The following is a 57,671-nucleotide window of genomic DNA, read 5'->3' as shown; positions in this document are numbered from 1 at the left end:
ATGAACGATTACCTGACGATGTTCAATGCGCTGCCAGAAGCCAATCGCGCGGCAGTGCTGGAGCGCTGGGGTTCGCCGCAAAACGATCCGATGTGCCGGGACGGGCGGATGATGATCGCTGGCTTGCGTTTCGGCCTGACTTTCGTCGGCATTCAACCGGCGCGGGGTTATCAGGTCGATCCGAGCGCGGTGTATCACGACCCGGATCTGGTGCCGCCGCACGCATACCTCGCGTTCTATTTCTGGCTGCGCCAGACCTACGGGGCTCACGGCGTGATCCACGTCGGCAAGCACGGCAACCTCGAATGGCTGCCCGGCAAAGGCGTGGGTCTGTCGGAGAACTGCTGGCCGGACGCGCTGCTCGGGCCGCTGCCGAACATCTATCCGTTTATCGTCAACGATCCGGGCGAGGGCGCCCAGGCCAAACGTCGCACTCAGGCGGTGATCATCGACCACCTGATGCCGCCGCTGACTCGCGCCGAAACCTATGGTCCGCTGCGTAATCTGGAGCTGTTGGCAGACGAGTATTACGAAGCTCAGTTGCTCGATCCGCGCCGCGCCCGGGAATTGCAGCGCGATATTCTGCAACTGGTGCGTGACACGCAGATCGACCGCGAGCTGCAACTCGACGAAGCCCTCGACAGCGATGCCGATGCGGCGATCTGGCTGCCGCGTCTGGATACTTATCTGTGTGATTTGAAGGAGTCGCAGATCCGCGATGGTCTGCACATCTTTGGAGAGTCGCCGAGTGGTCGGCTGCGCATCGACACGTTGCTGGCGTTGCTGCGGATTCCGCGTGGCGATGGCAAAGGCGCGCAATCGAGTTTGTTGCGGGCGTTGGCGAAAGCGTTTCAGTTGGGGTTCGATCCGCTGGATTGTGCACTGGCTGATTCCTGGACCGGCCCGCGCCCAATGGAATTGCAATCGCTGAGCGATGAAGTCTGGCGTACGGCGGGGGATACTCGCGAACGTCTGGAGCTGTTCGCCACCCAACTGATCTCCCAGTCACTGCCATCCCCCTGTGGGAGCGAGCCGCGCTGGGTTGAAGTCGGTGCAATCCTCGACAACCTCCGCGAAGTGATCGCCCCACGCCTCGACGCCTGCGGCCCGGCCGAAATGCGTGGCCTGCTTGATGCCCTGAGCGGCCGCTTCGTCCCGGCCGGCCCGAGCGGCGCGCCAAGTCGCGGTCGCCTCGATGTGCTGCCCACCGGTCGCAATTTTTACTCCGTGGACGTGCGCAACCTGCCGACTACCACGGCGTGGCGAATCGGCTTCCAGTCCGCGACCCTGATTCTCGAGCGACACCTGCAGGATCACGGCGATCACCTGCGCCAGCTCGGCCTGTCGGTGTGGGGCACCGCGACCATGCGTACCGGCGGTGACGACATCGCCCAGGCCATGGCGCTGATGGGCGTGCGCCCGGTATGGGCCACCGGCAGTCAGCGCGTCGATGATTTCGAGATTCTGCCGCTGAGCCTGCTCGACCGGCCTCGGGTCGATGTCACGCTGCGGGTCTCCGGATTTTTCCGCGATGCGTTCGCCAACCTGATCCGCCTGTTCGACGCCGCCGTGCAAGCCGTGGCCGAACTGGACGAGCCGGACGACCTCAACCCGTTGGCCGCCAAGGTGCGTGCCGAACGTGAGGCGTTGCGTCAGTCCGGGCTGGACGAAGAGGCTGCCCGACGTCAGGCCGGCTGGCGGATCTTCGGTGCCAAGCCCGGTGCCTATGGCGCGGGCGTGCAGGGCGCCATCGATGGTCGCCTGTGGCAAACCCGCGAAGATCTGGCCGAGGTCTACCTGAACTGGGGCGCCTATGCTTACGGTGGTTCCGACGAAGGCACTGCCGCCCGCGAGCAATTCGTCCAGCGCCTGAGCCAGGTGCAGGCCGTGCTGCAAAACCAGGACAACCGCGAGCATGACCTGCTCGATTCCAACGACTATTACCAGTTCCAGGGCGGCATGCTCGCCGCCGTGGAAAGCCTGCGCGGCGAAGCGGCGGCCAGTTATCACGGCGATCACAGTCAGCCGGACCTGCCGAAGATCCGCACCTTGAAGGAAGAACTGAACCGAGTTATCCGCTCGAGGGCGGCGAATCCGAAATGGATCGACGGGGTCAAGCGCCACGGCTATAAAGGCGCGTTCGAACTGGCGGCGACGGTCGACAACCTGTTCGCCTTCGACGCCACCACGCAACTGATCGACGACCATCAGTACGCCTTGCTGGCCGATGCGTATCTGCTGGACCCGGCGACCCGCGAGTTCGTGCGCGAGCATAATCCCCACGCACTGCGCGACATGACCGAACGCATGCTCGAAGCGCAGCAGCGCGGGATGTGGCAGGAACCGGGCGCCTACAAAGAAGCCCTGGAAAACCTGCTGCTGGACATAGAAGAAGAGAGCTGAGACTGAACATGACCGACACCCCGCATTTCCCGCTCTCCGCCGTGGTTGGCGCCGATGATCTGAAACTGGCGCTGTACCTGACGGCCATCGACCCGAAGATCGGCGGCGTGCTGATCGAAGGCCCGCGCGGCATGGCCAAGTCGACGCTCGCCCGGGGTCTGGCGGATCTGCTGGCCAGCGGTCAGTTCGTCACCTTGCCGTTGGGCGCCACCGAAGAGCGACTGGTCGGCACGCTGGATCTGGACGCGGCGTTGAACGACGGTCGCGCGCAGTTTTCTCCCGGCGTTCTGGCGAAGGCTGACGGCGGCGTGTTGTACGTCGATGAAGTGAATCTGCTGCCGGATCATCTGGTGGACTTGCTGCTCGATGTGGCTGCCAGCGGCACTAACCTGATCGAGCGCGATGGCATTTCCCATCGGCACTCGGCGAAGTTCGTATTGATCGGCACGATGAACCCGGAAGAGGGTGAATTGCGTCCGCAATTGCTGGATCGCTTTGGTTTGAACGTCGCCCTGAGCGGTCACACGGCGCCGGCCGAGCGTGGTCAGATCATTCGTCGTCGGCTGGATTTCGACAGCGATCCGCAGGCGTTCTGTGCGCAGTGGGAGGCTGAACAGCAAGCTCTGCGTCAGCGCTGCGAGAACGCCCGCAAGGTTTTACCGGGCATCCCGCTGGATGACGCGGCGCTGGCACAGATCACCGAGCGCTGCTTCGCGGCAGGCGTCGACGGTTTGCGCGCCGATCTGGTCTGGCTGCGTGCCGCGCGGGCGCATGCGGCGTGGCGCGGTGCGGACGCCATCGCCGAGCAGGATATCGATGCGGTGGCTGAGTTCGCATTGCGTCATCGTCGTCGCGAACAGTCTTCGACCAGCTCGCAGCCACCGGCGCAATCGCCGTCCGGCACTAACGCCGAGCCGAGCGAGGGGCAGGGCCAGTGGGGAGAAATGCCGGCGCCGGCACTGGCTACCGGCGCACGCCGCGAAGTCCCTACCTGGCCGCCACACCTACAAAAAAAGCGTTAGGCATTCGCCCCCGATCCGACGCGGGGGCGAATGCCAGACCCCGCGCCGGACGCCTCGATAACGGCCGCCAGGGCAAGCGTCATGCCGCTCGCAGTGGCTCGGTGAACTGGCCCGGAACCTTGCTCAATGGCCGCCCGAAAACCCGGGCGGATCTGCTGTTTCAACTGCGCACCCGCACGCCCCATGAACTGTGGCTGGTGATCGTCGATGCCTCGGCCTCGACCCGTCGTCATCAGGCGCTGAGCGATGCCAAGGGCGTGCTCGCACAACTGTTCGATGACGCTTACCGGCAGCGCGCGCGCCTTGCGTTGCTGACCGCAAGCGGCGCCGCGCCGAAATGGCAGGTGCAAGGGCTGAAGGCCTCCAGCGGCTTGCGCGCGTGGCTCGATGGATTGGGTGCGGGAGGCGGCACGCCATTGTTGGCGGCGTTGACGGAAGCCGGGCATTGGCTGACGGTGCGGCGCAAGCGTTTCCCCGCTGAACAGCAACGGTTGCTGGTGATCACCGATGGCCGTTTGAAAGACTGGCCGCAACTGCCGGCGCTCGCATGTCCGGGCCTGTTGATCGATATCGAGCGCGGGCCGATCCGCCTGAAGCGCGCAAGGCAATTGGCGACCGCACTGGACGCGGATTACCGGCATATCGACGAGTTATTGTCGGTCTGAGGGCTATGCTGCATTCAGGCCAATTCACAAGGTGTGAGTCATGCGCGTGCTGGTCGCCAATCCGCAGGACGATTTTCGCGTCAAGGCCTACGCCGGCACCAACGGCGTGCTGCTCGCCATGGACCTCGCCGAACCCCGGCGCAAAGGCTTGCTGGGGTTTGCCATCGAGAAGCAGCAGGGCGACAAACCGTGGCTGTTCCTGTTCAACAGCCTGACCTTTCCCGGCAAGGCCCATACCTTCGCGCAGTTTCACGCCACGCCGAGCGACAAGGCGCCGTTGCAGAAATTTCGCTGGGCCGATTACGCGGTCAATCCAGGCATGACGATCCACTATCGCGTGCACCTGGCGTATGGCACGCCGGATGCGCCGCAACTCGGCGAAGCGCTGGAGCTGACGATCCGTTCTGATGACGGTCATCCTGCCAGTCAGGGCGTGATCTTCAACCGTGCCGTGGCAGCGAGCCAGGCGTTTCAGCGCAAATTCCCCGATCTCGACGCACAGATCAGTGCCAACAAAAACCTGCCCATCGAAGCCTGGCCCGATGCGGCGCGTCAGTGGCTGGAGAACGGTCTGCTCGGGCGTCTGCAAGGCTTTATCGAACGAGCGGTGGACGCTCAGTGGGCGCTGGACATCGCGATCTACGAATACCAGTTGCAAGCCATCGTCGACACGGTAAACGCGGCGTTCGATCGAGGTGTTCAGGTGCGCGTGCTGTATCACGCCCGGCCCGACGACGAAGACACCACGATCAATGAAGCGAGCCTTGCGAAACTGCCGGCGAGCAGCAAGCGCGGGCGGGTCACTCACAACATTTTCCATAACAAGTTCATCGTCCTCAGCCGCCTCGACGGAGGCGGTGAGCGCCAGCCGCAAGCGGTGCTGTGCGGCAGCACCAACTTCACCGCCAACGGCGTGTACCGCCAGGCCAACGTGGTGCATGTGCTGGACGATTCGGCGGTCGGCACGAGTTACTTGAAAACCTTCGAGCAGATCTGGGCCGAGCCGGCAGACGTCGGCGCCACCCGCGACTGGATTACCCAACACAACCCGATGAACCCGGCGCAACCCCTGTTCGCCGGGTTCTCCCCGCGTACCGGCGGCGCGGATCTGCGGGAGTTCGTCGATATCATCGAGGGGGCGAAAAAAGACCTGCTGTTCGTCACCGCCTTCGCCTTGCCCGACGCGATTCTCAACGCGTTGCTCGGCCAGCCCCACGACGACATCCTGCGTTACGGCCTGCAAAACACGGTCAGCCGCATCACCGGGTTTCACGCCGACCGAACCGCCGAATTCGCCGCCACCGCGTTGCTTAATACCGGGCTGGAAGGCTGGTTACGGGAAAACATGAAAGGCCAGAAAGGCAACCTGCTGGTGCACACCAAAGCGGTGGTCACCGACTTCACCAGCGACAGCCCGACCCTCATCAGCGGCAGTCACAACCTCAGTACCTCGGCCAGCAACGGAAATGACGAGAACTATCTGATCATTCGCGGCGACACCGATCTGGCGGATCGCTATGGCCTGGAACTGCTGCGGTTCTACGAGCATTACCGTTTTCGCTACTTCGCGAAGAAACTGGCGTTGAAGCAGGTGCAGCCGTTGGCGGCGGATGACAGCTGGACCAACGACTACTACGTCGAGGACGACCTGCGTCAGTTGTCTCGCCTGCGGTTTTCCGGGCGTTAGCCCTTGCGCATCCGTTGGCTGCCGATGCTGACGAGAGCGGCGATAGGCAGGCGGCGTACAGATTTTGAAATGATTTCCAGCTGTAGGAAAAGTCATCTGAGCCTGTACGCTTCAAGGCCTTTTTTCATTCAGGATTTGCATGAACACCCTCTCGGAGCCTCCCAGTTCTATTCCAGGAACCCCGTTCCCCTCGCGCCATGGCGCGGTCTTGACACACTTCCAGCATCCAGTCTTCCGACTACCGACTATCGTTGATGGCGCAGCCTTCGAGCTTTCGCGCCGCACTTTGCCGTGTCCGGCAGCCTGAATTCACTGACGAGAGATAGAGACAGATTATGGAATGGTTAGCGGATCCCACGGCATGGCTGGGCTTGTTGACACTGATCGTGCTGGAACTGGTACTGGGTATCGACAACCTGGTGTTCATCGCGATCCTGGCGGACAAACTGCCGCCGCATCAGCGCGACCGCGCACGCATCATCGGTTTGAGCCTGGCGCTGATCATGCGTCTTGGCCTGCTGGCGAGTATTTCCTGGCTGGTCACCCTCACGGCACCGTTGTTCGAGGTGTTCGGCAAGAGCTTCTCCGGCCGTGACCTGATCATGCTGTTCGGTGGTGTGTTCCTGTTGTTCAAGGCGACCATGGAATTGCACGAACGGCTGGAAGGCCACATCGGCGAGCGCTCGACCAACACCGCTTATGCGCTGTTCTGGCCGATCGTGGCGCAGATCGTCGTGCTCGACGCGGTGTTCTCCCTGGACGCGGTGATTACTGCCGTGGGCATGGTCGATGAACTGGCGGTGATGATGATCGCGGTGGTCGTGTCCATCGGTGTGATGATCGTTGCCAGCAAGCCGCTGACCCGCTTCGTCAACGCCCACCCGACGGTGATCATGCTGTGTCTGGGCTTCCTGATGATGATCGGTTTTGCCCTGACCGCTGAAGGCCTGGGTTTCCACATACCGAAAGGTTATCTGTACGCGGCCATTGGTTTCTCGATCCTGATCGAGATCTTCAACCAGATCGCCCGCGCTCGTCGCAAGCGCTCGATGCAGGGCTTGCGCCCGATGCGTGAGCGCACGGCCCATGCGGTGATGCGTCTGTTGGGTGGTCGCAAACTGGCGGAGGAAGAGGTCGGCGAGGAGATTTCCGACTTGCTGGACAACGGTGAAGCGCCGAGCGCAGAGCTGTTCGACCGTCGCGAGCGGGTGATGATCAGTGGTGTGCTGCAACTGGCCGAACGACCGATTCGCGCCTTGATGACAGTGCGCGCCGATGTCGATCACATTGATCTGGCGGACGACGCCGAGGCTATTCGTACGCGGTTGATGCATTCGTCCTACTCGCGCTTGCCGCTGATTCGTAACGGCGCAGTGGATGAGCCGCTGGGCTTCGTGCACAAGAAGGAACTGCTCAAGGAGTATCTGGCCGGCAACGAGCCGAACCTTGAACACCTGGCGCGCAAGACCGTCAATCTGCTGGACAGTTATTCGATCCTCAACGCACTGGAACAAATGCGTGCGGCCTCGACCCACATTGCCTTTGTGGTGAACGAGTTCGGTGACTTTGTGGGGGTGTTGACCATGACCGACATTCTCGAATCGATTGCCGGTGAACTGCCGGATGCCAGTGAAATCGCCGGCCCCGACGTGGTCGAGGAGCAGGGCGGGTTTATCGTCAACGGTGCGCTGAACCTGACCCGCATCCGCGAGCACACCGGTTTTCGCGCTGAGCCGACCGAGGATTACCAGACCCTCGCCGGGCTGGTGATGAGCCTGCTGGATCGCCTGCCGATGAAGGGCGATCGACTGGAACATGAAGGCTGGGGCATGACCGTAATGGCGGTCGAAGAACGTCGCGTGACGCGAGTGTTGCTGGTGCGTGAGGCCTGATGGCCTCACTGATGAAAAGTGTAGCGGTCCTTGCCGGTATGCTTTGACTCGTACAACGCTTCGTCAGCCTTGATCAGGGCCTGGTTCAGGGTGTCGCCATCTTCGACCCGGGCCAGACCGATGCTGATGGTCACCGGATGCCGGGTCGGTTGCTCACGCACCACCCGGCACAACTCCCCGGCCAGCGCCTCGACATCCTCGCGGCGCACACCGGCCAGATAGATCGCAAACTCCTCGCCACCCAGTCGGGCATATTCGAAGCGTGACATCACGGTTTTGATGTCCGCCGCGATGCGCTTGAGCACTTCATCGCCGATGTCGTGGCCGTAGACGTCATTCACTTTCTTGAAGTTGTCGATGTCGATCATCGCCAGGTAATGGTCATGCTCACGCGGCACGGCTTGCAGGGTTTTTCCGGCGCGGGTCATGAACGAGCGACGGTTGGGAATTTCGGTGAGGGTGTCGTTGTAGGCCTGATCCAGCAACAGCTTGGACATGATGTAGTTGTAGAGCTTGGCCTCGCGCAGCTTCAGAAACGTATAGATCGTCAAAGCACAGAGAAAAACGCTGTAGGCGATGGTCATCACGCCTTTGAGTTCCAGCAGGTCGATGCCGGTGTTCATGAACGGATTGAGCACCAGCCAGGTGATGGCCTGGGCACCGAAGAACGACCAGCGGCTGAGCGGCAGTACCGAGGCGCTGTACAACGTAGTGGCTGCGGCGAGCACCAGCCAGATGCCATGAAAGGTCGGCGGCAGGCCGTCGATCACCATTCGGATGCCGAGTGTGATGATCACCACGAATGTCAGGTTCAGCCAGTCGAAGTGTCGAGCCTTGCGGGTGAACATCAACACCACAGCAAGAATCGCAAAGGCCGCGATGAACACCATCGAACGCCAGGTGAATCCCTGATTGCCGATGAAGCTGACGATCAGGTCGAAGGCCAGCCAGATGCCGATGCTCGCCAGGTAGATCAACAGGCAGAACGAATGCAGCCGCTCGAATTCATGCTGGATGAACTCGCTCCACAGTTCGGCGGGCGCGGTCTTCTTCAGGACTTCGTCTTCAATGGTTTTGTACATTGCTGCCCGGATGCTTGCGTTGGTTGTCGAGGATGACCGAGCCCCACGGTCGATAGCGCAGGGAAAACACCGCGTTCTGATGACAGCCGGTCGAGGTCGCATCCGGGCTGGCCGGTTCGGCACGGAAGGGCTCGCCCTCGCGGCTGACCTGCCGGAAGGCTTCGCGCACGATCCCCACGGAGCAGGGCAGTGCACTGGCATAACCATTGCGCACCATCGGTGGCAAACGACCGGTGCCCGCGCCGTCCTGCCACCAGACCAGCGCACCCGCCGCCGTCAATTCGCCCAGCCATTGGCCGTTGACCGCCGGAGCCAGCTTGCCGGCACTGAAGGCGCTGACATGCAGCGGCGCATCCAGCTTCGTGGCGAAGTCCTTCAGCTGACGCTGAAGCGTGGCCCGTCGATCTGCCGCCAGAAAGTGCAGGTCATCCAGTTCCAGCGGCAGATACCAGCCGCTGACCGGCAGCTTCCAGTCCTGGCGTAGTTTCTGCTGCTGGGCCAGCGATTTCCCCAGTTGCGCCTGCCAGTAGGCGCCGAGGCCGGCGCTGTCCAGTTCATCGATGCGCTTGTAGTAGGCCGGGTCCATTGCCAGGCCGAGCACCAGTTGCAGACCTTGTCGTTGAGCGAGTTTCAAGCTGTTGGCGAGCCAGCCATTGGCGCCGCCGAAGTCCGAGTCGCCATAGGCTGTCCACTGCACGATCACGGTTCGCGTGCCTTGTTTCTCGGTGTCTTGCCAGACCTTCTGCCACTGCGCCTGCGTCAGGCCGGCATCGACATTCAGCGGCTGATAGAACAGCCGCTCATCGGCCTTCGCGACGGTGGCGCTCATCAGCAAACACAAACACAGCATCCATCGAGCCATCAGAAATTCCACTCCACGCCCAGCAGCACACCGTTGCCGCCTTCATACAGATTGCCGCCCAGCGACTGTTGATATTCGGTGCGAATCGTCAGTTTCGAACGGTAGGCGTTGTAGCGATCCTCGTCGTACCACCATTGCCAGCGCAGACCGACACCGGTGCGCAGGTCCTGGCGCCAGTCGTTGCTCGGGTCCTGGCTGGCAAATTCGAGGAAGCCGTAAGGCATGATCGTCTGGGCTCCGCTGAACGGCAGTTTCCATGCATGACCTTGCTGGAACCGCGACAGCCACTGGTGATCGCCGGCCTTGGTCCACCACGCGGCGTCGAGGTACAGGAAACGCTCGTCCCAGTCGTTTTCGTCGACACGCCAGTCGTTGCGGTACTGGCCCTGATCGAGGAATGAGGCGGTGGCGCGCAGCAGGTAATCAGTGGTGGTGTGGCCGTCCTTGCGGTGATCGTTGACCTGATCGAACAGCTTTTCCGGCACCAGCATCTGGCCGAGGCTCAGGCTGTGACTGTCGTCATCGTCGAACTGGCTCTGCTTGTAGATCTCGCCGTAGAAGTTGATGTTCTGTGTGCCCCACGGTTTGTAGCGCAGGCCGACACCGGCGGCGAGGGACTCGGCGTAACTGGAGCGACCTTGTCCGCCCAGCAAGACACGTCCGTACACCGACAGCGTGCTGCCGGCGCGGCTTGGTTCTTCGCCCAGGGCGTGGTCCCATATTGCCAGTTGCACATTCTGCGAATCCGAGCGACGGCGTGAACCTTTGCTGTCGTCCGGTCGCACGAAGTCGTTGGTGGAGATCCCGGCCGGCGACCAGGTGCTGGCAATCGTCCGGCTGTCACGCCGGGACAAGGTTTCATGGGCGCGGCGCTGGCGATAACGGCGGGCCTCCATGCTGCCGTCTTCGTCATCCGCCGCCACCGGGTTCTGCTCCAGATCGATCACCCGGCGCAGTTCCTTGCGTGCGGAGGCGCTGTCTTCCACTTCGTCGTAGCGCCAGGCCAGGGTTTCGCCGAGGCGGTAATCCTCGGGGAAATCCCGGGTCGCCTGTTGCAGATACGGAATCGCCGTGGCGCGCTCTTCGCGGGTTTCGGCACCGGCCAGACGCATGCCGTAGTCGGCGCGATAACGCGGGTTGTTCGGCTCGTGGCGTACCGCTTCGGCCAGCCATGCAGTGCTTTGCGGCAAGTCCCCGGCCTTTTGCGCTGTGACCGATGCGGCGTAGAAGTGGCCGGCATCCGGAGCCTGTTGCAGGGCCTGCCGCTGACGTTGCAGTGCCTGGGCGTGATCACCCCGTGCGTCGGCGATGGCTGCGCCGAGGGCCCACTCATTGGCGCCGCGAGTGGTGCTTTGTTGCCAGTAGGTTTCTGCGGTCTGGCTGTCGCCGACATTCAGTGCGCTGCGACTGGCTGTCAGACGCGCGTTGTCGCTGAGTTCGGCGGTCGGGAAGCTGCGCCAGATGGCCAGCGCACCGGCAGAATCACCGGCCGCTTCCAGGGCATAGGCCAGCGGCAGACGACTGCCGCGATCACCGAGTTTTTCAGCCTGCTGGTAATAGACGACGGCCTCACCCGGGCGATCAGGCATGGCGCAGCGACCGAGCGCGCGGTAATCGCCAGCCGCTTGCGGGTGGCTGCCGATGGCATGCTGCACGGCGTCGCACTGGCCGGTCTCCGCGAGTTGCGCGAGCAGTTGGCCGCGCGTGGCACCGTCCACCCGGTTGAGCAGGAGCGCCATGCGTCGCTGTTGCTCCGGAGTCGTGGAGGGCGCTGCGGCATACAAACCGGCCAGACGCTGCAACGCCGTCGCCGGCAAACGCCCGCCATGACGATCGAACGCGGATTCCAGCAACTGTTGGGCATGCGCGCGATCACCCGCATTCACTGCCAGATAGGTGGCCTGATTCAGCGAGGACAGATTGTCGGTTTGCCGGTAATGCAGTTCCCACAGGGTTTGCGCTTCGATCATTCGCCCCATGCGCTGTGTCAGTTCGGCTCGGCGCTTGACGATATCGGGCGTCTGTTGCTGACCGGCCAGCCACGCGTTGACCTCGGCGCTGCGACCTTGCTCCTGCCAGATGTCGAGCACCTGCGTTTGCCGACGGCTGTCCCAAGGCTCCGGCAGACGGGTGCTTTGCAACAGATCCGTGGCTTGCAGGCGCTGGGCGAGTACCAGCCAGGTTTGTGGGTCGTCCGTTGGCGTGCAATTGCGCAGTTGCTTGAGCGCCGCTTCCGGATCCTGCCGCGACAGCCATTCGGCGGTTTCCAGGCAAGGACGTTGCAGATCGTTGCTCAGACGCTGCACGGTGGGCACGTCTTCGGTCTTGCGTGCCAGTTCCCACAGACGCTGTCGTTGCGCCGGATCGGCGAGGTCGCTGGCCGGCAGCGACTGCATCCAGCGCTGGGCCTGTTGCTCGTGACCCATGGCGATGGCGCGATCGACCATCGCCAGGCGAATGTTGCGCGCGGCTTCGGGACTCGGCGCCTGTTGCAGCAGTTGCTGCAGCGGCTTTTCATCGAGGCGTTGCACGTAGGCATTGGCCAGACGTTGCCAGCCTTCGGCGTCCAGTTGTTTGCGTGCGGCCAGCGGTGCCAGTTGGTCGATGGTGCCGCTCCAGTCGCGCAGTTGCTCCGACCAGTTGGCGCGGGCCAGACGCAGGATATTGTCATCGCCCTTGGGCGCCAGTTGCGCCAGCCAGTCGTGGGCCTTGGCCGCGCCGCCGAACTTGGCCAGGCTCAGGCTGTAGGCCTGCCAAAGGCGCACGCGGTCATTCAGGTTGCTGGTGGCCATCCAGCTTTCCACTTGCGTGCTGGTCGGAGGATCCTGTTCGATCCAGGTCAGGCGCAGGTCGAGCAGCGCTTCGCTGTTGTCCGGCAAGGCTTGCAGCGCTTCCTTGTAACGACGCTGCTTGGCCAGGGACTCCACCAGCAGTGCCCGGGCCTCGTCATTTTTCGGGACCTTTTCCAGCAAGTGGCGCATCAGGCGTTCGACTTCTTTCCAGTTACCCTTTTTCGCCTCGCGATAGCTGCGGTCCATGTAGGGATAGCTGCGGAACTGTTCAAAGTCGCTCAGCGGTGCCGCTTGCAGCGGATACGTGGTGCTCAGGCCCAGCAGCAGGCTGCCCATCAGCAAGGTTTGACGATGCACAGGCTTCATGCGACCTCCCGGACAATGCGGTAGGCAGCTTGCTGTTCGCTGGTCTGATCAGCCAGCGCCTGTTCCAGTACTTCCTGGGTAATCATGCCCCGAGAAATCAGGTGTTCACCGAGTGACATCTTCTCGGCATCGAAGTCGATCAGCGCCTGATTGAACAGGGTGGGCGGCACCATGCCGCGCACCTGCAACAGATTGCCGAGCAGCACTTGATGGCGACTGACCCGTTCCAGCAGGGCCTCATCGTCCTGATGGCGCTCAAGCACTTCGAGCATATGACGCACTTCCTCATTCTGGCGGGGGCTGGCGTACCAGTAGCGAATCCCCAATGTGACGCGGCCCTGTGGTGCGAGACGGCTGCGCACCGGGCGTTTCAATTGACGGCTGATGGCGCCCAGCGAGACCTGGCTGACCGGGCCTTCGGAGGCCAGAATCAGGGTGTCGCCTTCTTCGGCCACCGGCAAAATGCCGTAGTGGGAAGCGACCCGGCGCGGTACGGCATCGATCAGGCGTTTGTCGAGCTTGAACGGATTGAGTGGCGCCCATTCCAGATCAAGCTGTTCGGCCAGGGTTTGCACAAGTTGGGTGCTGTTGATGTATTCACGCAAAAGCAGTTCGCGCCCGAGGCGCCGGCGTACCGGGCTGGTGATCGCCGCTTCCAGTTGCTCTTCGGTAAGCAGGCCTTTTTCCACCAGCCGATGGCCAAGTGGAGTGCGCTGGGCCTTGGTCAGCGCCGGGAATTCGTGAGTGGTTTTGTCCCAGGCCACGCGTCGAGAATCGCCCATTTCCATCACCTGACGCAGGGCGCGCAGGTTGGCGAAGAAATTGACGAAGTTGCTCCACATCATGCGCGGCGCTGACAGCAGACCTTCAACCAATCCGTAGTAACGAGTGACAAACCAGCCGCGCTGGAACAGGCGGTTGAGCAGCATCAGGCCGTTGAGCCACAGCAGCACCGAGAGCAGCGAACTGTCGGCGAGAATCGATGGATAACGCCACGAGTCCGGGGAAATGATCGTGACCGCCCACATCGCCAGCAGTACCAGGAACAGCAGGTTCACCAAAAAGCTCAGCAGGTAGGCGATCAGCCCGCGACGGTCGCGCCACAGGAAATAATTGAGCAGACCCTTGCGGCTCCAGCCGAGGTTCTTGGTGCCCTGGAAAACGATGCCGACAATCCACCGCGATTTCTGCCGGATCGCATGTTGAAGGTCGCGGGGAAAGTGCTCGCGCACGCAGATCACCTGAGAGAACTCGCGGTTCATCCCGAACACCCAGGGTTGCTCCAGCGCCAGTTTCGGATCGCTGACCGAATAACGGGCGAAGATGCATTTCATGCCTTTCTGCTTGAGGCGGAAACCGATGTCGTAGTCTTCGGTGAGACTTTGCACATCGAAGGCAATGCCATCGCCGTCTTCCAGCAGGGCGCTGATGGCCTTGCGGCTGAAGCAGGTGCCGACGCCGGCGCTGGGCACTTGACCGGTGAGGGCTTCGCGAACAATGACGTCTTTGCCGTGGTTTTCCGCGAACTCATCGACGTAGTGCCCGGCGGTGAAGCCTTTCCACTCCGGCGCGTAGGGGTAGACCGGAATCTGGATCAGGTCCTTGTTCGGCAACAGATAGTTGTAGAGGCGCAATTCCATCGGCGAAATCACGTCTTCGGCGTCGTGCAGGATGAACCCGGCGAACTGGATTTTCGCCTCGCTCTCGAAGCGCAGGATCGCGTCGATGATGTTGTTCAGGCAGTCGGCCTTGCTGGTCGGGCCGGGTCGGGCGCACACCACTTTGTGCACGTTGGGGTAGTGCTGGCACACCGCGTCGACATCGGCCTGGGTGTCGGCATCGTTGGGGTAGGTGCCGACGAAAATCTGATAGTTCTCGTAGTCGATGGTCGAGGCGGCCAGACGCGCCATTTCGCCGACCACGCCGACTTCGTTCCACGCTGGCACCATGATTGCCAGCGGCTTCTCGGGAATCGAATACAGGCGCTCCTCGTCGGCGCGCTTGAATTTTTCGTAGATCCGCCAGCGCCGGATGAACTTGCGGCTCCAGTACACGAGGTCGATGAACAGGTCATCGAGGCCGAGGATGAACATCAGCAGGGCGAGGGCAATCGCCACATATTTGAGACCGAACAGCACATACGCGAAGAAATCGACCCAACCCAGACTCATACCCCTTTACCCACCGCCGAGTGTGCGCTCAGCCAGGCGTGGAGGCGGGTGGCGATCAGTTCGCTGGCGTGACCGTCGCCATACGGGAAGTGAACGCGGCTCATGCGGGTGTAGGTGTCCGGGTCGTCCAGCAGTAGCCGGGCTTCCTTGACGATGCGCGCCTTGTCCGTGCCCACCAGCAGCATGGTGCCGCTCTCGAGCACGGAAGGCCGTTCGGTGACGTCGCGCAGTACCAGCAGCGGTTTGCCGATTGCCGGCGCTTCCTCCTGGACGCCGCCGGAGTCGGTCAGGATGAAGTGCGCGCGGCCCATCAGCCAGACGAAGTTCGGATAGTCCTGCGGTGGCACCAGATAGATGTTCGGTTTGTCGGCGAGCATGCCGTACACCACCTCCTGCACCAGCGGATTGAGGTGCACCGGATAAACGAATTGCACGTCCGGGTATTGTTCGGCCAGTTCGGCCAGGGCCTGGCAGATATTGCGGAAACCGTCGCCGAGATTTTCCCGTCGATGGCTGGTCACCAGAATCATCCGGCGCTGGTCATCAATTGCCGCCAGAGGCGAATCGGCGGGCGGATGCCAATCGATGTCCTGCTGGTGCTTGCGCATCCACAGCAAGGCGTCGATCACGGTGTTACCGGTGATTTCAATGTTGTCTTCGGGTACGCCTTCGCGTAGCAGATTGGCAGCGGATTTGGAGGTCGGCGGGAAATGCAGGTCGGTTATCACGCCGGTCAGGCGCCGATTCGCTTCCTCGGGCCAGGGCGCGCGCAGATTGCCGGTACGCAGACCGGCTTCGACGTGACCGATGGGCAGCTGACGATTGAAGGCGGCGAGGGCGGCGATGAAGCTGGTAGTGGTGTCGCCGTGGACCAGCACGATGTCCGGTTTGACCCGCTCGTAGGCCTGATCGAGCTGGGCGAGCAGATGTTGCGACAGACCGTTCAGGGTCTGGCCCTGGGTCATGACTTGCAGGTCTTCGTCGACCGTCAGTTCGAACGCGTCCAGCACCTGAGTGAGCATCTCGCGATGTTGACCGGTGGAGCAGATGTTGAGTGTGATGTCGGGCCACTGACGCAGAATCCGGGCCAGCGGAGCCATTTTGATGGCCTCCGGGCGAGTGCCGAAAACCATCATGACTTTAAAGGACATTGACCCCTCCTGGGACGTAGCAAGGCTGCGACCCGAGGGCCGGCAGCACTCTTCTCTTTCTGAGAAATAAAGAAAAGCAGCCGGATGGGAGCTTGTCCAATCCGGTCTCGAGGCTAGTTGTTACAGATCAATAGCAGCGAAGGTGCAACTGCCTGATGGCGCTTGGATGGCACTTTCAGGAAAGGTTCCACCGTTTTGCGCGGTGGACGGTGCAGAGGGTGCGGAGGGTGTGATGCAGCCAGTTCAGGTCATGGCTCGGTTTGCGTGGTGCAGCGCAGTGCCTGGTTTTGCCGAGGTGTTGGGTGAAGTTGTGACGCAGGGATTCCTCTGTACCGATGCCTTTCAGTATTTTGACCAGAACCCCTTCCTTGTAGAACAGCACCGTCGGTGTGCCCTTGACATCCGGATGCCGACACGACTGTGCGGTATCGAGCATGAAGATATCCATCCAGGGCCGAAAGGGCTTGGCGATCTCGAGAAAAACGGGGCCGGAAGACACGCAGGCACCGCAGTGCTCGTTGAAGAAATACAGGACAACAAGGCGCCTGGCTTTCAAGACTTTCCGGTACGTCGGGGGCAACGCTGAATATCGAGTCGGTGTCGTCATCGGAGCCTCCTGAACAATGAATATGGAAGGCCTTTGACGTTAAAGCAGGGCAAAACGGCGGTCTACTGTCAGAAATTACAGGTAGGTCCTGCAAAGGATGATTTCGTCCTACTTTGATGCAAGAGCATTCCCTCAGAAGACTCAGATCCGCGGAGGCAAGGCAGCTGGTATCGTTTTCAGGCATTTATCATAGGAGCTCCTGATGGGCAGCGATGCAGGTTTGAAAGCAGTTTCCGTAGTACGAATCGATGAGGCACTTATGAATCGCCTTGAGGATCTGGAGCTGATAGCTCTCTGCAAGGAGCGGGAAAATGATCCGACCATAAAAGTTTCGATAGACGACCTTTGAGCTAGGTTCTCGGAGATAAACGCTGCCCCTGAATCGATCACCCGTGCACCGACTGGGAACCTGTTACCCGCATTGTTGTAGCCAACGGTAGCGCACGCTCCGCGCTCTCGCTGTTTCTCTATTTTTCCGTTTTACGTATCTCTTTGATTCCTGTGAATTTTCAAACGGGTGCAGATTCCCCGCGAATCCTGTGGCACACTTTCTGCTGTCTATTCCGTAGTAACAAACCGTGTTCCGGTATAGCGGAATAAACAATCCTCTGGAGTGCTTGCCATGCATCGCCGACCTTCCTTGTTCAAAGCGTGTGTTTTTGTTCTCGCGGCTTCTTCCGCTGTCATGGGTATGGCCGAAGCGGCCGACAGCAAGCTCGACAGCGTCCTGGCCCGTGGAAAACTGATTGTGGGCACCGGCAGTACCAACGCGCCGTGGCACTTCCAGGGCGCGGACGGCAAGTTGCAGGGCTTTGATATCGACATCGCCCGGATGGTGGCAAAAGGGCTGTTCAATGACCCGAGCAAGGTCGAGTTCGTGGTGCAGTCGTCCGATGCGCGGATTCCCAACCTGCTGACCGACAAGGTCGACATGAGCTGTCAGTTCATCACTGTCACCGCCAGCCGTGCGCAGCAAGTGGCATTCACTCTGCCGTACTACCGCGAAGGCGTCGGCCTGCTGCTGCCGAACAACAGCAAGTACAAGGAAATCGAAGACCTGCAGGCCGGGGGCGATGGCGTGACCGTAGCCGTATTGCAGAACGTGTATGCCGAGGAATTGGTGCATCAGGCGCTGCCCAAGGCCAAGGTCGATCAGTACGACAGCGTCGATCTGATGTACCAGGCCGTGAACTCCGGTCGCGCCGATGCCGCTGCCACCGACCAGTCTTCGGTCAAATACCTGATGGTGCAGAACCCTGGCCGCTACCGCAGCCCGACGTACGCCTGGAGCCCGCAGACCTACGCCTGCGCCGTCAAACGTGGCGATCAGGACTGGCTGAACTTCGTCAACACCGCGCTGCATGAAGCCATGACCGGCGTCGAGTTCCCGACTTATGCCGCCTCGTTCAAGCAATGGTTCGGCGTCGATCTGCCATCGCCCGCCATCGGTTTCCCTGTCGAATTCAAATGATCCCGTGAGAGTGGGGCGCTCTGACGCGCCCCGCTCAAGGTACTGCCGACCATGAACTATCAGTTGAACTTTGCTGCCGTGTGGCGCGATTTCGACACCTTGCTGGAGGGGCTCGGTCTGGGCCTCGAACTGGCGCTGGTGTCGATCGCCATCGGCTGCGTGATCGGCCTGCTGATGGCGTTTGCCTTGCTGTCCAGGCATCGCGCCTTGCGGGTGCTGGCATCGGTGTATGTGACGGTGATCCGTAACACGCCGATTCTGGTGTTGATTCTGTTGATCTACTTTGCGTTGCCGAGCCTGGGGATCCGGCTGGACAAGATCCCGTCGTTCATCATCACGCTGTCGCTGTATGCCGGGGCGTACCTGACCGAAGTGTTCCGCGGCGGTTTGTTGAGCATCCCCAAAGGCCAGCGCGAAGCCGGGCTGGCCATCGGTCTGGGCGAGTGGCAGGTGAAAGCCTACGTCACCGTGCCGGTGATGTTGCGCAACGTGCTGCCGGCGCTGTCGAACAACTTCATTTCGCTGTTCAAGGACACCTCGCTGGCCGCCGCGATCGCGGTGCCGGAGCTGACCTATTACGCGCGCAAGATCAACGTCGAGAGCTACCGGGTGATCGAAACCTGGCTGGTAACCACGGTGTTGTATGTCGCGGCCTGTTACCTCATTGCCATGCTGCTGCGTTACCTCGAGCAGCGTCTGGCGATCCGCCGATAGGAGGCTGCGATGTCCCAATCCCCCAGTTGGTTGCATGAGTTGTGGATTGCCCGCGAAGCCTTGTGGCAAGGCTTTCTGACCAGCGTGCAGGTGTCGGCGCTGGCGATTCTGTTCGGCACGGTCATCGGTGTGTTTGCCGGGCTGGTGCTGACTTACGGCAAGTTCTGGATGCGCGCGCCGTTCCGCTTTTATGTCGATCTGATTCGCGGCACGCCGGTGTTCGTGCTGGTGTTGGCCTGCTTCTACATGGCACCGGCGCTCGGTTGGCAGATCAGTGCCTTTCAGGCCGGCGCCCTCGGGCTGACGCTGTTTTGCGGCTCCCACGTAGCCGAGATCGTGCGCGGTGCGTTGCAGGCGTTGCCACGCGGACAGATGGAAGCCGGCAAGGCCATCGGCCTGACGTTCTATCAGTCCCTCGGCTACGTGCTGTTGCCTCAGGCGCTGCGGCAGATCCTGCCGACCTGGGTCAACTCGTCCACGGAAATCGTCAAGGCTTCGACCTTGCTGTCGGTGATCGGCGTGGCCGAGCTGTTGCTCAGCACCCAGCAGATCATTGCCCGGACGTTCATGACCCTGGAGTTTTATCTGTTCGCCGGTTTTCTGTTCTTCGTCATCAACTACGGCATCGAATTACTCGGCCGGCACATTGAAAAGCGGGTGGCCCTGCCATGACTCAAGCTCAAGTTTCCAACCTCCAGAACGCTCAGCCCCTGCTGGACATCCGTGGCCTGCACAAACAGTACGGCGCGGTCGAAGTGCTCAAGGGCGTCGACCTGAGCATGCAGCGCGGCAACGTGGTGACGCTGATCGGCTCCAGTGGCTCGGGCAAGACCACGCTGTTGCGCTGCGTGAACATGCTGGAGGAATTCCAGCGCGGGCAGATCCTGCTCGACGGCGAATCCATCGGCTATGACGAACTCAACGGCAAACGCGTGCGCCACCCGGAAAAAGTCATTGCCCGTCATCGGGCGATGACCGGCATGGCGTTCCAGCAATTCAATCTGTTCCCGCATCTCACCGCGTTGCAGAACGTCACGCTCGGCCTGCTGAAAGTAAAAAAGATGCACAAGGACGAAGCCGTGGCCCTGGCCGAAAAATGGCTGGAGCGGGTCGGTCTGCTGGAACGGCGCAATCATTTTCCCGGCCAGTTGTCCGGCGGTCAGCAGCAGCGCGTGGCGATTGCCCGGGCGATTGCGATGAACCCGAGCCTGATGCTGTTCGACGAAGTCACCTCGGCCCTCGATCCGGAGCTGGTCGGCGAAGTGCTGAACGTGATCAAAGGCCTGGCCGAGGACGGTATGACCATGTTGCTGGTGACCCACGAAATGCGTTTTGCCTTCGAGGTATCGGACAAGATCGTTTTCATGAATCAGGGGCGCATCGAAGAGCAGGGGCCTCCCAAGGAACTGTTCGAGCGTCCTCAATCGCCGCGGCTGGCGGAATTTCTCAAAAGCACGCGGTTCTGACTTTTCACTTTTTCAATCAGGAGAAACACCCATGAGCATTACTCGTTACGGCACCGGCAGCACCGCCGCTGGCGGCCAGCCGCGTCCATTCGCCCGCGCCGTTGAAGCCGATGGCTGGCTGCATGTTTCCGGGCAGGTGCCGGCGGTGGATGGCGAGATCATTGTGGGCGGCATCGTCGAGCAGACGCACCAGACCATGAAAAACCTGATCGCGATTCTCGAAGAAGCCGGTTATGGCCTGGAAGACGTGGTACGTGCCGGCGTGTGGCTGGACGATCCGCGGGATTTCAGCAGTTTCAACAAGGTCTTCGGCGAGTACTTCAAGCCCGAACACGCACCGGCCCGGGCCTGTGTGCAGGCGAGCATGATGGTCGACTGCAAGGTCGAGATCGACTGCATTGCGTACAAGAAAAAGGCCTGATCAGCACGCGGATCGTTCCCACGCTCTGCGTGGGAATGCCTCAAGGAACGCTCCGCGTTCCAAAGGACGCAGAGCGTCCCTGGCTGCATTCCCACGCGGAGCATGGGAACGATCTTTCGCGATAAACTCCCGGCACTTTGAATGGGAACCACAGAAATGACCGAAGACACCATCAAGCGCCGGGCACGCGGTCTGGACCGGGCGTTCGATATCCTCGATTTCCTCAAGGAAATCGGCCAGCCACTGCGCCCGAACGACATCGCCAACGGCATCGGCAGCCCGAAATCCACGGTCTACGAACTGGTGGCGTCATTGCTCGAGCGGCGGATCCTGGAGCCGGTGGGCAAGGATGGTCACGTCTATCTCGGTCGTCAGCTGTACTTCCTCGGCCAGGCGCATTTGCGTCACTTCGACCTCAGTCGCGAGGCCGATCACGCGCTGCAGGAGATCGTCAGCCAGACCCGGGAAACCGCGCAGATGTGCCTGCTTAACGGGCGCAAATACACGGTGGCACTGATGAAGGAGGGCGAGCGGCATTTCCGCATTTCTTCCGATATCGGCGAAAACGCGCCGATCCCGTGGACCGCCTCGGGACGCCTGCTGCTGGCGCACTTGAGTGACCAGCAGATCAGCGACTTGATCGACCCCGACGACTTCATCCTGCCGGATGGCGAACGCCTGCCGATGGAGACGTTTCTGGCGGAAATCCGTCAGGCCGGCATCGACGGTTTCTTCTCCTTCGACAGTGTCGCCGACACCTTCACCCACTGCTTCGCCGCCCCGGTCAAAGACCCGAATGGCGTGGCCATCTGCACCCTGTGCATCGTCGCGCCGCGCGCCGATGCCAAGAACAATTACAACGACTATCGCCGGGTCTTGATCGAGAGCGCCAACAGCCTCGCCCGGCGAATCAACGAATAACCGCGCCTGCCTGCGGGCGCGACTGTGAGGAGTTCGACCATGACGACTGCCAACAACACTGCTGCCGTGGAAAAGGGCGACGCCGCCCTCGGCGCGCAACTGGTGCGTGACATCAGCCTGCCGGCGCTGGTGCTGCACCGCGAAGCGCTGGAGCACAACATCCGCTGGATGCAGAAATTCGTCAGCGACAGCGGCGCCGAACTCGCGCCCCACGGCAAGACCAGCATGACCCCGGCGTTGTTTCGTCGTCAGCTCGACGCCGGCGCGTGGGGCATCACCCTGGCCAGCGCCACCCAGACCCGCGCCGCATACGCCCACGGCGTGCGCCGGGTGCTGATGGCCAACCAATTGGTCGGTACGCCGAACATGGCGTTGATTGCCGATCTGTTGGCGGCCGATTCGGGCTTCGATTTCTATTGCATGGTCGACCACCGGGACAACGTCGCCGATCTGGGCGCTTACTTCGCGTCGCGTGGCGTGCGGCTGAACGTGATGATCGAGTACGGCGTGGTCGGTGGCCGTTGCGGTTGCCGCGGCGAGCAGGAAGTCATCGAACTGGCCAAGGCCATTGCTGCACAACCGGCGCTGGCCCTGACCGGCATCGAAGGTTACGAAGGCGTGATCCATGGCGATCACGCCGTCAGCGGCATCCGTGAATTCGCGGCTTCGCTGGTGCGCCTGGCGGTGCAGTTGCAGGACAGCGGTGCATTCGCCATCGCCAAGCCGATCATCACCGCGTCGGGTTCGGCCTGGTACGACCTGATCGCCGAATCGTTCGAGGCGCAGAACGCTGGCGGGCGTTTCCTCAGCGTGTTGCGTCCCGGCAGTTACGTGGCCCACGACCATGGCATTTATAAAGAGGCGCAGTGCTGCGTGCTGGATCGTCGCAGTGACCTGCACGAAGGGCTGCGTCCGGCGCTGGAAGTCTGGGCCCACGTGCAGTCGATGCCCGAGCCTGGCTTTGCCGTGATTGCCCTGGGCAAGCGTGACGTGGCGTTCGATGCCGGGATGCCGGTGCCCTTGCTGCGTTACAAGGCCGGTGTGCTGCCAGCGGTGGGCGACGATGTCGGCGCCTGCAAGGTGACGGCAGTGATGGACCAGCACGCGTTCATGACCGTGGCGCCCGGCGTGGAATTGCGCGTCGGCGACATCATTTCCTTTGGCACTTCGCACCCGTGCCTGACCTTCGACAAGTGGCGCGTAGGGCTGCTGGTGGACGAGCAGCTGTCGGTGATCGAAACCATGGAAACCTGTTTCTGATGAACACGCTCAGTCCGTTGGGTCCGAACACCCCGCGCATCGCCCTGATCGGCGAATGCATGATCGAACTCCAGCAACGTGCCGATGGCAGCCTGCAACAGAGCTTTGGCGGGGACACGCTGAACACGGCGGTGTATCTGTCCCGCGCCATGGGCGACAAGGCGCAGGTCGATTACGTCACGGCGCTGGGTGACGACAGCTTCAGTGATGCGATGTGCCGCAGTTGGGCCGATGAAAACATTGGCTTGGATCTGGTTCAGCGTTTGCCCGGTCGCCTGCCGGGCCTGTATTGCATCCAGACCGACGCTGCCGGGGAGCGCCGCTTCCTTTACTGGCGCAACGAAGCCGCCGTTCGCGACTGCTTCACCACGCCGGCGGCTGCGCCGATTCTGGCGGCGCTGCCGGATTATGACGTGTTGTATTTCAGCGGTATCACGCTGGCGGTACTCGGCGCACAGGGTCGGGAAAAGCTGATTCAAACCTTGATCGAAGCCCGTCAGCGTGATGCGCGAATCGTCTTCGACAACAACTATCGGCCGCGTTTGTGGGCATCGGTGGAGGAGGCGCGGACGGCGTATCGCAGCGTGTTGCCCCATGTCGATCTGGCATTGCTGACGGTGGACGACGAGCAGGCGCTGTTCCATTTCGAGGACTGTGACGCGGTGTTTGACGCGTACGCGCAGATTGGCACGCCGGAAGTGGTGCTCAAGCGCGGCGCTGAAGCCTGTCTGATCCGTTGCGACGGGGAAGCGTTTGAAGTCCCGGCGCAGAAGGTCGAAAAGGTGGCGGACACTACGGCGGCGGGGGATTCGTTCAGTGCGGCGTATCTGGCGAGTCGCTTGTCGGGCGCAAGTCCTGCGCAGGCGGCGGAGGCGGGACATCGTTTGGCCAGTCAGGTCATTCAAGTGCCTGGGGCGCTGATCCCCAGGGATTGATGCCGATTCCTGAAGGCGCTGCCGAAAGCCGCGCCTTCAGGGCACTGGATCAATCGCGGTAAAACACCTGCACCAGGTGATACCCGAATTTGCTCTTGATCGGCCCGTGCACCGTGCGCAGCGGCCTTTTGAAGATCACCGCATCGATCGCACCGACCATCTGCCCCGGCCGCACTTCACCCAGATCACCACCGCGCTTGCCGGACGGGCAGGTAGAAAACTTCTTCGCCAGCACATCGAACGCTTCACCATTGGCGATGCGTTGTTTGAGTTTTTCAGCCTCTTCGGCGGTCTTCACCAGAATATGGCGGGCTTGGGCTTTCATCGTGCAATACCTGTAGCGGGGTGACGGCGGGGCGCGGATTATGCCTCAAGTCACGGATTTTGGCTGATCATCGTGCGGATCTTGCCGGCCAGCTGTTCGATGGAAAACGGCTTGGCGACCATGTCCATGCCATCTTCCAGAAAGCCCTGGCGTTCGGCGGCTTTCTGCGCGTAACCGGTCATGAACAATACTTTGAGCCCCGGACGATGCTGGCGGGCGATCTCAGCCATTTGCCGGCCGTTCATGCCCGGCAGGCCGACGTCGGTCACCAGCAGGTCAATCCGCATGTCCGACTCCAGCAGCGGCAGGGCACTCTTGGCGTCTTCGGCCTCATGGGCGCGATAACCCAGCTCCTTGAGCAGATCCATGACCAGCATGCGCACCGCCGGATCGTCCTCGACCACCACCACGTTTTCGCCGGTCGCGGGGGTGGGTGTCTCGCTGACCGTTTCCGCCAATGGCTGCTCAGGTTCCGGCGCGTGGAGGCGCGGCAAGTACAGCCGCACGCAGGTACCCTGGCCAGGCAGGCTGTCGAGGCTGACGTGTCCACCCGATTGCTGGGCAAAGCCATAAATCATCGATAACCCGAGCCCGGTGCCTTGCCCGATGGGTTTGGTCGTAAAGAACGGATCGAACGCCTTGGAGCGCACCGAAGGCGTCATGCCGGTGCCGTTGTCGCTCACCGCGAGCATCAAGTAGTCCCCGGCCTTGACCGGTTCGAGGGTGGTGATGTCGTTGCCGTCGAGGTTGACGTTGGCGGTTTCGATCAACAGCTCGCCGCCGTCGGGCATGGCGTCGCGGGCGTTGATCACCAGGTTGAGCAGGGCGTTTTCCAGTTGGCTGACATCCGTACTGACGGACCAGACATTGTCGGCGAGGCGCAACTTGAGCTCGATCGGATCACCCTTGGTGCGGCGGATCAGGTCTTCCAGCGAGTGGATCAGTTCATTGACGTCGATGGTCTTGCGATCCAGCGACTGACGTCGGGAGAACGCCAGCAGGCGGTGAGTCAGCGCGGCTGCGCGGTTGGCCGAGGACACCGCCGCGTCGGTGAAACGGCCGATCTCATCGGCGCGGCCATTGGCGATGTAGCGCTGCATCAGGTCGAGGCTGCCGATGATGCCGGTCAGCATGTTGTTGAAGTCGTGGGCGATGCCGCCGGTGAGCTGGCCGACCGCTTCCATTTTCTGTGCGTGACGCAGGGCGTCTTCGGCGCGTTCGCGTTCGAACATCTCGTTCTGCAAACGCTGGTTGGCCTGGGCCAGTTGCTCGGTGCGCGCGCTCACACGTTCCTCAAGGGTTTCGTTGAGGTTGCGCAGGGCTTCTTCGGTCTTTTTGCGTTCGGTCTCGTCGATCACGAAGATGTAGAAACCGTTCACCGCACCGTCCGCACCGTGGCGCGGCAGGTAATTCATCAAGGCATGCCGCTGGCTGCCGTCGCGGTGTGGCGTGTACAGGCTGAACGAGCAGGGCCGACCGGCGAGGGCTTCAGCGATGTACGGTGCCCGCAGGAAATAAGCCTCTTCGCCGATCACTTCGCGGATCGTGCGACCGTACAGCTCTTGAGGCGTAAGCCCGTACCAGTCAAGGTACGCGGCGTTGTTCAGGCGAAAGCATTCTTCGTGGTCGACATAGCTGATCAGGATCGGCATGGCGTTGATGATCAGTTGCAGCTCGGTCTGGCTTTGCCGCAGTGCCTGTTCGGTGTGCTTGCGCTCGGTCAGGTCCAGGGCGGCGCCGAGAAAACGCATCGGCCGGCCATGATGATCCTTGTAGCAGCGCCCTCGCGCGAACACCCAGCGCAGTTCCCCATTGGCTTGCAGCAGGCGATATTCCTCGGCGTATTCGGTGCCGTGGGTAATGCAATGCTTGATACTGCGGGCGATCATTGCGCGGTCTTCGGGGTGCACGCCGTGCAGGTACTCGCTGATCGGCAACTGACCGGCCAGGGCCGGATCGACACCGTGCAACTGGGCGAAATGCGCATCGGCGATGAAGCGGTCTTCGCCGATGTCCCAATCCCAGGTGCCGACCGCATCGGTGGCCGCCAGCGCCAGTTGCAGGCGCTCTTCGCTTTGACGCTGGGCCTTGAGGCTGTCTTCGGAACGTTGCTGCAGTTCCAGGGCGATGCGTCGGCGTTCGTTGGTTTCGATGGCGGTGACCAGAATGCCAGCCACTTGCGCGCTTTCATCGCGGATCGGGCTGTAGGTCAAATCCAGCCAGAAGTCGGAATCCTGGCCGTCCCGTTGCAGGGTGAAGCGACGTTCGCTGTAGGTTCGCACCTGGCCTTGTAGGACTGCGCTGTAAATCGGGTCGGTAAAGTCTCGAAGTTCCGGCCATATCTGATGTGCCGGCTGTCCGAAAGCGTGCGGATGCTTGCTGCCGGCCAGCAGCGCAAAGCCGTTGTTGTAGATCTGGGTCAATTGCGGACCCCACAACAGCAGCATCGGCATCGGCGAGTGAATCACGATGTCCACCGCGGTGCGCAAGCTCTGTGGCCAGGTGCCGGAGGCGCCCAGCGGGCTGCGGCTCCAGTCGGTTCGGGCAATCAATGCCTGGGCGTCGTTGGTGTTCGGTACAGCGTTCATCACATCAATCCTGAGCATCGGTCGGTGAGGCGGCGTCTACTATCCTAGTGCGGTAGACGCTGTAAGGCCCGTCGCGTCACGACGCACGGTCTTAAGTTCATTGAAAGCTTCGCAGGTGCTTTTGGCCATGGAAATCGACGCATTGCTCAAACAACTGGCGAGCCGCCACGGTTCGGATCTGTTCCTGTCCACGGGCGCGCCGCCCAGTGCACGGTTCGACGGGGTACTGACGCCCTTGAGCGATCAGCCCTTCAAACCCGGCGAGGTAGCGACTGTCGCTGCCTCCCTGATGGACGCCGAGCAGCGCCGGGAGTTCGACCGGGACTTGGAAATGAACCTGGCGATTTCCCGCACTGGCATCGGCCGGTTCCGGGTCAATATCTTCAAGCAGCGCAACGACGTGTCGATCGTGATCCGCAACGTCAAGCTCGATATACCGCGATTCGAAGACCTCAACCTGCCACCGGTGTTACTGGACACGGTGATGCTCAAGCAGGGGCTGATCCTGTTCGTCGGCGCTACTGACTCCGGCAAATCCACCTCGCTGGCAGCCCTGATCGACCATCGCAATCGTCATAGCAGCGGGCATATCGTCACTATCGAAGATCCGATTGAATATATCCATCGACATCAACGTTCGATCATCAACCAGCGTGAGGTCGGTGTCGACACCCGCAGCTTTCATGCTGCGCTCAAGAACACCCTGCGCCAGGCGCCGGATGTGGTGCTGATCGGCGAGATCCGCGACCGCGACACCATGGAGCATGCACTGGCGTTCGCGGAAACGGGTCATCTGGTGCTGTCCACATTGCACGCCAACAACGCCAATCAGGCGCTGGACCGGATCATCAATATGTTTGCCGAAGAGCGTAAGCCGCAGCTGTTGCAGGCGCTGGGCAATAATTTGAAAGCCTGCATCTCGCAACGGTTGGTGCGTACAGTGGCGGGGCAGCGAAGAGCAGCGGTCGAAGTGCTGCTCGGCACGTCTACCGTCGCCGATCTGATACAGGGCGGCGAGTTGGACAAACTCAAACCCATCATGGAAAAGTCCACGGAACTTGGCATGCAAACATTTGACGCAGCGTTGTTTGCGTTGGTGTCGGAAGGCGTGATCAACGAACGGGAAGCCTTGAAGAACGCTGACTCGATTAATAATTTGAAGTTGCGAATTAAACTTTCAGATGGTGCGGATGATGCTCAAGGCTCAGTGTCCGGGAAGTGGGATTTGATGGAATAGTTTTTTGCGTGCGCAAGTTTGTGAAGGGGGTTGGTAACGGAATTTAATGGTTTTAAACTAGACGTTGTTTTTTCGTTTAAGTACAACTTCGTCCGGCTGAGCGAATAAGCTCTTAACTTGATGAGGTTGTAAATTGGATACCGTTAAAAAGAACAAGTTCTTCCGGCCATCGGCCGTTACGCTTGCCGCGTGGAACAAAACATCCAAGGCTGATGCCGATGAACGTCGCGTTGTCCTGGAACAGTTGGAAATTGCGCTGGACAAGTATTCCGATGATCAAATCATCGACTGGTTTGCGCATGAAGTGGAATTGCAGGATGGTTCGTCGCTGTTCCAGATTTACAATCCCGGCATGCTCATGCTTAACAAGCTAGAGGAGTTAGGTGCGGTATTTGGGGCACTTATTCGGGAGGGCGCTCGCGATCATGACGGTCTGTTACGCGTTACGGCCGACGGCAAGATGGAAGTCTACGTCGGAAAAAGAGGTTGGGTGGATCTGGTTGCAGCAGGGCACTTTGAATTCACTGAGGAAGTACGTTCAGAAATAAAGCTGATTTCAGATGTGGCTCGGGCGGCAGGCGGTTATATATGGACCGATCTCGCTATTACGCTTGACCAGTGGTTTGAGTTTCATGAAATCGACGTGCCGAAAAACAAGGCGCAGGTCAGCAACCTCATTGCGTTGTTCAAGTTTGATCCTCAAGTAGACGAACCCGCAGACTACTGGGAACATTTTCAAACTGAAGGCCAGACACTGGTAACGTTGTCAGATGAACAGTTTTCGGCCATTCGCCGGGCCAAAGCCAAAGTCATGACGAAAAGCAAGTTACTGACCGCTTTTTATAACGTCACCGGACGCGCCAAGGTCTCCCATGAAAACGCTACTCAGCGCATTGTCGAGTACGTCAGTTATCCCGTCTCCCAGATTGCTGCCAGGAAGTATCTGCAAGAACTTGGCTGGGTGGGCGAGAACGAACAACTGCCTGTTTCCGATGCCGTTCTCCGGCAGTTCTTGACTACCGCCATATTGCTTGATCTGGATCCCTCGATAGGCCACAGCCATCAGCGCAGGAACATTGGCGGATTTGTTCTGTATTCACCGGACGATATGGATCGTCATCCATCGGTAATACGTGAGCTACTCGCCGATTTTCTTTCGGCCAAGGGATGGGTAGATCGACAGGTGGCTCCCCTGGCTGCGCACTTGCTCCTGGCGCGCACGGCTCCGGAGTTTCTGGTCAGTGATACACCGTCCTCTGTCACCCTGGGATCGATTGCATGGCTCAACCTCAGTCGTGCCGTTGCACTGGTGGAGGCGGTGAAAACGGGTGCGTCGCGAGTATTGAGCTATTCGCAGATCATGGCTTACGCCGATCTCGAACCGGTCAGCGCAGCACAAAAACATTTACGGGATCTGGCTGTGATCGACCCGATCGTCGATTGGGCACTGCTTAACCAGGTAGTGACAGGCACTGAACTTGAACAAGCTGAGGAAGCCACCACTCGACGTGCGATCGATGCGTTCGAACAATACTCGGAGCAACTCGCCCAGATAGCCCGTGCATTCTCGACCCCATTACCCTCCAGAGCAGCCATTGCCCGCGCGGCATTGAAAGTCGCGGCACCGGGCTGTGACACCCTGGACGAAAATGCCCTCTCCGAGCTGGGAGGGCAGCAAGTCATGTCCATGGTCGACCTGCATCAATCGGGCGATCTGGTCACTGGCAAGTGGGACAGGCGCACTGTGCGTCTGGTCACAAACGGGATCCCCAAACCGGCCATCAATTACAACCCCTCGGGTATCAGCCTGTACACGCGCTACCCACAATTATTGAAGCTCACTTCCTGTGACGAGGAGATGGATCGTCAGTTAGCGGTGTATCGGACGGAACTCAACAGCGCCATGTTGTCCACCGTGAAACTGGCGTTGGCGCAGATGCCCGAACCGGATCTGAATGTATTCATGAATGCACAGATAAACTTTCTGACGGTGCGCGGATCAGCGATCTATACCGTTAAACGTCGTGGGCCTGGCCCTTTGGAGATAGAGCAAGATAGAGAAACCCAGCAAACCAGAGACGCTGCGACCGGACGTTTTGGCTTGGTGATGTTCGCTTCTCACGACAACGCCTTCATTTGCTATGAGCTGTTCACCTCGCGTGGAGAATTCCGCAAAAACGACGCGCTGGGTAATTGGATCATTCGCGAGCGAAAACTCGAACAGCGTTCGCGAATGAGTTGGCCGGCAGATCTGACTACTCAAGTGACGCTGACTGACCCGCAAGAACTACCACTCAATTTGAAATGCTATACCCATGCGGCGGCACAGGACCCTGCGACCACTACCAGCCAGGCAATCCTCGATAACTTTGGTAAGTTGCCCAAGCCCCATACCTCTGCAAATCCCAGGCAGGGTTTATACCAGCGCTTCAACGATCCGAACGTTGCGCGCATTGCCAGGTTCATCGTCGATCACCGTCCGTTCCTGCATGCCCATGAACTCAGAGAGTTGGTGCGCATACCGACGCCACTTGAGCTTTCCCGACAGGAGGGTGAGCGACTGCTCACTTATTTCATCGACCTGGTGGTGCCGTTCAAAAAATGTATTGAGGACATTGCATCCGGCGAACATGACAAGGTAGTAGACGGGATCTACGGTTGTTTGATGGATGGCATTGGCCTGGTGGGAACGGTGGCGGGAGCCGCTTCGAAAGTGGTGAGCATTTCAGCCAAGGCCATTTCCAACACGTCAAAAGCGGCGCGTTTCACCAGGTTGGCCTTTACCTCGGCGATTTCCCTTTTCAATCCGTTCGACGGTGTGCCTTCGGGCCTGCAGAGCGGTGGGAAGCTCGTTCATAAAGGCCTGCTGCGATTCAATAAAAATACGCATGAGATTATCACGAGAGCGAACAGGCAGCTTCACACGATCAGCGGTCGCCGACATTCCTTTGATCTGATCGAAAGCGCCGGTACGCAAGTGGGAGTTGGCAGCTGGCGGCCATGTGGTGTCGCGAGCGACAGCGTTTCGGTACTGGCTGCGCGCAGAGATGGCAAATGGTATGCCTTGAATCGTCGCGGCGACCTTTGGGGCAAGCCGCTGGACGGTTTTTCGTATCGAGCGCCTGTGCAGTTGCCTTATTCCCCTAAAACCCTGCCAGAGAGCTACACGCGCAAGTTCGTCGAGCAGAGTCTGCCGCGCGCTCGAGCGAAAATAGATAACGCCATCAATGTAATCCAGCAACATGACTTCAAAAAAGATTGCAGCCTGGTGATGAAGACATTATTTGGTGACACCTCAGCGGTAGCCACCGAGCGCCTGGTGAACTATCTGCGCTTGATCCGCTTCGACTTTGCCGGTTTTTCGATGAGTAACATTGTGCTCGATGGGTTTAAGGAAGACGCCACGCTCGCCGCATTGGACGTGGACAATTACAAACGCTGGAAAAGTTCTGGGTCCAGTAGCGGATCAAATATTGCATTTGTTGAAATCCATACCAAAAATCTCAACAGTCACTTCACAGGTCTGGGCTTCAACCATGATGTGGTGGCCGATGACCTGATTCATGAACTGTTCCATGCAAGCGCTCAAACCGATGATGTCGGCTATGTCACTGATGCAGAGTTCGAAAGTAACGAGGGGCAGCGACTCGATATAACGCCGTTGCTGAATATCGCCATGGGTTGTCTGCCTGTATCGGAGGAAGGCACGGAATGCCATCCTCCGTCCAAGGCATTTGCAAACGCCGACTCTCTGGCTGTGGCGACGTCGCTGCTGAGTCAGGTTTGCACCAACAAGATCACGTTTGACGACAATATGGCGATTATTGGCGGCGCGGTCGACACCAGTGGCGGCAAGCCAATTGTCGAACCGGTGATCATCACGTTGAACAAGCCAGTGTAAGCATGCTGGCTGTCGGTTGATTCAAAACCGCCGCCCGGTCAGGTCGTCAACTCCGGCCGATCCCGAAACTGCTCCAGCGCTTCGGGATTGGCCAGGGCATCGGTGTTTTTCACGGGCTTACCGTGCACGACATTGCGAACCGCCAGCTCAACCACTTTCCCGCTGATGGTGCGCGGAATGTCGGTGACCGCGACGATCTTCGCCGGCACATGGCGTGGTGTGGTGTTGGCACGGATCACCTGGCGGATCTGCTGTTGCAGCGCTTCATCCAGCGCTACGCCTTCCTTGAGGCGCACGAACAGCACCACGCGCACATCATCCTGCCACTGCTGACCGATGGCGACGCTGTCCAGCACCTCCGGGACTTTTTCCACCTGACGGTAGATTTCCGCCGTGCCGATGCGTACGCCGCCGGGGTTGAGCACCGCGTCGGAGCGGCCGTGAATCAGCATCCCGCCGTGAGGCAGTTGTTCGGCGTAGTCACCCTGGGCCCAGACGCCGGGGAACTGACTGAAATAGGATTTGCGCAGCTTCTCGCCATCGGGGTCGTTCCAGAGTCCGATGGGCATCGCCGGGAATGGTCGCGTGCACACCAGCTCACCCTTTTCGCCAATCACCGGTTGCCCCGCGTCATTCCACACTTCCACTGCCATCGCCAGGCTCTTGCCCATGATTTCGCCCCGGCGAACCACTGACATCGGGTTGCCGTTGACGAAGCAGGACACAATGTCCGTACCGCCGGACATCGATGACAGGCACACGTCCGGTTTGAAGTCGCGATAAACGAAGTCATAACTCTGCGGCGACAGCGCGGAGCCGGTGCAAAGCAGGGTTCTCAGGTGGCTCAGGTCGTAGCTTTCGCGCGGCTTGATGCCGCTGCTTTCCAGAGTCGCGAGGAATTTCGGGCTGGTGCCGAACACGCTGACCTGCTCGTCGTCCAGCAACTCCAGCAAGCGCTCGTTGTCCGGATAAAACGGTGAACCGTCATACAGCACCACCGCGCTGCCGACCGCCAGTGCCGAGACCAGCCAGTTCCACATCATCCAGCCGCAGGTGGTGTAGTAGAACAACCGGTCGCCGGGGCCCAGGTCGACATGCAGCCCGTGTTCCTTGGCGTGTTGCAGCAACACGCCACCGGTGCTGTGAACAATGCATTTCGGCACGCCGGTGGTGCCGCTGGAATACAGCACGTACAGCGGATGATCGAACGGCACCGGGACAAAGTACGGCTCATCGGCCGGTTCATAGAAGTCGTTCCACAGCGTGACGTTGGCGGGCGTCCGGTAATCCGTGACATGGGCGTGGGGGCGCGCGTAAGGGACGATGATCAGCTGTTGCAAGGACGGCAGCTGTTCGAGGATTTCGTTGATCTTGACGGTCTGGTCGATCTCTTTGCCGGCGTAACGGTAACCGGCGCAGGTGATCAGTACTTTCGGTTCGATCTGGCCGAAGCGGTCGATCACGCCGTGGGTGCCGAAGTCCGGTGATGAGCACGACCAGATTGCGCCGAGACTGGTGGTCGCGAGCATCGCCACCAGGGTTTGCCAGGTGTTGGGCATGCACGCGGCAACCCGGTCGCCAACGACAACGCCAGAGGCTTGCAGGCTGGCCTGGAACCCGGCGACTTGCTGGGCCAGTTCGCCCCAGGTCAGCAGTTCTCGCTGGCCATTTTCCCCGATAGCGATCACGGCGATGGCATCGTCGCGTCTACTCAGCAGATGCTCGGCGAAATTCAACGTGGCGCCGGGAAACCATTCGGCCCCCGGCATTTTCATGCCTCCACGCAGAACAGCGTCGGGCTGGGTGTGAAAACTGATGTCGAAGAAATCCACGATCGCCTGCCAGAACGCTTCGCGCTGGTCGACGGACCATTGGTGCAGGGCCGGGTAGTCGTCGAGCTTCAGGTGGTGGCGCTGATTGATGAAGCGCCGAAAGCCGTCCATGCGGGACCGGGCAATGCGTTTGGCATCGGGCTGCCAGAGAATGTCGGACATGGTTTGCCTCTTATTGTTGGTTAGAAAGCTCCCACTGCAATGTGGGAGCGATCAGTTGCAAGCTTACTGCGCCAGCCATCCGCCATCGATATTCCACGCCGCGCCACGCACCTGGCTGCCGGCCTCGCTGCACAGAAACAGCACCAGCTCACCCAAGTGCGCCGGAGTGACGAACTCCAGCGACGGCTGTTTCTCGGCCAGCAGATCGTGCTGCGCCTGCTGCGGGTCGACACCTTTGGCCGCGCGATCGTCGATCTGCTTTTGCACCAGTGGCGTCAGCACCCAACCAGGGCAGATGGCGTTGCAGGTGACATTGCTGGCGGCGGTTTCCAGACCGACCACCTTGGTCAGGCCGATCACGCCATGCTTGGCCGCTACATACGCGGCCTTGCCGGTGGACCCGACCAGACCGTGCACCGAGGCGATGTTGACGATCCGTCCCCAACCCTTGGCGCGCATGCCCGGCAGACTGAGGCGGGTGCTGTGAAACACCGACGACAGGTTGATGGCGATGATCGAATCCCAGCGCTCCACCGGAAACTCTTCCACCGCCGCGACGTGCTGGATACCGGCGTTATTGACCAGAATGTCCACGCCGCCGAACTCGCGCTCGGCGTAGGCGATCATGTCGGCGATCTGCGCAGGGTCGCTGACGTCTGCCGGGTGATGGCCGACCTTGCCGCCGAACTGTTCGACTTCGGCGATCACCTTCGACGCGTCGCCAAAGCCGTTGAGGATCAGGTTGGCGCCAGCCTTGGCCAGCGTCAGGGCGATGCCCAGTCCGATGCCGCTGGTGGAACCGGTAACCAGTGCGGTCTTGCCAGAAAGAGTCGTCATCAATACCTCACACAATGCCAGTGGCGTAGAAAGTGCCGATCACCACGAAAACCGCCAGGGTCTTGATCAGCGTAATACAGAAAATGTCCTTGTAGGCCTCACGGTGAGTCAGGCCGGTGACGGCGAGCAGGGTGATCACCGCGCCGTTGTGCGGCAGGGTGTCCATGCCGCCGCTGGCCATCGCGGCCACCCGGTGCAGCACTTCCAGTGGAATGTTGGCGGCGTGGGCGGCGCTGATGAATTGTTCGGACATCGCTGCCAGCGCGATGCTCATGCCGCCCGAAGCAGAACCGGTGATGCCGGCCAGCAGGGTCACGGTAATCGCTTCGTTGACCAGCGGATTGGGAATGCTCTTGAGCCAGTCGGCCAGCACCAGGAAACCCGGCAACGAGGCGATGACCGCACCGAAACCGTATTCCGACGCGGTGTTCATCGCCGCCAGCAACGCACCGCTGACTGCACTTTTGCTGCCTTCGGCGAGTTTGCTGCGAATCGCCTGAAAGCCGAACGCCAGCACCATCAGGATGCCGACCAACAGGGCTGCCTGCACCGCCCAGATCGCCGTGAGTTTGGCGATCTCGGTGGTGACCGGCGCGGTCATGCCAGGCAGCGCGAGGCTGTGGGTCTTGCCGTACCACTGCGGAATCCATTGGGTGAACAGCAGGTTCATGATCCCCACCGCCAGCAGCGGCGACAGGGCAATCCACGGGTTAGGTAGTTTCAGGTCTTCGGCGGTTTCCGGTTCGTTGCGCAGTTCGGTGCCGTAGCCCTCACCGGCACGCTGCGCCTTGTTGCGTTGGCGCTGCAGGAACAGCATGCCGGCGCAGAACACGAAAATCGTGCCGATCACACCCAGCCACGGCGCCGCCCACGCGGTGGTGTTGAAGAAGGTGCTGGGAATGATGTTCTGGATCTGCGGCGTACCGGGCAGGGCGTCCATGGTGAAGGAGAACGCGCCGAGGGCGATGGTTGCCGGGATCAGGCGCTTGGGGATGTTGCTCTGGCGGAACATTTCCGCTGCGAACGGGTAGACCGCGAACACCACGACGAACAGCGAAACGCCGCCGTAGGTGAGCAGGGCGCAGACCAGCACGATCACCAGCATTGCCTGGCGTGTGCCGAGCAGACGAATCGCTGTGGCAACAATCGAGCGGGAAAACCCCGACAGTTCGATCAGCTTGCCGAACACCGCGCCGAGCAGGAATACGGGAAAGTAGAGTTTGATGAAACCGACCATCTTCTCCATGAACACCCCGGTGAAAGCAGGGGCGACGGCAGACGGGTCGGTGAGCAGGACGGCGCCGAGGGCGGCAATCGGGGCAAAAAGGATAACGCTGTAGCCACGGTAGGCCGCGAGCATCAGCAGCGCGAGGGCCGCCAAGGCGATGATCACACTCATGGTGTGCTCCTTCGATTGTTATTTTTGTGGGTGGAACGGGTGTGGGGAGTGCTATAGCGAGATTTGTGCCAGATGGTTAAGTTGTTGAAATAAAAGGAGTTAGTTTGATTTTTGGCGGCGGTCTTCGGGGTTTTGTCTCGGTTTGGAGACTTCTATGACTGAGAGGACGCTTTCGCGGGCAAGCCCGCTCCCACAGTTGAACGCATTCCCCTGTGGGAGCGGGCTTGTCCGCGATGCTTTGGATGTTGTCTTGATTTGGAGAATTGTGTCTCCTTAGTGAGACTCTGCGATCCCCAGCGCAATCATTTTCTTGTAAAGCGTCGACCGCCCAAGCCCCAGCCGCTCAGCCGCTTCAATCACCTTGCCCCCGCATTGCGCGAGGGTCGATTGAATCAACTGTCGGTCAAACCGCTCGCGGGCCTGACTGAAAGTCTCGTTGGTTGCCGGCTCTGACAGAGGCGTCAGCGTTCGCTCAACCGGAGTAAACGTGCCAATCGCCGCCCGAATGTCATCCGCCGTCAGCATCAAGTCATCACTGAGCAGCGCCGCCCGCTCCAGCACGTTGCGCAGCTCGCGGATATTCCCCGGCCAGGCATGCTGACCCAACAGCTCCAGCGCTTCACGGTTCAACTCGTGCTGACTGCGCAACTCCTCAAGAATCGCCTCACTGAGCGCCGGTAGATCGTCCAGCCGTTCTCGCAGCGGCGGTACCTGAATCGGCAATACGTTGAGGCGGTAATACAAGTCGGCGCGGAACTCGCCGCGCTTGATTGCCGCTTCCAGATCCGTCGAGGTCGCGGCAATTACCCGCACATCGCTCTGGATCACTTCGTTGGAGCCGACGGGTTCGAACTCCTTTTCCTGCAACACCCGCAGCAATTTGCTTTGCAAGGGCAGCGGCATGTCGCCGATTTCGTCGAGAAACAGTGTCCCGCCCTGAGCGATCTGCAGCTTGCCGGTGCGGCCCTTGCGGTCGGCGCCGGTGAAGGCACCGGGGGCGGTGCCGAAGAACTCGGCTTCAAGCAGTGCCTCGGGAATCGCCGCGCTGTTGATGCTGACAAACGCCTTGTGCGCCCGAGGCGAAGCGCCGTGGATGGCCTGCGCCAGTAACTCCTTGCCGCTGCCGGTCTCGCCCAGTAACAGAACCGGTGACTCGGCACTGGCGCTGCGACGGGCACGGCGTTTGACTTCCAGACTGGCAGCGCTGGTGCCGATAAAGTGGGCGAAGTTGTATTTGGTCTGCCGGGCACGCAGCAGCGAACGGGTGGAGGCCAGTTCTTCCTGCATGCTCAGGTAGCGCTTGAGCATCGGCGACAGCGTGCGCAGTTCGTCGAACAGGGCAAAACCGATGGCGCCGATCACCGCGCCGGCGTCGTCATGGATCGGCAGGCGCATGACCACCAGCGGTTCTTTCGGAGTGTCCTGCATGTCCAGCAGAATCGGCCGCCCGGTGCGTACCACTTCGCGCAGCAGGCTGCCGGGGATCACGCTTTCGCAAGGCTTGCCGATGGCGCCGGCGGCGGAGTCGAGCCCGAAGCGCCGGGCGTAGCGCTCGTTCATCCAGACGATGTTCGCATCGCGATCGACAATCACCGTGCCTTCACTGGATTGCTCGATGATCTCGAACAACGAACGGATCGCCAGCGTGCGGACCCGTTGGTAATCCTTGAGGCTTTCGGTGGTGTTCATGGCGGCGTCCATTGGCGGAAGTCAGGTGGCGCGATTATGCCTATCCAGGATGCGCCGCCGCCAACAGCTCTTTGGTATAGGGATGCTGCGGCGAATCGAACACATCATGGCTGGCGCCGCTTTCGACCACTTTGCCGTCCTTGATCACGATCATGTCGTGGGCCAGCGCCCGCACCACGGCCAGATCGTGACTGATGAACAGATACGTCAGTCCGTGTTTTTCCTGAAGCTGACGGAGCAGGGCGACCACCTGTTTCTGCACGGTGCGATCCAGCGCCGAAGTCGGCTCGTCGAGCAGGATCAGCGCCGGTTTGAGCACCAGCGCCCGGGCGATGGCAATGCGCTGACGCTGGCCACCGGAGAACTCATGGGGATAGCGATGGCGGCTTTCAGGGTCGAGCCCGACTTCCTTGAGCACGCGGATCACCTGGTCGTCGCACTCGTCGGCAGTGGACTGGCAATGCACCTCCAGCCCTTCGCTGATGATCTGCGCCACCGACATGCGCGGGCTGAGGCTGCCGAACGGATCCTGAAACACCACCTGCATCTGCCGGCGCCACGGCCGCATCTGTTTCTGGTCGAGGCCGTCGAGTGCCGTGCCCTGGAAGCGAATGCTGCCCTTGGAGTCGAGCAGCCGCAGGATCGCCTGACCGAGGGTCGACTTGCCCGAACCGGACTCGCCGACGATGCCCAGCGTCTTGCCACGCTGGATGTTCAGGCTGATGCCGTCCACCGCGCGCAGGTATTGCTTGCGCTGGAACAACCCGCCGCCGACTGTGAAATCCACCCTCAGGTTATCGACTTCGAGCACGTTTTCGCGTTCGTCCCGCGGGAGCGCTTCGCCTTCCGGTTCGGCGTTGAGCAACACACAGCTGTAAGGGTGTTTCGGTTCGGTGAACAGGGTTTCGCACGGCGCCTGCTCGACGATTTCCCCGGCCTTCATCACGCACACCCGTTGGGCGATGCTGCGCACCAGATTGAGGTCGTGGCTGATCAGCAGCAGCGACATGCCAAGGCGCCGTTGCAGGGACTTGAGCAGCAACAGGATCTTGCGCTGCACGGTCACATCGAGGGCTGTGGTTGGCTCGTCGGCGATCAGCAGTTCGGGCTCGCAGGCCAGGGCCATCGCGATCATCACCCGCTGGCGTTGACCACCGGACAGCTGATGCGGATAAGCCTTCAGCCGATCTTTCGGTTTCTGAATGCCCACCAGTTCGAGCAGTTCGAGGATCCGCGCCTGAGCCTCCTTGCCGCCGAGGCCACGGTGCAGCAACAAGGTTTCGCCGATCTGCTTTTCAATCGTGTGCAGCGGATTGAGCGAAGTCATCGGCTCCTGGAAGATCATGGCGATGCGGTTGCCCCGCAGGTCGCGCAGGGTCTTGGGATCGGCGCCGACCAGTTCCTGCCCACGATAGCGGATGCTGCCGGTGGTCCGGGCATCGGATTCGGGGAGCAGTTGCAGGATCGAGTGGGCCGTCACCGACTTGCCCGAGCCCGACTCACCGACCAGTGCCAGGCACTCGCCGGGGCGGATGTCCAGGCACAGGTTGCGCACCACGGTCTGGCCATGGAAGGCGACGCTGAGATCACGGATTTCGATCAGGTTGTCAGTCATATCAAGGGTCCGTTCATGAGCGCGGGTCAAAGGCATCGCGCAATGCTTCGCCGATGAATACCAACAGGGAAAGAATCAGCGCCAGGGTGAAAAACGCGGTCAACCCGAGCCAAGGCGCTTGCAGGTTCTGTTTGCCCTGACCGATCAACTCGCCCAGCGATGCGCTGCCGGCGGGCATGCCGAAGCCGAGGAAATCCAGCGCAGTCAGGGTCGAAATCGCCCCGGTCAGAATGAAGGGCAGATAGCTCAGGGTTGCGTTCATCGCGTTGGGCAGGATGTGCCGGACAATCACCTTGCGATCGCTCAAGCCCAAAGCTCGGGCAGCCTTGACGTACTCCAGGTTGCGCCCGCGCAGAAACTCGGCGCGGACCACGTCCACCAGCGCCAGCCAGGAAAACAGCGCCATGATCCCCAGCAGCCACCAGAAGTTCGGCTCGACGAATCCCGAAAGGATGATCAGCAGGTAAAGCACCGGCAAGCCCGACCAGACCTCCAGCAAACGCTGGCCGAGCAGATCGACCCAGCCCCCGTAATAGCCCTGCAGGGCGCCGGCAGCGATGCCGATCAGGGCGCTGACAAACGTCAGCATCAGGGCGAACAGGATCGACACCCGCGCGCCGAATATCACCCTGGCCAGGACGTCGCGCGCCTGATCGTCGGTGCCCAGCCAGTTGACCGAAGTCGGCGGGCTCGGTGCCGGTTTGTTGAGGTCGTAGTTCGGGGTGTCGTCACTGAACGGAATCGGCGGAAACAGCAGCCAGCCACCGTCCTTGCGGATCAGTTTCTGCACGTAATCGCTGCGGTAATCGGCCTGGAACGGCAGTTGTCCGCCGAACTCCTGCTCGGTGTGGCGCTTGAATGCCGGGAAATACCATTGGCCCTGATAACTGACGACCAATGGCTTGTCGTTGGCGATCAGTTCGCCGCCAAGGCTGAGCAGGAACAGGCCGATGAACAGCCACAGCGACCACCAGCCCCGGCGATTTTTCTTGAAGCGTTCGAAGCGGCGACGGCCCAGCGGCGAGAGCTTGAACATCAGGCATTCCTCGCGGCGAAGTCGATGCGCGGGTCGACCAGCGTGTAGCACAGGTCGCCGATCAGTTTTATCAGGAGGCCGAACAGGGTGAAGATGAACAGCGAGCCGAACACCACCGGATAATCACGGGACACCGCCGCTTCGTAACTCATGCGCCCCAAGCCGTCGAGGGAGAAGATCACTTCGATCAGCAACGAACCGGCGAAGAACACGCTGATGAACGCCTGGGGAATCCCCGACACCACCAGTAGCATCGCGTTGCGAAACACATGTCCATAGAGCACCCGGTTTTCGCTCAGGCCTTTGGCGCGCGCGGTCACCACGTATTGCCGGGTGATCTCATTGAGGAACGAGTTCTTGGTGAGAATGGTCAGGGTGGCGAAACCGCCGATCACCAGTGCCGTGACCGGCAACACCAGGTGCCAGAAGTAGTCGGTGATCTTGCCCAGCGTCGACAGGGATTCGAAGTTGTCGGACACCAGCCCGCGCACCGGGAACCAGTTCAGCGAGGTGCCGCCGGCGAACACCACAATCAGGAACATCGCGAACAGGAACGCCGGCATGGCGTAACCGATGATGATCGCCGTGCTGCTCCAGATATCGAAATGGCTGCCGTGGTGCACGGCTTTGCGGATGCCCAGCGGGATCGACACCAGATAAGTGATCAGCGTCGCCCACAGGCCGAGGGAAATGGTCACCGGCATTTTCTGCAGGATCAGGTCGGTGACCGTGGCGCCACGGAAGAAGCTCTTGCCGAAATCCAGCTGCGCGTAGTTCTTGAGCATCAGCCACAGGCGTTCATGGGCCGGTTTGTCGAAGCCGTACTGTTTTTCGATGTCCTTGATCAACTGCGGATCGAGGCCGCGGCTGGCGCGGGACGTGCCGCTCATGGTCTCGCTCGCCCCGCCGCCGACGCTGGCGCCGCCAATGCCTTGCAAGTGGGCGATGGCTTGTTCAACCGGACCACCTGGCGCGGCCTGGATGATCACGAAGTTGACCAGCAGAATGATCACCAACGTCGGAATGATCAGCAGCAGGCGCCGCAGTATGTAAGCCCACATCAGTGCGGCCCTCCGGGTCTGCCACGGCTGATTTTCTCGGCCGTCATCTGCTGGTTGGTCAGCGGCGTGCTGCTGATTTCCCACCAGCTCTCGATCGCTTCGTCATTGCTCGCCTGCACGGTGGGAATGCCGAAACGGTTCCACCACACAGTCGATGTGCCCGGCGGGTAGTAGTTGGGAATCCAGTAGTAGTTCCATTGCAGAACCCGATCCAGTGCATGGGCGTAACGCAGCATGTCGGCCTGGGTCGAGGCGCGGATCAGGCCGTTGATCAAGGTGTCGACCGCCGGGTTCTTCAGCACCATGTAATTGTTGGCACCGGGGTCGTTGGCCGACGCCGAACCGAAGTAGTTCAACAGTTCTCCGCCGGGGGAAGTGGTGACCGGGTAACCGGTCACGATCATGTCGTAGTCGCGGCTCATCAGACGGTTGACGTATTGCGAGGAGTCGATGCGACGGATGTCGAGGTTGATGCCGATCTGTTTAAGTGTGCGCTTGTAGGGCAGCAGCAGACGGTCCATGCCGTTCTGGCTGACCAGGAACGTAAAACTCAACGGCTCGCCCCGGTCGTTGACCAACTGGTCGCCATCGGGTTTCCAGCCGGCCTGTTCCAGTAGCTCCAGTGCTTGCAGTTGTTTGTCGCGGATAATGCCGCTGCCATCGGTTTTCGGCGCTTCGAAAACCTGGGTAAACACTTCGTCGGGAATCTGTCCGCGCAAGGGTTCCAGAATCTTCAGTTCTGCGGCATCCGGCAGCTGGCGCGCGGCCAGGTCGGTGTTGGAGAAGTAACTCTGCTGGCGAATGTACATGTTGCGCATCATCTGCCGGTTGCTCCATTCGAAATCCCAGAGCATGGCCAAGGCCTGTCGAACGCGGCGATCCTGGAACATCGGCTTTTGCAGGTTGAACACGAAACCCTGGGCCGACTGCGGTGCCTCGGTGGCCAGATGAGCCTTTTGCAGGCGACCGTCGCTCAGGGCCGGACTGTCGTAACCAATGGAGTAGCCGGTGGCGGAGAATTCACGGTTGTAGTCATAGGCGCCGCCGCGCAGGACCTGACGGGCGACGTCGGTGTCGCCGAAATACTCGATGCTGAAGTGATCGAAGTTGTACAGGCCACGGCTGACCGGCAGGTCCTTGCCCCACCAGTCGGGATTGCGTTCAAAGGTGATGCTGCGCCCGGAGTCGACTTTGCCGACTCGATACGGGCCGCTGCCCAGCGGCGCTTCATAGCCGCCACCGCCTGCGAAATCACGGGTCTTCCACCAATGTTCGGGAAATACCGGCAGGGTCGCGATGTCCAGCGGCAGGGTGCGGTTTTCATTGCTCTTGAAATCGAAGCGCACGGTCAGCGGCGCTTCGACTTCGACGCCTTTGACGTCGGCGAACTGGGTGCGATAACGCAGGCTGCCCTGGGTCATCAGCAAATCATAGGTGTAGCGCACGTCTTCGGCGGTGATCGGCTTGCCATCGGCGAAGCGGGCTTTTGGATTGATAAAGAAGCGCAGGGACAGGCCGTCATCCGAGCGTTCCATTTTCTGCGCCACGAGGCCGTATACGGTGTAGGGCTCGTCGAGCGAGCGCTGGGCCAACGGGGAATACAGCAGGCCGTCGATCTGGCTGACGCCGATGCCTTTATCGATATACGGCAGGACATGATCGAAGTGGCCTATCTCGATGGCCGAGCGGCGCATCGTCCCGCCTTTGGGCGCCTGGGCGTTGGTGTAATCGAAGTGACTGAAACCGGGCGGGTACTTTGCCGGTTCGCCATAGACGGTCATCGCATGCTGCGGTGCGGCGTCCACACCAGTGATCCCAAGCAGCAGGATCAGGGCAGTGAACATCAATGTCGGGAAAGCCAGTCGCATTGTCAGCCTTAAAGCCGGGTAATCGATAAGCGCAATTTGTACGCGAGCGGCGCGCCGTTCGCCAGCGGTGCGGTGTAACCAAAACAAAACGGCCCGCCATCAGGCGGGCCGTTGCACAGCAGGTCGGGCTGAAATCAGTCCTGACGGCTGGTGACTTCCAGCAGGTGATAGCCAAACTGGGTCTTCACCGGGCCTTGCACGACGTTGATCGGTGCGCTGAATACCACGGTGTCGAATTCCTTGACCATCTGGCCAGGACCGAACGAACCCAGGTCGCCGCCCTGACGGCTGGACGGGCAGGTGGAGTTGGCCTTGGCCACTTCGGCGAAATCAGCGCCACCTTCGATCTGGGCCTTGAGTTCGTTGCACTTGGCTTCGCTGGAAACCAGGATGTGGCGGGCAGTGGCTTTAGCCATGGGGAATTTCTCCAATCAAATCGATAAAGGGTGGAGCCTACCGGATTCAGTGGTCGATTTCTCGGCAAAGTTCCGTTCGCTGGTCTGATGAGACATCTATAGATCAGCGGCTTGAAGGCGCAAGGCGTGCTCGACATAGAGACGTATCGAGTCGTTAGCCATGGCGTGTTGCCCGCTTGCCCGCCGCAGAGTATGCAGGTGATCGAGGGAGTAGTCGGAGCGGATCACGGTGCCCAGGTGAGAGCTGAAGCGACCGACAAGTCCGTCGTTCTGGGCGAGTTCTGTAATGAAGTATTCCGAGAGGGCGCAGCAGATGTCCTGGACAGGGTCGAGCGACGGCTCTTCGGGTTCGGGTACGACGCCGCTCCATGAAAAATAGCGAACGCCATTCACCCATTCTGCACCGTGACCGCCCCAGACCTCGGGCAGACCCTGCGGGTATTTGTCGTTGAAGTTGCCGACCCCCTCGGTCGTCAAGGCACCCAGCGCAGCCAGTGCGCTGTGCGGCAATGCCTTTTGCCCGCTGAGCAGTGACAGAAAATCGGCAAACCGGGTCGCTACATTCTGTGCCACGACCTCCGGAAGTCTTCCAGGTATCAACGCCTTGCGCAGGAAGTCCGCCAGTTCCGAGCCATGGTTTGGCCCGCTGACTGACGTAACAGACGCAACGTTGTGTGGGGCTAGCGCTGCAGCATAGCGTGCCGTGAGTGCGCCTTGACTGTGGCCGATCAGGTTGACTTTGGCCGCGCCTGTGCCCCTTAACACGGCGTTGATTTGCGAGAGCAGTTGCTCCCCGCGTATTTCATTGTCATGGATGACCGACAGATGGGGCACAAACACCTGCGCGCCGGCAGCCTTTAGCGCCTGTTTTACGTCGTGGAACAGTTCGAACGGGCCAATGCGCTCGAATCCGAACAGGCCATGCACCAAAAGAATGGGATGATTGGTTGTCGCATTTAGTAGCATTTTTCGTCCTTGATCGCAGATGATCGTCGATGTTTTCTGCTTGCCACTCTAAAACAGTCGTGAGGCTGGGGATGCCTGAAGAATCGCCGTCATGCGTTGGAAACTGGATCAATGCGTGTATGAATTTTCACTGCTGCATGAACTCCGCTTCGGAACATTCAGACAGCTCCCGCCTCATCGAAAGTACTTTTCCCTTTTTTGCCTACTTCCTTTAGTGCGTTTGGCCATGGCTCGAACAGTAAGGAGCTGACATCCGATCGGTGGTGAAGCGGTTTAAATGGAGGCTCTTCGACGCAGAGCTCAGGCAATGTGTCATTTCCAGGGAATGGAGAGACAACTGATGAATGATTTACAAGCAGCGGTCTTGCAAGAAAAGGAGACAGGGATGGAGGGTGGCAGCGTTCAGTCGTTCGGACCCTGTCGGGAGGGCGCAGGGGCTTTGCCGTTGCCGGCGCCCACACTGGATTCGATTGTCGGCGCTGTCGTTGATCCGTCATTGAGCAAGGTTGTCGTGCGGATTGCGCCCTGGCCTGGAATGGCATGCGGTGACAGGGTCGTGTTGAGCTGGCATGGTTTCGATACAGAAGGCCTGCCGTATCGACACGACATTGCGAGATCCGTCAGTGAAAGTCAGTTGGGCAAGGATGTCGTTCTGATCGTGCGGGACGTTCACATCGCAGCATTGGACGGGGGCACGCTGGAGGTGTTCTGGACATTGAACAGCGTCACGAGATCGGCGCCTGGTTCTTCAGCGCGTACGCTGCTGGACGTCGGAGACGTCCGCTACAGTCTGTTACCGGTCCTCGTGGAGGATGCCGTCGGGGGCAGTCTCGATCCGGCTCGCGTACCCGACGGAACGACTGCCATCCTTCAACCCTATGCCGGAATGAGTGCAGGCGACCGGGTAGAGTTGATCTGGCAGGGGCCTTCGCCGCAGGCATCATTTCGAGACATTCTTATCGTTGAGTTCTTTGCTGTCGGTCAGCCCTTGGTGTTCGGAGTCGCGCCCGAATTCATCGCTCCGCATATGGGGGGCGAGGTGTTGGTTCACTACCGTGTAGAGCAGAAAAGCGGAGCCATTCGCGAGTCAGGCGCTACGCGGATCAGCATTGGCCCATTGGCACGAGATGAGCTACCGGCACCCCGAGTGCTTGAAGCGGAAGACGGCGTGCTTGATATGCATGACGCCATCGATGGCATCAGCGTGATGGTAAGTGATGCGCAGGTGGAGGAGGGTGAGCTGGTTTATCTCAAGTGTGACGGAGAGTCGTTCTTCCATCGGGACGACCGGGAAATCATCGGGGGGATGGCCATGCAGCCGTTGGTTTTCATCGTGCCTTACCGGTTCTGGCGAGAGCATGTGAACACTGTTGTGCGACTGTCCTACTCGGTCGAACGGCTGGATGATGTGAGTCAGGAGTCTGCGGTGACTCTGGTCCGCGTACAGGCTTGATCCAGCGTTGCGAACGTAGCCCGCCCTCCGCTTGAAATTCGGCGGAGGGCGGTGCTCATCATCAGACCGAAGTCTGTTTGCGCATACGGTGGGCGGCATCCAGCAGCAATTGTCTCGTGGCATCGAACCCGAGGCAGCCATCGGTTACCGAAACCCCGTAGCGAAGCGACTCGCTCAAGGGCTGGCATCCTTCGAACAGGTGCGATTCAAGCATCATGCCGATCAGCGAGCGGTCGCCCTGCAAACGCTGCTCCAGTACATGATTGAACACTTCAGGCTGACGAAGCGGGTCCTTGCCGCTGTTCGCGTGGCTACAGTCGACCATTATCCGGCTCGGGATTTTCAGTCGGCTCAATTCGCTGTTGATCCTGGAAACGCTTTCACGGTCGTAGTTCGGCCCCTGATGTCCACCCCGCAACACCAGATGCGTATCCGGGTTGCCCAAAGTCGGGATGATTGCCGGATGGCCCTGGCTGTCCACGCCGAAATGGCGGTGGGGATGAGCTGCCGAACGCATTGCATCGACGGCAATGGCGACACCACCATCGGTTCCATTCTTGAAGCCGACCGGCATGCCAAGCCCGCTGGCCATTTCACGATGGATCTGAGATTCAGTGGTGCGGGCGCCGATGGCGACCCAGCTCAGCAAGTCGTCGAAGTATCCGGCGGCCATGGGTTGCAGCAGTTCAGTGGCGACCGGCAGTCCGAGGCGGATCATTTCCAGCATCAGTTCGCGCGATAGCGTCAGGCCCGCAGCCATGTCGTCGCTGCCGTCGAGATGAGGATCGTATGCCAGACCTTTCCAGCCGACGGTTGTGCGAGGCTTTTCAACGTAGGCGCGCATGACAAGCTGCATGTCCTGACGGACTTCGCTGGCCAGTTGTGCGAGTTTTCCGGCGTATTCAAGTGCGGATTCGGGGTCGTGTATCGAGCAAGGACCAACGATCACCAAAAGGCGTTGATCTTCACCATTGAGAATCGCTCGGACCGCCTGGCGGTGGGCAACGACTTGATTGTTCAGGGCATTGCTGAGCGGCAATTGCTGCTTGAGTTGCAGCGAACTTGGCAGACGCAGGGTCAGCGCTTCGTTGGCAGAGTTCAACGTGGACAGTGGCAGAGCAGAAACGGACGAGTTCATATTCGGTATTCCTGGGCGGACGGCGGGGTCTTCCCGCTCAATCGGCCCTACTGGGGTGTTCGACAATTGGCCGGATTGGCTACGTGTGTTGGCTTGCCACCTGTGGGTGACCGATCGGAGGCGGCAGGCTGTCCCGAGCGGAGGCTGGTAAATCGCCAGGCGGTAAAACTGTCGTAACGGTAATAAGTGGCGTAGTTCATTGGTTGAATCCTCAAAGTGTCTGGTGTGTTGCTGAAAAAAGTTCGGGCCTGAAAAAACAAAACCCCCGGTCGGGAGGCCGACCGGGGGTTGAGAAATCTCTGGTAGGCGACCCGTTAAAATGGGCGCCGGTTGGGTATCAGGCGCGCCAGTGGCTAAACCAATACCCAAAATAAAAGCTTGCTGGAGCCGAGGCACCGTTCACCCGGGCAGCCGCAACCGAGCGCGAGGCGCTGCTGGTATGGAGCTGTGAAAGGGCGTTGAACATGAGCTGTCTCCGATGAATGCGCCGAGCTTACTAGAGGCTGCTGCGCATCAGCAATCAGAAAATGCTATCGGAGTAGCAAGAAGGACTTTATGGGTTGAGCGCTCGCCTGGGTGTGCCACACTCTGCTTTTGACGCGTATCGAGGCGGGAATGAGTTTTGAATTGCGCCAGGCAACGGCCGCCGACCTGTCGTTTGTGCGAGAGCTGACTTGCCGAAACATGCTCCGCTACTACATTCACTATGACTTGCTGTGGCAGGACGAGGCGTTCGATGTCGCCTGGGCCGGGCGCGACAACTGGTTGATCCTTCAGGAAGGCGAATTGGCGGGTTATTTCAGTCTGAGTCGTGATGCTCGGGCCGTGTACATCCGCGAATTGCAGATCGTCGAAAGCGCTCAAGGCCAGGGCGCGGGATCCTGGGCGATCGATCAGGTTGTTGCGATGGCGCGGCTGGAGCGTCGCCCGGCGTTGCGCCTGACGGTGTTCAAAAACAATCCGGCGCAAAACCTGTATCGAAAAAAAGGAATGTTGGTGCAGGGTGAGGATGAGTGTTTCCTGCGAATGCAGCTCGATTTCAGTACACCTGTGCTCTGAAACCCACAGCCGGCAAGCCCCCGATGAAGAATTGAAACTTTTAATATGTCGCTTGCCGCTAGGTCTGCCCCGCACTTTTTGCTAAGGTGTCCGGCATCCCAATAAGACCATATCGCGAGGTGTCTGCTTGATTAGGGTGCTAGTGGTCGATGACCATGATCTCGTTCGTACAGGCATTACACGTATGCTGGCCGACATCGATGGCCTGCAGGTGGTGGGCCAGGCCGAGTCCGGGGAAGAATCCCTCATCAAGGCTCGTGAGTTGAAGCCCGACGTGGTGCTGATGGACGTCAAGATGCCGGGCATCGGCGGCCTCGAAGCTACGCGCAAACTGTTGCGAAGTCATCCCGACATCAAAGTGGTTGCAGTCACCGTGTGTGAGGAAGATCCGTTTCCTACACGTTTGTTGCAGGCCGGTGCGGCGGGGTATCTGACCAAGGGCGCCGGGTTGCCGGAAATGGTTCAGGCCATTCGCCTGGTGTTCGCCGGCCAGCGCTATATCAGCCCGCAGATTGCCCAGCAACTGGCAATCAAATCCTTTCAGCCGACCAATGATTCACCGTTCGATGCGTTGTCGGAACGGGAAATCCAGATTGCGCTGATGATTGTCGGCTGCCAGAAGGTTCAGATCATTTCCGACAAACTGTGTTTGTCGCCGAAAACCGTGAATACCTATCGCTACCGCATTTTCGAAAAGCTCTCGATCAGCAGCGATGTCGAACTGACGCTGTTGGCGGTTCGTCACGGCATGGTTGATGCCAGCCTCTGACCATGACTGAAACATTCGATTCGGGCGCTTTTTTATCGACCGTCAGCGGGCGCCCCGGCGTTTATCGCATGTTCGACAGCGACGCGCGTCTGTTGTACGTAGGCAAAGCCAAGAACCTGAAGAAACGCCTGGCGAGTTACTTTCGCAAGACGGGCCTGGCGCCGAAAACGGCGGCACTGGTCGGGCGTATCGCCCAGGTCGAAACCACCATCACGTCCAACGAGACAGAGGCGTTGCTGCTTGAGCAGACTCTGATCAAGGAGTGGAGGCCGCCTTACAACATCCTGCTGCGCGACGATAAATCCTATCCTTACGTCTTTTTGTCTGACGGGCAATTCCCGCGCCTGAGCATTCATCGCGGGGCCAAGAAGGCCAAGGGCAAGTATTTCGGTCCCTATCCGAGTGCCGGGGCGATTCGCGAAAGCCTCAGCCTTCTGCAGAAGACGTTCTTCGTGCGTCAGTGCGAGGACAGCTATTACAAGAACCGGACCCGGCCGTGCCTGCAATATCAGATCAAGCGTTGCAAGGCGCCTTGTGTCGGGCTGGTCGAGCCTGAGGTTTACGCCGAGGATGTGCGTCACTCGGTGATGTTCCTCGAAGGACGCAGCCATGCGTTGACCAATGAACTGTCTACGGCGATGGAAGAGGCTGCAATCAACCTCGAGTTCGAACGCGCCGCCGAACTGCGTGACCAGATTGCCTTGCTGCGTCGGGTACAGGATCAGCAGAGCATGGAAGGCGGAACGGGTGATATCGATGTGATCGCCGCGTTCGTCAATCCGGGCGGTGCTTGTGTTCACCTGATCAGCGTGCGGGGAGGGCGAGTGCTTGGCAGCAAGAATTTCTTCCCCCAGGTCGGGATCGAAGAGGACGTAGCCGAAGTCATGGCTGCGTTTCTGGGGCAATACTTCATCAGCAGCCCGGAGCGCGACTTGCCGAGCGAGTTGATCGTCAATGTCGTTCACGAAGACTTTCCTGCGTTGATCGAGGCTATTCACACGCTACGCGGACGTGAGTTGACCATCAGTCATCGGGTGCGGGGAACACGGGCTCGCTGGCAGCAGTTGGCCGTGACCAATGCCGAGCAGGCGCTTGGCGCAAGGTTGGCCAACCGTCAACACGTTGCCGCACGCTTCGAAGCATTGGCTGAAGTGCTGAACCTCGATGAGCCGCCACAACGGCTGGAGTGCTATGACATCAGCCACTCCAGCGGTGAAGCCACGGTTGCTTCCTGCGTGGTGTTCGGGCCGGAAGGAGCGATCAAGTCGGATTATCGCCGCTACAACATCGAAGGTGTGACCGCTGGCGACGATTACGCCGCCATGCATCAGGCCCTGACCCGACGCTTCAGCAAACTTAAGGAAGGCGAGGGCAAGTTACCGGACATCCTGTTGGTGGACGGTGGCAAGGGGCAGCTGTCGATGGCACGTGATGTGCTCAACGAGCTGGCTGTCCCCGATCTGATTTTGCTGGGGGTCGCGAAGGGTGCCACGCGCAAGGCGGGCTTCGAGACTTTGTATCTGAATGATGCGGCGCATGAGTTCACCTTGCGGGGTGATTCGCCAGCACTGCACCTGATCCAGCAAATCCGTGACGAGGCCCACCGCTTTGCGATCACCGGCCACCGTGCACGGCGCGGCAAGACCCGCCGCACGTCAACGCTGGAAGGCGTTGCTGGCGTAGGGCCGACCCGGCGGCGGGACTTGTTGAAACATTTTGGTGGATTGCAGGAGCTGTCTCGTGCAAGCATCGAAGAGATCGCCAAAGCACCGGGGATCAGCAAAAAGCTAGCAGAGTCGATTTATGCAAACCTGCATAGTGAGTAGAATGCCCATTCACCTCGTAGCCAGTTGTGCCGATGAATATCCCTAATCTGATTACCGTTCTCCGCGTCCTGCTCATCCCGATCTTCATTCTGCTGTTTTATCTGCCTTACCAATGGAGCTATCTGGCCTCAAGTTCGGTATTCGCCTTTGCGGCGGCGACGGACTGGCTGGACGGCTATCTCGCGCGACGCCTGGAGCAAAGCACGCCTTTTGGTGCGTTTCTCGATCCGGTAGCCGACAAGCTCATGGTCGCCGTCGCACTGGTCTTGCTGGTGCAAGAGCATGGCAACCTTTGGCTCACACTGCCGGCAGCTGTCATTATCGGTCGCGAGATCGTGGTCTCGGCGTTGCGTGAATGGATGGCCGAACTCGGTGCCCGGGCTCATGTGGCCGTATCGAATCTGGGTAAATGGAAAACTGCTGCGCAGATGCTGGCACTGGTGATTCTCCTGGCCAACCCCAAGGCTTTCAGTTTCTGGGTTCTCATTGGTTATGCGTTGCTGATGATCTCTGCAGGTCTGACCCTGTGGTCGATGGTTCAATACCTTCGCGCAGCCTGGCCACATCTGAAGACTGATGTAGAAAAGAAATAAAACTTTTTTGAATCAAAGGGTTGACGGGGCATCTGGAATCTATAGAATGCGCCACACCAAGCGGGAATAGCTCAGTTGGTAGAGCACGACCTTGCCAAGGTCGGGGTCGCGAGTTCGAGTCTCGTTTCCCGCTCCAATTTGTACAACGTTTGTTGTTGCGCTACTGACAGCAAATGTTTTGAGGCCGAGTAGCAAAATGGTTATGCAGCGGATTGCAAATCCGCCTACGCCGGTTCGATTCCGACCTCGGCCTCCACTATAAGCAAGCTCCGTAGATCCATGATTTACGGAGCTTTTTTATTTGCATTGCACGGAAAGATTTAGTCTTTGAAACGGCAACTGCAAACTTGCTTCACCGGGAAGTGATGTATATATTTCCCCCTCTGCCGGCGAGGTGCAGTTCCTGTCAGGACTGTGAATCGTCATCAGAGTAAAGCTACACCGCGCTGCCGCCCGAATGGCGAAACTGGTAGACGCATGGGACTTAAAATCCCCCGCTCGTAAGGGCGTGCCGGTTCGATTCCGGCTTCGGGCACCATGAATATCAAGGGCTTGCATGACATACCTCATGCAAGCCCTTTTTCGTGCTCAGACAAACGCCTGCCCGCTAAATCCTCTAGGCAAACGCTGAAGCCCGGCCATAGCCGTCAACCGCTCGATCCACTCGGAACGCCAGTCGGACGCCGAGCGTGCAGCCCAGGATTGGCGAGCCGCGCGCCGCGCCTCATTGCGCTGATTTTTGCGCGCATCCTTGTATGCATCGGTATTGCGGCAGCTACGGCACTTCACTCGATTGAGTTCGCTGCTGGAGGAGAGGTTGTTGCCCTTGTGCCCACAGGCCAGATGCCCGTCGACTTTGAAATGAATGACCATGGGACGTCTCCTTGGTGACGTGTAAAGGTTTTGACCTCTCACGACCAAGGGCGTTCTTTCCTGCCCCAGGCGAACGAAGAGCTATCTGAAGCGTGGTAGCGGCCGATCAATGGGTTTAAGCGACGACAAGGTACTGCGAATGAGGGGAGTGTCCTTGTCGATATCGTTCAGCCGGTCGCGGATGCGCAGAGCGGTCGGGTGTCCGCCTTGATGATCGACCCAGTCGGCGATCTCTTTGCAAGCTGCCGCGAGACGCGCCTCCCGAGCCTCGAGCAAGGTCAGCAGAGTGGTGATGGACTCTTTTTCGGACATGGAACACCTCCGTTCATTAATCCGCTCGGTACCAGCAAAAAGCTCGCCAAGCGCGAGCTCTCTGCCGTTGGGGCGCTGCTCCTTCAGCTGGTTTGAGTATAGACCCGTAAATGACAGCTATCAGCCCGACGACTCGGGGGCGGTCACTTGCGAGCTGGCGGTGTTGAGCCGATGACATTCCTTGCGGGCGTCCTCTTCCCGGTCGAAACCATCGCCGATGAAACCACCGGTTCGCGTGTCGCAGATGCGATACCAGCCCAAGGCTTCGGCGGGCTCATGGAGCGTTTCTCCGGCGCGCCGGCCGTGGATGACAATCTTGTTGCAGCGCTTCACGACAAATATGTCTTCCATGGCGTCACCGCAGCTGATTCCTACCAGATCAACTATAGAAGCCCTGAACAATCGTGCAAAAAATAGACAAGTCAGTTCGTCGGGTGCAGTTGCCAGCCTGACTGCTGCCAGCGCAGGTGGTGGGTCGGATTCAACGCCTCAAGGAAATCCTGATCGTGGGAAACGGCGACAATTGCGCCCGGAAATGTCTGCAATGCCCGCTCGAATGCTTCCACGGAAGGCAGATCCAGATGATTGGTCGGCTCATCCAGCAACAATAGCTGCGCAGGATCCGATCGCCACAAGGCCATTGCCAATGCCGCTTTCAAGCGTTCGCCACCGCTCAAAGAAGCACAGAGGCCCGTAGCGCGGCTCGCATCCAGTTGCAAGTTGGCGAGATAGCTGCGCAGGGTGCCCTCGGTCAGCGCAGTTCCATGCATCATCAGCTGTTCGGTGATGGAACGCTGATCGTCCAGTTGGGCCAACCGCTGATCCAGGAATGCTAAGGGCACGTGTGTTGTGGCGATTCCATCGACGGGTGCGAGTTCCCCGGCGAGCACCTTCAGCAAGGTTGATTTGCCACAGCCGTTGGGACCGCTGACAGCGATCCGCATCGGGCCGTGGATCGTAAGGCTCAGTGCGCCGTTTGACAGCCAGGGCAGCCGAGCATCAACCAGCGTGCAGATCTGGCGGTTGTTCGGCACCGCGCTCCCGGGCAGGTTGATCAGCACGCTGTCCTGGGGTTGCACCTTGGCGTAAGCCTCGCGCACCTGGGCATCCAGTTCGGACTTGCGGGCCTGATGGCCCTGCCGGACATGCCCCATGATTTCCCGGGCGGCGCCCTTGATCGCCACGTATTCGAAACTGGCAATGTTGGCGGTTTCGGCGTTGCGACGGGAGTTGGCGGCGTGGCGTTGTATCGTGTCGTGCTCGCGCCGTAATCGAATCCGCTCGCGCTGGCGTTCGCTTCTGGCGTGGTCGAGACGTGCTTGCGCCGCTGCATGATGAATTCGCTGATGCTCACGAAACGCCGAGTAATTGCCACCGAATTCGATAGCCCCCGACGCGCTCAGCTCGACGATGCGCTGCATCCGGTCGAGCAGTTGCCGATCATGGCTGGCAACGATCAAGCCGGTGTGCCAGCGTTCCAGCGAGTTCATCAGCCATTGCCGTCCCGATGCATCCAGATGGTTGGTCGGCTCATCGAGGATCAGCAACGGAGCCTGACTCAAAAACGCGCCAATCAGGGCGATGCGCGCTTGCTGGCCGCCACTGAGGTTCCCGGTGTGATCGGTGAAGGCCACTTCGGCCAGGCCGGCGTCATCAAGCAAGCGGCGCAGGCGGTCCGCCAGATCCCATTGTTCGCCAATGAGGTCGAAATCCTCGACTGATCCGCAGCCCCGGTTCATTCGCTCCAGCGCTTGAAGAATCGCGGCGCTGCCGGTGGACTCGGCGACCGTCTCGCCGGCTGTCGCGACAAAGGTTTGTGCCACGTAGGTCGTCGCCACGGCGCGCGTCACGCTGCCGCTTGTAGGTTGCCAAAATCCGGCGATCAGGCGCGCCAGTACACTTTTGCCAACGCCGTTGCGTCCGACAATGGCGGTCGGGGTGTGATCGAATTTCAGATTCAGTGCAGTGAAAATCGTCTCGCCATTGGCGAACTGGAAACCCAGTTGATTCAGGGAGACGAGAGCAGGCGTACGCGAGACGTGAGTCATCGGCACCTCCAAAAAATGTCGTGAGCATTGACAAGCGCCAGGAGCGGCGTGTCGCGATTACATTTTTTTGAGGGCTTAGTTGTTCACTTCTGCGGTCGTCCCGGGGAGGTAGGAGGGGGTAGCCTATTCGAGATGGCCGAAGGCTTCAAGGTGCAGCTGCCTTCTCGACCATCCGTTCAAGGAACAGGGCCAGCGCGACTTCTTCCTTGCGCAGCCCCTTGCGGACGCGTGGTTTCGGCAACTCGGCCAGGGCCCCGAGCATGAAGTGCTCGACCACCGCCGGGTGGATGTAGCACTTGCGACAGACCGCCGGCGTGTTGCCCAGTTGGCGGGCGACGCCCTTCACCATCTCGACTACATGCCGCTTGGCTTCGGCCTCGGATTCCCATTGCAGCTCCCGCAGGACTGCCAACGCCAATGCGCTGCCGGCCCAGGTCCGGTAATCCTTGGCGGTGAAATCCGCCCCGGTCAGGGTCTGCAGGTAGCTGTTGACGTCGGAAGAGCTGACGGTGTGTCGCTCGCCGTTTTCATCCAGATACTGAAACAGGTTCTGCCCCGGTAATTCCAGGCAGCGCTTGATGATCCGCGCCAGGCGCCGGTCCTTCACTGTGATCTGATGCTCGATGCCACTCTTGCCGCGAAACTGGAACAGGATCGCACTCCCGTTGACCTCGACATGCCGGCTGCGCAGGGTGGTCAGGCCATAGGAGCGATTGTCCCGCGCGTATTGCGTGTTGCCGACGCGGATCAGGGTGGCGTCGAGCAGCGTGATGACGGTCGCCATGACTTTGTCTCGGCTGAAGCCCGGCGATGCCAGCAGCGCTTCCAGCTGTTTGCGTAGTTTGGGCAGCGCCAGACCGAATTCACGCAGTCGCGAATACTTGTCCGCGTCGCGCACCTCGCGCCAGCGCGCGTGATAGCGATATTGCTTGCGTCCACGGGCATCGCGGCCGGTGGCTTGCAGATGGCCGCGCGGGTCGGCGCAGATCCACACGTCGACATAGGCCGGTGGAACGGCCAGTGAATTGATGCGTTTGATCTCGTCGGGATCGGTGATGCGCTGGCCCTCGGGATTGAAATAGGCGAATTTCCCGCGCAGTTTTTTTCGGGTAATACCGGGCTGGGTGTCATCGACGTAATGCAGATCCGAAGGCAATACCTCGGTGAGCGCAGTATCGGGCATGGCGGACTTCCTTCGCGGCAAATCAGGCTGTTAAAGCCATTGACCGCACGCCATGACGGTCGTGCCCGCGGGTTTACGCCAGCACCGCGACGGCCTTGATCTGGGCCCACAATGACTGGCCCGGATGCACGCCGAGTTGGTCCCGCGAGTAGCGTGTGATGCGCGCCAGCAGCGGTGTGCCCCCTGCATCGAGACGAATGAGCACGTGGGCGGCGTTATCGGCCGGCTGCTCGCTGACGACTGTAACCGGCAGTCGATTGAGGATGCTGCTGAACTCGCTGTTTTGCAGGGTCAGGCTGATGTCGCGCGCGTGCACCTTGCAGCGCAATCTCTGGCCCGTCGTCATCGGCGCGTGGGTCACGCGAATGCTCAGAGGCGAGTCCGGCAATTGCAGGGTGAGCAATTGATAGTCGGCATCGTAGTCGCTGACCTGGCCTTCGATGATCACGCCGGCGTCGTTGTCCATGGCCAGGGGCAGGTCGAGCCGTGCCAGGGTTTCGCCAATCGGACCGCTGGCCAGCGCTTTGCCGTCGCTGAGCAGCACCAGATGATCGGCGAGCCTGGCCACTTCGTCCTGCGCGTGGCTGACATACAGCACCGGGATTTCCAGTTCGTCGTGCAGGCGTTGCAGGTAGGGCAGGATTTCGCTTTTGCGCTGACTGTCGAGGGCCGCCAAAGGCTCATCCATCAGCAGCAATTTGGGGCTGGTCAACAGCGCGCGAGCGATGCCGACACGCTGACGCTCACCGCCGGACAGATGCTGAGGGTGACGATCCAGCAAATGGCCGATGCCCAGCAATTCGGTGGCTTGGGTCATGTCGACCCGGCGCTGCGCCTTGGGAATGCGCTTGAGGCCGAACTGCAGATTGGCCAGCACCGACAGATGCGCAAACAGGCTGGCTTCTTGAAACACATAGCCGACCGCACGTTTGTGTGGCGGCACGAAGATGCCTTTTTCGCTGTCCTGCCAGACCTCGTCATTGATGCGGATAACGGCCTGCGGCGCGCGTTCGAGCCCGGCAATGCAGCGCAGGCACGTGGTCTTGCCCGAGCCGGACTGACCGAACAGCGCCGTCACGCCGCGACCGGGCAGCTGCAGATCAACGTCGAGGCTGAAGCCCGACCAGGCCAGTTTCAGGCGTGCATCAATCATCGATCAGCTCCAGCCCGTGCGGGTTTTGCGGCTGGAATACAGAGCCAGCAATACCAGAAACGAAAACACCAGCATCGCCCCGGCCAGCCAGTGCGCCTGCGCGTACTCCATGGCTTCGACGTGGTCGTAGATCTGTACGGAAACCACCCGGGTCTTGTCGGGAATATTCCCGCCGATCATCAACACCACGCCGAATTCTCCGACGGTGTGGGCGAAGCCGAGGATTGCCGCAGTGATGAAGCCGGGGCGAGCCAGGGGCAGAATCACGCTGAAAAAAGTGTCCCAGGGATTGGCGCGCAAGGTCGCCGCCACTTCCAGAGGACGAGTACCGATTGCGGAGAAGGCGTTTTGCAACGGCTGCACCACGAACGGCATGGAATAGAGCACAGAGCCGATCACAAGGCCGATGAAGCTGAAGGTCAAGGTGCCAAGCCCCAGCCACTG

The 57,671-nt window shown here is 60.2% G+C and carries 47 protein-coding genes and 3 tRNA genes (2 of these 50 only partly in view); 24 read left to right on the top strand and 26 right to left on the bottom strand.

Going from position 1 to position 57,671, the window contains the following annotated elements; translation table 11 throughout:
• From cobN to ACEN93_RS03720, 5 genes are all read left to right on the top strand, one after another.
• On the top strand, positions 1-2,403 hold the 3' portion of the coding sequence (cobN, locus tag ACEN93_RS03740; protein WP_495611071.1) for a cobaltochelatase subunit CobN. Its footprint begins 1,365 nt before the window's first position; only the last 2,403 of its 3,768 coding nucleotides appear in the window; its start codon lies beyond the left edge, outside the window; its stop codon occupies positions 2,401-2,403.
• Positions 2,404-2,411: 8 nt separating this feature from the next.
• Positions 2,412-3,425, top strand: coding sequence for a magnesium chelatase ATPase subunit I (locus ACEN93_RS03735; protein WP_163975465.1), 1,014 nt, complete (start codon positions 2,412-2,414; stop codon positions 3,423-3,425).
• Between the two features lie 101 nt (positions 3,426-3,526).
• Positions 3,527-4,090 carry a vWA domain-containing protein gene (locus ACEN93_RS03730; protein WP_080770625.1) on the top strand — a complete coding sequence of 188 codons (564 nt, stop codon included), beginning with the start codon at positions 3,527-3,529 and terminating at the stop codon, positions 4,088-4,090.
• Positions 4,091-4,130: 40 nt separating this feature from the next.
• Positions 4,131-5,777 carry a phospholipase D-like domain-containing protein gene (locus ACEN93_RS03725; protein WP_490843887.1) on the top strand — a complete coding sequence of 549 codons (1,647 nt, stop codon included), beginning with the start codon at positions 4,131-4,133 and terminating at the stop codon, positions 5,775-5,777.
• Positions 5,778-6,112: 335 nt separating this feature from the next.
• Complete coding sequence (locus ACEN93_RS03720; RefSeq protein WP_163975462.1) at positions 6,113-7,669, top strand: TerC family protein; 1,557 nt, start codon at positions 6,113-6,115, stop codon at positions 7,667-7,669.
• A 5-nt stretch (positions 7,670-7,674) separates the two neighbouring features.
• On the opposite strand, the gene ACEN93_RS03715 is transcribed toward ACEN93_RS03720, so the two are convergent.
• The 6 genes from ACEN93_RS03715 to ACEN93_RS03690 form a co-directional block, all read right to left on the bottom strand.
• On the bottom strand, positions 7,675-8,751 hold the full coding sequence (locus ACEN93_RS03715) for a GGDEF domain-containing protein (RefSeq protein WP_495611070.1): 1,077 nt from the start codon (positions 8,749-8,751) through the stop codon (positions 7,675-7,677).
• Positions 8,735-9,613 carry a DUF4434 family protein gene (locus ACEN93_RS03710; RefSeq protein WP_495611069.1) on the bottom strand — a complete coding sequence of 293 codons (879 nt, stop codon included), beginning with the start codon at positions 9,611-9,613 and terminating at the stop codon, positions 8,735-8,737. The genes ACEN93_RS03715 and ACEN93_RS03710 overlap by 17 nt, the downstream gene beginning before the upstream one ends.
• Positions 9,613-12,771, bottom strand: a complete 3,159-nt coding sequence (locus ACEN93_RS03705) for an NfrA family protein (RefSeq protein ID WP_495611068.1) — start codon at positions 12,769-12,771, stop codon at positions 9,613-9,615. Before ACEN93_RS03705 ends, ACEN93_RS03710 begins: the two co-directional genes overlap by 1 nt.
• Positions 12,768-14,942: a cyclic di-3',5'-guanylate-activated glycosyltransferase NfrB gene (gene nfrB, locus ACEN93_RS03700; protein WP_074690358.1), complete on the bottom strand. Its 2,175-nt coding sequence runs from the start codon at positions 14,940-14,942 to the stop codon at positions 12,768-12,770. The genes ACEN93_RS03705 and nfrB overlap by 4 nt, the downstream gene beginning before the upstream one ends.
• The gene (wecB, locus tag ACEN93_RS03695) at positions 14,939-16,093 is read right to left on the bottom strand and encodes a non-hydrolyzing UDP-N-acetylglucosamine 2-epimerase (protein WP_495611067.1); all 1,155 of its coding nucleotides are present in this window, start codon (positions 16,091-16,093) and stop codon (positions 14,939-14,941) included. Before wecB ends, nfrB begins: the two co-directional genes overlap by 4 nt.
• 175 nt (positions 16,094-16,268) lie before the next feature.
• Positions 16,269-16,700 carry a thioredoxin family protein gene (locus ACEN93_RS03690; protein ID WP_074690362.1) on the bottom strand — a complete coding sequence of 144 codons (432 nt, stop codon included), beginning with the start codon at positions 16,698-16,700 and terminating at the stop codon, positions 16,269-16,271.
• A 202-nt stretch (positions 16,701-16,902) separates the two neighbouring features.
• Here ACEN93_RS03690 and ACEN93_RS03685 point away from each other — a divergent pair, with 202 nt between their 5' ends.
• From ACEN93_RS03685 to ACEN93_RS03645, 9 genes are all read left to right on the top strand, one after another.
• Positions 16,903-17,049, top strand: a complete 147-nt coding sequence (locus ACEN93_RS03685) for a hypothetical protein (RefSeq protein WP_172829487.1) — start codon at positions 16,903-16,905, stop codon at positions 17,047-17,049.
• Between the two features lie 273 nt (positions 17,050-17,322).
• Positions 17,323-18,171, top strand: coding sequence for a transporter substrate-binding protein (locus ACEN93_RS03680; protein WP_039768800.1), 849 nt, complete (start codon positions 17,323-17,325; stop codon positions 18,169-18,171).
• A 51-nt stretch (positions 18,172-18,222) separates the two neighbouring features.
• Complete coding sequence (locus ACEN93_RS03675; protein ID WP_490841517.1) at positions 18,223-18,885, top strand: amino acid ABC transporter permease; 663 nt, start codon at positions 18,223-18,225, stop codon at positions 18,883-18,885.
• 9 nt (positions 18,886-18,894) lie between these two features.
• Positions 18,895-19,557 carry an amino acid ABC transporter permease gene (locus tag ACEN93_RS03670; protein WP_495611066.1) on the top strand — a complete coding sequence of 221 codons (663 nt, stop codon included), beginning with the start codon at positions 18,895-18,897 and terminating at the stop codon, positions 19,555-19,557.
• Positions 19,554-20,351: an amino acid ABC transporter ATP-binding protein gene (locus ACEN93_RS03665; RefSeq protein ID WP_414881830.1), complete on the top strand. Its 798-nt coding sequence runs from the start codon at positions 19,554-19,556 to the stop codon at positions 20,349-20,351. Before ACEN93_RS03670 ends, ACEN93_RS03665 begins: the two co-directional genes overlap by 4 nt.
• A gap of 31 nt (positions 20,352-20,382) precedes the next feature.
• Positions 20,383-20,772 (top strand): RidA family protein, encoded by a 390-nt coding sequence (locus ACEN93_RS03660; RefSeq protein ID WP_007912330.1) that lies wholly within the window; start codon positions 20,383-20,385, stop codon positions 20,770-20,772.
• A 156-nt stretch (positions 20,773-20,928) separates the two neighbouring features.
• Entirely contained in the window at positions 20,929-21,693 is a 765-nt protein-coding gene (locus ACEN93_RS03655; protein WP_039768792.1) for an IclR family transcriptional regulator, read from the top strand.
• A 39-nt stretch (positions 21,694-21,732) separates the two neighbouring features.
• A complete protein-coding gene (locus ACEN93_RS03650; protein WP_495611065.1) occupies positions 21,733-22,953 on the top strand; it encodes an amino acid deaminase in 1,221 nt (406 codons plus the stop codon).
• A complete protein-coding gene (locus ACEN93_RS03645) occupies positions 22,953-23,888 on the top strand; it encodes a sugar kinase (protein WP_495611064.1) in 936 nt (311 codons plus the stop codon). The genes ACEN93_RS03650 and ACEN93_RS03645 overlap by 1 nt, the downstream gene beginning before the upstream one ends.
• 49 nt (positions 23,889-23,937) lie before the next feature.
• Here the strand turns inward: ACEN93_RS03645 and ACEN93_RS03640 are convergent, their stop codons facing one another.
• The gene (locus ACEN93_RS03640) at positions 23,938-24,213 is read right to left on the bottom strand and encodes a peptidylprolyl isomerase (RefSeq protein ID WP_103385163.1); all 276 of its coding nucleotides are present in this window, start codon (positions 24,211-24,213) and stop codon (positions 23,938-23,940) included.
• 50 nt (positions 24,214-24,263) lie between these two features.
• Complete coding sequence (locus ACEN93_RS03635; RefSeq protein ID WP_414881828.1) at positions 24,264-26,801, bottom strand: PAS domain-containing hybrid sensor histidine kinase/response regulator; 2,538 nt, start codon at positions 26,799-26,801, stop codon at positions 24,264-24,266.
• A gap of 127 nt (positions 26,802-26,928) precedes the next feature.
• Here ACEN93_RS03635 and ACEN93_RS03630 point away from each other — a divergent pair, with 127 nt between their 5' ends.
• Entirely contained in the window at positions 26,929-28,038 is a 1,110-nt protein-coding gene (locus ACEN93_RS03630; protein ID WP_039768786.1) for a PilT/PilU family type 4a pilus ATPase, read from the top strand.
• 133 nt (positions 28,039-28,171) lie between these two features.
• A complete protein-coding gene (locus tag ACEN93_RS03625) occupies positions 28,172-31,939 on the top strand; it encodes a hypothetical protein (protein WP_495611063.1) in 3,768 nt (1,255 codons plus the stop codon).
• A 38-nt stretch (positions 31,940-31,977) separates the two neighbouring features.
• Here ACEN93_RS03625 and ACEN93_RS03620 read toward each other — a convergent pair whose 3' ends face one another.
• From ACEN93_RS03620 to ACEN93_RS03575, 10 genes are all read right to left on the bottom strand, one after another.
• On the bottom strand, positions 31,978-33,933 hold the full coding sequence (locus ACEN93_RS03620; protein ID WP_495611062.1) for an acetoacetate--CoA ligase: 1,956 nt from the start codon (positions 33,931-33,933) through the stop codon (positions 31,978-31,980).
• Positions 33,934-33,996: 63 nt separating this feature from the next.
• Positions 33,997-34,770, bottom strand: coding sequence for a 3-hydroxybutyrate dehydrogenase (gene hbdH / locus ACEN93_RS03615; protein ID WP_007952053.1), 774 nt, complete (start codon positions 34,768-34,770; stop codon positions 33,997-33,999).
• A gap of 7 nt (positions 34,771-34,777) precedes the next feature.
• Complete coding sequence (locus tag ACEN93_RS03610) at positions 34,778-36,169, bottom strand: GntP family permease (protein ID WP_134333549.1); 1,392 nt, start codon at positions 36,167-36,169, stop codon at positions 34,778-34,780.
• A 273-nt stretch (positions 36,170-36,442) separates the two neighbouring features.
• Positions 36,443-37,858 (bottom strand): sigma-54 interaction domain-containing protein, encoded by a 1,416-nt coding sequence (locus ACEN93_RS03605; RefSeq protein ID WP_414881825.1) that lies wholly within the window; start codon positions 37,856-37,858, stop codon positions 36,443-36,445.
• A gap of 40 nt (positions 37,859-37,898) precedes the next feature.
• Positions 37,899-39,473 carry an ABC transporter ATP-binding protein gene (locus tag ACEN93_RS03600; protein WP_495611061.1) on the bottom strand — a complete coding sequence of 525 codons (1,575 nt, stop codon included), beginning with the start codon at positions 39,471-39,473 and terminating at the stop codon, positions 37,899-37,901.
• 13 nt (positions 39,474-39,486) lie between these two features.
• Positions 39,487-40,509: an ABC transporter permease gene (locus tag ACEN93_RS03595; RefSeq protein ID WP_134333548.1), complete on the bottom strand. Its 1,023-nt coding sequence runs from the start codon at positions 40,507-40,509 to the stop codon at positions 39,487-39,489.
• A complete protein-coding gene (locus ACEN93_RS03590; RefSeq protein ID WP_007952064.1) occupies positions 40,509-41,570 on the bottom strand; it encodes a microcin C ABC transporter permease YejB in 1,062 nt (353 codons plus the stop codon). Before ACEN93_RS03590 ends, ACEN93_RS03595 begins: the two co-directional genes overlap by 1 nt.
• Positions 41,570-43,438, bottom strand: a complete 1,869-nt coding sequence (locus ACEN93_RS03585) for an extracellular solute-binding protein (RefSeq protein ID WP_103385168.1) — start codon at positions 43,436-43,438, stop codon at positions 41,570-41,572. Before ACEN93_RS03585 ends, ACEN93_RS03590 begins: the two co-directional genes overlap by 1 nt.
• A gap of 134 nt (positions 43,439-43,572) precedes the next feature.
• Positions 43,573-43,854, bottom strand: a complete 282-nt coding sequence (locus tag ACEN93_RS03580; protein ID WP_007952068.1) for a peptidylprolyl isomerase — start codon at positions 43,852-43,854, stop codon at positions 43,573-43,575.
• A gap of 96 nt (positions 43,855-43,950) precedes the next feature.
• Entirely contained in the window at positions 43,951-44,820 is an 870-nt protein-coding gene (locus ACEN93_RS03575; protein ID WP_039768776.1) for an esterase/lipase family protein, read from the bottom strand.
• 340 nt (positions 44,821-45,160) lie between these two features.
• Between ACEN93_RS03575 and ACEN93_RS03570 the strand changes: the two genes are divergently transcribed.
• Positions 45,161-46,273: a hypothetical protein gene (locus ACEN93_RS03570; protein ID WP_246883861.1), complete on the top strand. Its 1,113-nt coding sequence runs from the start codon at positions 45,161-45,163 to the stop codon at positions 46,271-46,273.
• A gap of 61 nt (positions 46,274-46,334) precedes the next feature.
• Here the strand turns inward: ACEN93_RS03570 and ACEN93_RS03565 are convergent, their stop codons facing one another.
• The gene (locus ACEN93_RS03565; protein ID WP_039768775.1) at positions 46,335-47,411 is read right to left on the bottom strand and encodes a 3-deoxy-7-phosphoheptulonate synthase; all 1,077 of its coding nucleotides are present in this window, start codon (positions 47,409-47,411) and stop codon (positions 46,335-46,337) included.
• A 615-nt stretch (positions 47,412-48,026) separates the two neighbouring features.
• Here ACEN93_RS03565 and ACEN93_RS03560 point away from each other — a divergent pair.
• From ACEN93_RS03560 to ACEN93_RS03530, 7 genes are all read left to right on the top strand, one after another.
• Complete coding sequence (locus ACEN93_RS03560) at positions 48,027-48,470, top strand: GNAT family N-acetyltransferase (protein WP_011334464.1); 444 nt, start codon at positions 48,027-48,029, stop codon at positions 48,468-48,470.
• 127 nt (positions 48,471-48,597) lie between these two features.
• Positions 48,598-49,239 (top strand): response regulator transcription factor GacA, encoded by a 642-nt coding sequence (gacA, locus tag ACEN93_RS03555; protein ID WP_032829778.1) that lies wholly within the window; start codon positions 48,598-48,600, stop codon positions 49,237-49,239.
• A gap of 2 nt (positions 49,240-49,241) precedes the next feature.
• Positions 49,242-51,065, top strand: a complete 1,824-nt coding sequence (uvrC, locus tag ACEN93_RS03550) for an excinuclease ABC subunit UvrC (RefSeq protein WP_039768773.1) — start codon at positions 49,242-49,244, stop codon at positions 51,063-51,065.
• A 32-nt stretch (positions 51,066-51,097) separates the two neighbouring features.
• Positions 51,098-51,658 carry a CDP-diacylglycerol--glycerol-3-phosphate 3-phosphatidyltransferase gene (pgsA, locus tag ACEN93_RS03545; protein WP_039768771.1) on the top strand — a complete coding sequence of 187 codons (561 nt, stop codon included), beginning with the start codon at positions 51,098-51,100 and terminating at the stop codon, positions 51,656-51,658.
• 60 nt (positions 51,659-51,718) lie between these two features.
• Positions 51,719-51,794: transfer RNA gene (locus ACEN93_RS03540), tRNA-Gly, on the top strand.
• A gap of 46 nt (positions 51,795-51,840) precedes the next feature.
• Positions 51,841-51,914 (top strand) — tRNA-Cys (locus tag ACEN93_RS03535).
• A 195-nt stretch (positions 51,915-52,109) separates the two neighbouring features.
• Positions 52,110-52,196, top strand: a tRNA-Leu gene (locus tag ACEN93_RS03530).
• Positions 52,197-52,246: 50 nt separating this feature from the next.
• On the opposite strand, the gene ACEN93_RS03525 is transcribed toward ACEN93_RS03530, so the two are convergent.
• The 7 genes from ACEN93_RS03525 to modB form a co-directional block, all read right to left on the bottom strand.
• Positions 52,247-52,531, bottom strand: a complete 285-nt coding sequence (locus ACEN93_RS03525) for a hypothetical protein (RefSeq protein ID WP_039768769.1) — start codon at positions 52,529-52,531, stop codon at positions 52,247-52,249.
• A gap of 81 nt (positions 52,532-52,612) precedes the next feature.
• Positions 52,613-52,843, bottom strand: a complete 231-nt coding sequence (locus ACEN93_RS03520; protein ID WP_039768768.1) for a hypothetical protein — start codon at positions 52,841-52,843, stop codon at positions 52,613-52,615.
• Positions 52,844-52,963: 120 nt separating this feature from the next.
• Positions 52,964-53,194 carry a hypothetical protein gene (locus ACEN93_RS03515; protein WP_039768766.1) on the bottom strand — a complete coding sequence of 77 codons (231 nt, stop codon included), beginning with the start codon at positions 53,192-53,194 and terminating at the stop codon, positions 52,964-52,966.
• A 71-nt stretch (positions 53,195-53,265) separates the two neighbouring features.
• Complete coding sequence (locus ACEN93_RS03510) at positions 53,266-54,891, bottom strand: ABC-F family ATP-binding cassette domain-containing protein (RefSeq protein WP_039768764.1); 1,626 nt, start codon at positions 54,889-54,891, stop codon at positions 53,266-53,268.
• A 145-nt stretch (positions 54,892-55,036) separates the two neighbouring features.
• Complete coding sequence (locus ACEN93_RS03505; protein ID WP_074690460.1) at positions 55,037-56,074, bottom strand: DNA topoisomerase IB; 1,038 nt, start codon at positions 56,072-56,074, stop codon at positions 55,037-55,039.
• A gap of 73 nt (positions 56,075-56,147) precedes the next feature.
• Positions 56,148-57,227 (bottom strand): molybdenum ABC transporter ATP-binding protein, encoded by a 1,080-nt coding sequence (modC, locus tag ACEN93_RS03500; protein WP_074690462.1) that lies wholly within the window; start codon positions 57,225-57,227, stop codon positions 56,148-56,150.
• Positions 57,228-57,230: 3 nt separating this feature from the next.
• Positions 57,231-57,671 carry the 3' portion of a molybdate ABC transporter permease subunit gene (gene modB / locus ACEN93_RS03495; protein ID WP_074690464.1) on the bottom strand. It continues 240 nt past the right edge of the window, so the window shows 441 of its 681 coding nt (coding positions 241-681); its start codon lies off the right edge, out of view; it ends in the stop codon at positions 57,231-57,233.

The organism is Pseudomonas sp. Pseusp21, from assembly GCF_059492145.1.
This window is presented reverse-complemented; position numbering and strand designations above follow the sequence as displayed.

Coding starts and splice junctions, on each gene's coding strand:
- ACEN93_RS03590 (WP_007952064.1), bottom strand. CDS start 41,570: ATGTGGGCTTACATACTGCGGCGCCTGCTGCTGATCATTCCGACGTTG.
- ACEN93_RS03710 (WP_495611069.1), bottom strand. CDS start 9,613: ATGGCTCGATGGATGCTGTGTTTGTGTTTGCTGATGAGCGCCACCGTC.
- ACEN93_RS03605 (WP_414881825.1), bottom strand. CDS start 37,858: ATGAACACCACCGAAAGCCTCAAGGATTACCAACGGGTCCGCACGCTG.
- ACEN93_RS03505 (WP_074690460.1), bottom strand. CDS start 56,074: ATGCCCGATACTGCGCTCACCGAGGTATTGCCTTCGGATCTGCATTAC.
- ACEN93_RS03655 (WP_039768792.1), top strand. CDS start 20,929: ATGACCGAAGACACCATCAAGCGCCGGGCACGCGGTCTGGACCGGGCG.
- ACEN93_RS03645 (WP_495611064.1), top strand. CDS start 22,953: ATGAACACGCTCAGTCCGTTGGGTCCGAACACCCCGCGCATCGCCCTG.
- ACEN93_RS03725 (WP_490843887.1), top strand. CDS start 4,131: ATGCGCGTGCTGGTCGCCAATCCGCAGGACGATTTTCGCGTCAAGGCC.
- ACEN93_RS03690 (WP_074690362.1), bottom strand. CDS start 16,700: ATGACGACACCGACTCGATATTCAGCGTTGCCCCCGACGTACCGGAAA.
- ACEN93_RS03720 (WP_163975462.1), top strand. CDS start 6,113: ATGGAATGGTTAGCGGATCCCACGGCATGGCTGGGCTTGTTGACACTG.
- uvrC (WP_039768773.1), top strand. CDS start 49,242: ATGACTGAAACATTCGATTCGGGCGCTTTTTTATCGACCGTCAGCGGG.
- ACEN93_RS03665 (WP_414881830.1), top strand. CDS start 19,554: ATGACTCAAGCTCAAGTTTCCAACCTCCAGAACGCTCAGCCCCTGCTG.
- modC (WP_074690462.1), bottom strand. CDS start 57,227: ATGATTGATGCACGCCTGAAACTGGCCTGGTCGGGCTTCAGCCTCGAC.
- ACEN93_RS03565 (WP_039768775.1), bottom strand. CDS start 47,411: ATGAACTCGTCCGTTTCTGCTCTGCCACTGTCCACGTTGAACTCTGCC.
- pgsA (WP_039768771.1), top strand. CDS start 51,098: ATGAATATCCCTAATCTGATTACCGTTCTCCGCGTCCTGCTCATCCCG.
- ACEN93_RS03735 (WP_163975465.1), top strand. CDS start 2,412: ATGACCGACACCCCGCATTTCCCGCTCTCCGCCGTGGTTGGCGCCGAT.
- ACEN93_RS03670 (WP_495611066.1), top strand. CDS start 18,895: ATGTCCCAATCCCCCAGTTGGTTGCATGAGTTGTGGATTGCCCGCGAA.
- ACEN93_RS03660 (WP_007912330.1), top strand. CDS start 20,383: ATGAGCATTACTCGTTACGGCACCGGCAGCACCGCCGCTGGCGGCCAG.
- ACEN93_RS03715 (WP_495611070.1), bottom strand. CDS start 8,751: ATGTACAAAACCATTGAAGACGAAGTCCTGAAGAAGACCGCGCCCGCC.
- ACEN93_RS03570 (WP_246883861.1), top strand. CDS start 45,161: ATGAATGATTTACAAGCAGCGGTCTTGCAAGAAAAGGAGACAGGGATG.
- ACEN93_RS03610 (WP_134333549.1), bottom strand. CDS start 36,169: ATGAGTGTGATCATCGCCTTGGCGGCCCTCGCGCTGCTGATGCTCGCG.
- ACEN93_RS03595 (WP_134333548.1), bottom strand. CDS start 40,509: ATGTTCAAGCTCTCGCCGCTGGGCCGTCGCCGCTTCGAACGCTTCAAG.
- ACEN93_RS03600 (WP_495611061.1), bottom strand. CDS start 39,473: ATGACTGACAACCTGATCGAAATCCGTGATCTCAGCGTCGCCTTCCAT.
- ACEN93_RS03675 (WP_490841517.1), top strand. CDS start 18,223: ATGAACTATCAGTTGAACTTTGCTGCCGTGTGGCGCGATTTCGACACC.
- ACEN93_RS03650 (WP_495611065.1), top strand. CDS start 21,733: ATGACGACTGCCAACAACACTGCTGCCGTGGAAAAGGGCGACGCCGCC.
- ACEN93_RS03705 (WP_495611068.1), bottom strand. CDS start 12,771: ATGAAGCCTGTGCATCGTCAAACCTTGCTGATGGGCAGCCTGCTGCTG.
- nfrB (WP_074690358.1), bottom strand. CDS start 14,942: ATGAGTCTGGGTTGGGTCGATTTCTTCGCGTATGTGCTGTTCGGTCTC.
- ACEN93_RS03515 (WP_039768766.1), bottom strand. CDS start 53,194: ATGGAAGACATATTTGTCGTGAAGCGCTGCAACAAGATTGTCATCCAC.
- ACEN93_RS03680 (WP_039768800.1), top strand. CDS start 17,323: ATGCATCGCCGACCTTCCTTGTTCAAAGCGTGTGTTTTTGTTCTCGCG.
- ACEN93_RS03580 (WP_007952068.1), bottom strand. CDS start 43,854: ATGGCTAAAGCCACTGCCCGCCACATCCTGGTTTCCAGCGAAGCCAAG.
- ACEN93_RS03510 (WP_039768764.1), bottom strand. CDS start 54,891: ATGACTCACGTCTCGCGTACGCCTGCTCTCGTCTCCCTGAATCAACTG.
- ACEN93_RS03520 (WP_039768768.1), bottom strand. CDS start 52,843: ATGTCCGAAAAAGAGTCCATCACCACTCTGCTGACCTTGCTCGAGGCT.
- ACEN93_RS03525 (WP_039768769.1), bottom strand. CDS start 52,531: ATGGTCATTCATTTCAAAGTCGACGGGCATCTGGCCTGTGGGCACAAG.
- hbdH (WP_007952053.1), bottom strand. CDS start 34,770: ATGACGACTCTTTCTGGCAAGACCGCACTGGTTACCGGTTCCACCAGC.
- ACEN93_RS03635 (WP_414881828.1), bottom strand. CDS start 26,801: ATGAACGCTGTACCGAACACCAACGACGCCCAGGCATTGATTGCCCGA.
- ACEN93_RS03560 (WP_011334464.1), top strand. CDS start 48,027: ATGAGTTTTGAATTGCGCCAGGCAACGGCCGCCGACCTGTCGTTTGTG.
- ACEN93_RS03585 (WP_103385168.1), bottom strand. CDS start 43,438: ATGCGACTGGCTTTCCCGACATTGATGTTCACTGCCCTGATCCTGCTG.
- ACEN93_RS03640 (WP_103385163.1), bottom strand. CDS start 24,213: ATGAAAGCCCAAGCCCGCCATATTCTGGTGAAGACCGCCGAAGAGGCT.
- wecB (WP_495611067.1), bottom strand. CDS start 16,093: ATGTCCTTTAAAGTCATGATGGTTTTCGGCACTCGCCCGGAGGCCATC.
- ACEN93_RS03630 (WP_039768786.1), top strand. CDS start 26,929: ATGGAAATCGACGCATTGCTCAAACAACTGGCGAGCCGCCACGGTTCG.
- ACEN93_RS03685 (WP_172829487.1), top strand. CDS start 16,903: ATGGGCAGCGATGCAGGTTTGAAAGCAGTTTCCGTAGTACGAATCGAT.
- ACEN93_RS03575 (WP_039768776.1), bottom strand. CDS start 44,820: ATGCTACTAAATGCGACAACCAATCATCCCATTCTTTTGGTGCATGGC.
- ACEN93_RS03620 (WP_495611062.1), bottom strand. CDS start 33,933: ATGTCCGACATTCTCTGGCAGCCCGATGCCAAACGCATTGCCCGGTCC.